The sequence below is a fragment of the Thermus brevis genome (assembly GCF_026427635.1).
In the GTDB taxonomy this organism is placed as follows: domain Bacteria; phylum Deinococcota; class Deinococci; order Deinococcales; family Thermaceae; genus Thermus; species Thermus antranikianii.
Genome location: NZ_CP102606.1, coordinates 162,859 through 213,861, shown reverse-complemented (window position 1 = coordinate 213,861; position 51,003 = coordinate 162,859). Strand labels below are relative to the sequence as shown.

The 51,003-nt window shown below is 64.7% G+C and carries 73 protein-coding genes and 1 tRNA gene (2 of these 74 cut by a window edge); 65 read left to right on the top strand and 9 right to left on the bottom strand.

The annotated features are described in order from the left end of the window. The 5 genes in view from KQ693_RS01265 to KQ693_RS01245 are tightly spaced (at most 11 nt apart) and all read right to left on the bottom strand, a layout consistent with a single transcriptional unit that may run on beyond the window. Positions 1–786: the 5' portion of an adenylosuccinate synthase gene (locus tag KQ693_RS01265; RefSeq protein WP_267261673.1), read on the bottom strand. Its footprint begins 441 nt before the window's first position; 786 of the gene's 1,227 nt are visible here — the first part of the coding sequence; its start codon is at positions 784–786; its stop codon lies beyond the left edge, outside the window. Positions 787–797: 11 nt separating this feature from the next. After that, positions 798–1,466, bottom strand: coding sequence for a queuosine precursor transporter (locus tag KQ693_RS01260; RefSeq protein ID WP_135257057.1), 669 nt, complete (start codon positions 1,464–1,466; stop codon positions 798–800). After that, positions 1,463–1,999 carry a hypoxanthine phosphoribosyltransferase gene (gene hpt, locus KQ693_RS01255; RefSeq protein ID WP_267261672.1) on the bottom strand — a complete coding sequence of 179 codons (537 nt, stop codon included), beginning with the start codon at positions 1,997–1,999 and terminating at the stop codon, positions 1,463–1,465. The genes KQ693_RS01260 and hpt overlap by 4 nt, the downstream gene beginning before the upstream one ends. A gap of 5 nt (positions 2,000–2,004) precedes the next feature. Then, entirely contained in the window at positions 2,005–2,715 is a 711-nt protein-coding gene (locus KQ693_RS01250) for a pseudouridine synthase (RefSeq protein ID WP_267261671.1), read from the bottom strand. Position 2,716: 1 nt separating this feature from the next. Continuing rightward, positions 2,717–3,502, bottom strand: coding sequence for an enoyl-CoA hydratase/isomerase family protein (locus KQ693_RS01245; protein WP_267261670.1), 786 nt, complete (start codon positions 3,500–3,502; stop codon positions 2,717–2,719). 45 nt (positions 3,503–3,547) lie between these two features. On the opposite strand from KQ693_RS01245, the gene truB reads away from it, so the two are divergent. The 8 genes from truB (at position 3,548) to KQ693_RS01205 (ending at position 10,260) form a co-directional block, all read left to right on the top strand. Then, on the top strand, positions 3,548–4,486 hold the full coding sequence (truB, locus tag KQ693_RS01240; protein ID WP_219759535.1) for a tRNA pseudouridine(55) synthase TruB: 939 nt from the start codon (positions 3,548–3,550) through the stop codon (positions 4,484–4,486). A gap of 1 nt (position 4,487) precedes the next feature. Next, positions 4,488–5,597 (top strand): alanine dehydrogenase, encoded by a 1,110-nt coding sequence (gene ald / locus KQ693_RS01235; protein ID WP_267261669.1) that lies wholly within the window; start codon positions 4,488–4,490, stop codon positions 5,595–5,597. Position 5,598: 1 nt separating this feature from the next. Further along, positions 5,599–5,940 (top strand): Asp23/Gls24 family envelope stress response protein, encoded by a 342-nt coding sequence (locus KQ693_RS01230; protein ID WP_267261668.1) that lies wholly within the window; start codon positions 5,599–5,601, stop codon positions 5,938–5,940. Then, positions 5,933–7,498 (top strand): DAK2 domain-containing protein, encoded by a 1,566-nt coding sequence (locus KQ693_RS01225; protein ID WP_267261667.1) that lies wholly within the window; start codon positions 5,933–5,935, stop codon positions 7,496–7,498. The genes KQ693_RS01230 and KQ693_RS01225 overlap by 8 nt, the downstream gene beginning before the upstream one ends. An 85-nt stretch (positions 7,499–7,583) precedes the next feature. Further along, the gene (locus KQ693_RS01220; RefSeq protein WP_267261666.1) at positions 7,584–8,369 is read left to right on the top strand and encodes a hypothetical protein; all 786 of its coding nucleotides are present in this window, start codon (positions 7,584–7,586) and stop codon (positions 8,367–8,369) included. Positions 8,370–8,566: 197 nt separating this feature from the next. Then, a complete protein-coding gene (locus KQ693_RS01215) occupies positions 8,567–8,995 on the top strand; it encodes a 3D domain-containing protein (protein WP_219759540.1) in 429 nt (142 codons plus the stop codon). A gap of 28 nt (positions 8,996–9,023) precedes the next feature. Beyond that, positions 9,024–10,145 carry an ABC transporter permease gene (locus tag KQ693_RS01210; protein WP_267261665.1) on the top strand — a complete coding sequence of 374 codons (1,122 nt, stop codon included), beginning with the start codon at positions 9,024–9,026 and terminating at the stop codon, positions 10,143–10,145. Between the two features lie 40 nt (positions 10,146–10,185). Further along, positions 10,186–10,260 (top strand) — tRNA-Thr (locus KQ693_RS01205). 348 nt (positions 10,261–10,608) lie between these two features. Here KQ693_RS01205 and KQ693_RS01200 read toward each other — a convergent pair. Continuing rightward, positions 10,609–11,796: a tyrosine-type recombinase/integrase gene (locus tag KQ693_RS01200; RefSeq protein ID WP_267261664.1), complete on the bottom strand. Its 1,188-nt coding sequence runs from the start codon at positions 11,794–11,796 to the stop codon at positions 10,609–10,611. An 11-nt stretch (positions 11,797–11,807) separates the two neighbouring features. Continuing rightward, positions 11,808–12,419, bottom strand: coding sequence for a hypothetical protein (locus tag KQ693_RS01195; RefSeq protein WP_267261663.1), 612 nt, complete (start codon positions 12,417–12,419; stop codon positions 11,808–11,810). 61 nt (positions 12,420–12,480) lie between these two features. Between KQ693_RS01195 and KQ693_RS01190 the strand changes: the two genes are divergently transcribed. The 44 genes from KQ693_RS01190 (at position 12,481) to rplQ (ending at position 38,907) form a co-directional block, all read left to right on the top strand. Then, positions 12,481–12,687 carry a helix-turn-helix domain-containing protein gene (locus tag KQ693_RS01190; protein ID WP_267261662.1) on the top strand — a complete coding sequence of 69 codons (207 nt, stop codon included), beginning with the start codon at positions 12,481–12,483 and terminating at the stop codon, positions 12,685–12,687. Then, positions 12,674–12,943: a helix-turn-helix domain-containing protein gene (locus KQ693_RS01185; RefSeq protein ID WP_267261661.1), complete on the top strand. Its 270-nt coding sequence runs from the start codon at positions 12,674–12,676 to the stop codon at positions 12,941–12,943. The genes KQ693_RS01190 and KQ693_RS01185 overlap by 14 nt, the downstream gene beginning before the upstream one ends. Positions 12,944–12,954: 11 nt before the next feature. Next, on the top strand, positions 12,955–13,278 hold the full coding sequence (locus KQ693_RS01180; protein ID WP_267261660.1) for a hypothetical protein: 324 nt from the start codon (positions 12,955–12,957) through the stop codon (positions 13,276–13,278). Further along, positions 13,275–13,625, top strand: coding sequence for a hypothetical protein (locus tag KQ693_RS01175; protein WP_267261659.1), 351 nt, complete (start codon positions 13,275–13,277; stop codon positions 13,623–13,625). Before KQ693_RS01180 ends, KQ693_RS01175 begins: the two co-directional genes overlap by 4 nt. An 8-nt stretch (positions 13,626–13,633) precedes the next feature. Continuing rightward, positions 13,634–14,581 carry a DUF7146 domain-containing protein gene (locus tag KQ693_RS01170; protein WP_267261658.1) on the top strand — a complete coding sequence of 316 codons (948 nt, stop codon included), beginning with the start codon at positions 13,634–13,636 and terminating at the stop codon, positions 14,579–14,581. Positions 14,582–14,593: 12 nt separating this feature from the next. Beyond that, positions 14,594–16,045, top strand: a complete 1,452-nt coding sequence (locus KQ693_RS01165) for a YfjI family protein (protein ID WP_267261657.1) — start codon at positions 14,594–14,596, stop codon at positions 16,043–16,045. A 303-nt stretch (positions 16,046–16,348) separates the two neighbouring features. Further along, entirely contained in the window at positions 16,349–16,705 is a 357-nt protein-coding gene (locus KQ693_RS01160) for a hypothetical protein (protein ID WP_267261656.1), read from the top strand. A 685-nt stretch (positions 16,706–17,390) separates the two neighbouring features. Further along, positions 17,391–17,600 carry a hypothetical protein gene (locus tag KQ693_RS01155; RefSeq protein WP_267261655.1) on the top strand — a complete coding sequence of 70 codons (210 nt, stop codon included), beginning with the start codon at positions 17,391–17,393 and terminating at the stop codon, positions 17,598–17,600. Between the two features lie 18 nt (positions 17,601–17,618). Continuing rightward, positions 17,619–19,487: an AAA family ATPase gene (locus KQ693_RS01150; protein WP_267261654.1), complete on the top strand. Its 1,869-nt coding sequence runs from the start codon at positions 17,619–17,621 to the stop codon at positions 19,485–19,487. A 382-nt stretch (positions 19,488–19,869) separates the two neighbouring features. Next, positions 19,870–20,283 (top strand): 30S ribosomal protein S12, encoded by a 414-nt coding sequence (gene rpsL, locus KQ693_RS01145; protein WP_019551715.1) that lies wholly within the window; start codon positions 19,870–19,872, stop codon positions 20,281–20,283. A gap of 7 nt (positions 20,284–20,290) precedes the next feature. After that, positions 20,291–20,761, top strand: a complete 471-nt coding sequence (gene rpsG, locus KQ693_RS01140; RefSeq protein WP_015718111.1) for a 30S ribosomal protein S7 — start codon at positions 20,291–20,293, stop codon at positions 20,759–20,761. A 3-nt stretch (positions 20,762–20,764) separates the two neighbouring features. Next, positions 20,765–22,840 (top strand): elongation factor G, encoded by a 2,076-nt coding sequence (gene fusA, locus KQ693_RS01135; protein WP_038070451.1) that lies wholly within the window; start codon positions 20,765–20,767, stop codon positions 22,838–22,840. Between the two features lie 55 nt (positions 22,841–22,895). After that, positions 22,896–24,116: an elongation factor Tu gene (gene tuf / locus KQ693_RS01130; protein ID WP_267261653.1), complete on the top strand. Its 1,221-nt coding sequence runs from the start codon at positions 22,896–22,898 to the stop codon at positions 24,114–24,116. Positions 24,117–24,124: 8 nt separating this feature from the next. Continuing rightward, positions 24,125–24,442 carry a 30S ribosomal protein S10 gene (gene rpsJ / locus KQ693_RS01125; protein ID WP_015718109.1) on the top strand — a complete coding sequence of 106 codons (318 nt, stop codon included), beginning with the start codon at positions 24,125–24,127 and terminating at the stop codon, positions 24,440–24,442. Beyond that, a complete protein-coding gene (gene rplC / locus KQ693_RS01120; protein WP_219760522.1) occupies positions 24,439–25,059 on the top strand; it encodes a 50S ribosomal protein L3 in 621 nt (206 codons plus the stop codon). Before rpsJ ends, rplC begins: the two co-directional genes overlap by 4 nt. Before the next feature lie 8 nt (positions 25,060–25,067). Further along, positions 25,068–25,688 carry a 50S ribosomal protein L4 gene (rplD, locus tag KQ693_RS01115; protein WP_267261652.1) on the top strand — a complete coding sequence of 207 codons (621 nt, stop codon included), beginning with the start codon at positions 25,068–25,070 and terminating at the stop codon, positions 25,686–25,688. Then, complete coding sequence (locus tag KQ693_RS01110; protein WP_015718106.1) at positions 25,685–25,975, top strand: 50S ribosomal protein L23; 291 nt, start codon at positions 25,685–25,687, stop codon at positions 25,973–25,975. Before rplD ends, KQ693_RS01110 begins: the two co-directional genes overlap by 4 nt. Positions 25,976–26,027: 52 nt before the next feature. Then, positions 26,028–26,858: a 50S ribosomal protein L2 gene (gene rplB, locus KQ693_RS01105; protein WP_267261651.1), complete on the top strand. Its 831-nt coding sequence runs from the start codon at positions 26,028–26,030 to the stop codon at positions 26,856–26,858. 8 nt (positions 26,859–26,866) lie between these two features. Further along, positions 26,867–27,148, top strand: coding sequence for a 30S ribosomal protein S19 (gene rpsS / locus KQ693_RS01100; protein ID WP_011173711.1), 282 nt, complete (start codon positions 26,867–26,869; stop codon positions 27,146–27,148). A 2-nt stretch (positions 27,149–27,150) separates the two neighbouring features. Continuing rightward, positions 27,151–27,492, top strand: a complete 342-nt coding sequence (gene rplV / locus KQ693_RS01095; RefSeq protein ID WP_015718104.1) for a 50S ribosomal protein L22 — start codon at positions 27,151–27,153, stop codon at positions 27,490–27,492. Continuing rightward, positions 27,482–28,201 carry a 30S ribosomal protein S3 gene (gene rpsC / locus KQ693_RS01090; RefSeq protein ID WP_038070446.1) on the top strand — a complete coding sequence of 240 codons (720 nt, stop codon included), beginning with the start codon at positions 27,482–27,484 and terminating at the stop codon, positions 28,199–28,201. The genes rplV and rpsC overlap by 11 nt, the downstream gene beginning before the upstream one ends. A 3-nt stretch (positions 28,202–28,204) precedes the next feature. Then, on the top strand, positions 28,205–28,630 hold the full coding sequence (rplP, locus tag KQ693_RS01085; RefSeq protein WP_015718102.1) for a 50S ribosomal protein L16: 426 nt from the start codon (positions 28,205–28,207) through the stop codon (positions 28,628–28,630). Then, a complete protein-coding gene (rpmC, locus tag KQ693_RS01080; protein ID WP_015718101.1) occupies positions 28,617–28,814 on the top strand; it encodes a 50S ribosomal protein L29 in 198 nt (65 codons plus the stop codon). The genes rplP and rpmC overlap by 14 nt, the downstream gene beginning before the upstream one ends. Next, a complete protein-coding gene (gene rpsQ, locus KQ693_RS01075) occupies positions 28,807–29,124 on the top strand; it encodes a 30S ribosomal protein S17 (RefSeq protein ID WP_219760524.1) in 318 nt (105 codons plus the stop codon). The genes rpmC and rpsQ overlap by 8 nt, the downstream gene beginning before the upstream one ends. Then, positions 29,121–29,489, top strand: coding sequence for a 50S ribosomal protein L14 (gene rplN, locus KQ693_RS01070; RefSeq protein ID WP_015718099.1), 369 nt, complete (start codon positions 29,121–29,123; stop codon positions 29,487–29,489). Before rpsQ ends, rplN begins: the two co-directional genes overlap by 4 nt. Beyond that, entirely contained in the window at positions 29,489–29,821 is a 333-nt protein-coding gene (gene rplX / locus KQ693_RS01065) for a 50S ribosomal protein L24 (protein ID WP_015718098.1), read from the top strand. The genes rplN and rplX overlap by 1 nt, the downstream gene beginning before the upstream one ends. A gap of 1 nt (position 29,822) precedes the next feature. Beyond that, positions 29,823–30,371: a 50S ribosomal protein L5 gene (rplE, locus tag KQ693_RS01060; protein WP_015718097.1), complete on the top strand. Its 549-nt coding sequence runs from the start codon at positions 29,823–29,825 to the stop codon at positions 30,369–30,371. 7 nt (positions 30,372–30,378) lie between these two features. After that, positions 30,379–30,564, top strand: coding sequence for a type Z 30S ribosomal protein S14 (locus tag KQ693_RS01055; RefSeq protein ID WP_003043922.1), 186 nt, complete (start codon positions 30,379–30,381; stop codon positions 30,562–30,564). Positions 30,565–30,632: 68 nt separating this feature from the next. Then, a complete protein-coding gene (gene rpsH, locus KQ693_RS01050) occupies positions 30,633–31,049 on the top strand; it encodes a 30S ribosomal protein S8 (protein WP_015718096.1) in 417 nt (138 codons plus the stop codon). Next, a complete protein-coding gene (rplF, locus tag KQ693_RS01045; protein ID WP_038030051.1) occupies positions 31,049–31,591 on the top strand; it encodes a 50S ribosomal protein L6 in 543 nt (180 codons plus the stop codon). The genes rpsH and rplF overlap by 1 nt, the downstream gene beginning before the upstream one ends. An 8-nt stretch (positions 31,592–31,599) precedes the next feature. Beyond that, entirely contained in the window at positions 31,600–31,938 is a 339-nt protein-coding gene (gene rplR, locus KQ693_RS01040) for a 50S ribosomal protein L18 (protein WP_015718094.1), read from the top strand. A 21-nt stretch (positions 31,939–31,959) separates the two neighbouring features. Beyond that, positions 31,960–32,433, top strand: coding sequence for a 30S ribosomal protein S5 (rpsE, locus tag KQ693_RS01035; RefSeq protein WP_015718093.1), 474 nt, complete (start codon positions 31,960–31,962; stop codon positions 32,431–32,433). Then, positions 32,433–32,615, top strand: a complete 183-nt coding sequence (rpmD, locus tag KQ693_RS01030; RefSeq protein WP_267261650.1) for a 50S ribosomal protein L30 — start codon at positions 32,433–32,435, stop codon at positions 32,613–32,615. Before rpsE ends, rpmD begins: the two co-directional genes overlap by 1 nt. Continuing rightward, positions 32,612–33,094 carry a 50S ribosomal protein L15 gene (rplO, locus tag KQ693_RS01025; RefSeq protein ID WP_219760525.1) on the top strand — a complete coding sequence of 161 codons (483 nt, stop codon included), beginning with the start codon at positions 32,612–32,614 and terminating at the stop codon, positions 33,092–33,094. The genes rpmD and rplO overlap by 4 nt, the downstream gene beginning before the upstream one ends. 1 nt (position 33,095) lies before the next feature. Further along, positions 33,096–34,412, top strand: a complete 1,317-nt coding sequence (gene secY, locus KQ693_RS01020) for a preprotein translocase subunit SecY (protein WP_219760526.1) — start codon at positions 33,096–33,098, stop codon at positions 34,410–34,412. Between the two features lie 8 nt (positions 34,413–34,420). Then, a complete protein-coding gene (locus KQ693_RS01015; protein WP_038030047.1) occupies positions 34,421–34,975 on the top strand; it encodes an adenylate kinase in 555 nt (184 codons plus the stop codon). Next, positions 34,975–35,742: a type I methionyl aminopeptidase gene (gene map / locus KQ693_RS01010; protein ID WP_038030045.1), complete on the top strand. Its 768-nt coding sequence runs from the start codon at positions 34,975–34,977 to the stop codon at positions 35,740–35,742. The genes KQ693_RS01015 and map overlap by 1 nt, the downstream gene beginning before the upstream one ends. A 7-nt stretch (positions 35,743–35,749) precedes the next feature. Further along, positions 35,750–35,968: a translation initiation factor IF-1 gene (infA, locus tag KQ693_RS01005; RefSeq protein ID WP_003043942.1), complete on the top strand. Its 219-nt coding sequence runs from the start codon at positions 35,750–35,752 to the stop codon at positions 35,966–35,968. A gap of 8 nt (positions 35,969–35,976) precedes the next feature. Next, complete coding sequence (gene rpmJ, locus KQ693_RS01000) at positions 35,977–36,090, top strand: 50S ribosomal protein L36 (RefSeq protein WP_014514895.1); 114 nt, start codon at positions 35,977–35,979, stop codon at positions 36,088–36,090. 9 nt (positions 36,091–36,099) lie between these two features. Beyond that, positions 36,100–36,480, top strand: a complete 381-nt coding sequence (gene rpsM, locus KQ693_RS00995; protein WP_015718087.1) for a 30S ribosomal protein S13 — start codon at positions 36,100–36,102, stop codon at positions 36,478–36,480. Between the two features lie 39 nt (positions 36,481–36,519). Further along, the gene (rpsK, locus tag KQ693_RS00990) at positions 36,520–36,909 is read left to right on the top strand and encodes a 30S ribosomal protein S11 (RefSeq protein WP_015718086.1); all 390 of its coding nucleotides are present in this window, start codon (positions 36,520–36,522) and stop codon (positions 36,907–36,909) included. 13 nt (positions 36,910–36,922) lie between these two features. Beyond that, complete coding sequence (gene rpsD / locus KQ693_RS00985) at positions 36,923–37,552, top strand: 30S ribosomal protein S4 (RefSeq protein ID WP_015718085.1); 630 nt, start codon at positions 36,923–36,925, stop codon at positions 37,550–37,552. 52 nt (positions 37,553–37,604) lie between these two features. Continuing rightward, positions 37,605–38,546 carry a DNA-directed RNA polymerase subunit alpha gene (locus KQ693_RS00980; RefSeq protein WP_038070443.1) on the top strand — a complete coding sequence of 314 codons (942 nt, stop codon included), beginning with the start codon at positions 37,605–37,607 and terminating at the stop codon, positions 38,544–38,546. A gap of 4 nt (positions 38,547–38,550) precedes the next feature. Continuing rightward, entirely contained in the window at positions 38,551–38,907 is a 357-nt protein-coding gene (gene rplQ / locus KQ693_RS00975) for a 50S ribosomal protein L17 (protein WP_019550483.1), read from the top strand. Between the two features lie 60 nt (positions 38,908–38,967). Here rplQ and KQ693_RS00970 read toward each other — a convergent pair whose 3' ends face one another. Next, positions 38,968–39,444, bottom strand: a complete 477-nt coding sequence (locus KQ693_RS00970) for a hypothetical protein (RefSeq protein ID WP_038070442.1) — start codon at positions 39,442–39,444, stop codon at positions 38,968–38,970. A 45-nt stretch (positions 39,445–39,489) separates the two neighbouring features. Between KQ693_RS00970 and KQ693_RS00965 the strand changes: the two genes are divergently transcribed. Further along, positions 39,490–40,323 carry a DMT family transporter gene (locus KQ693_RS00965; protein ID WP_267261649.1) on the top strand — a complete coding sequence of 278 codons (834 nt, stop codon included), beginning with the start codon at positions 39,490–39,492 and terminating at the stop codon, positions 40,321–40,323. Between the two features lie 3 nt (positions 40,324–40,326). On the opposite strand, the gene KQ693_RS00960 is transcribed toward KQ693_RS00965, so the two are convergent. Next, positions 40,327–40,839, bottom strand: coding sequence for an HNH endonuclease (locus KQ693_RS00960; RefSeq protein WP_038071884.1), 513 nt, complete (start codon positions 40,837–40,839; stop codon positions 40,327–40,329). A gap of 97 nt (positions 40,840–40,936) precedes the next feature. Between KQ693_RS00960 and KQ693_RS00955 the strand changes: the two genes are divergently transcribed. The 12 genes from KQ693_RS00955 to KQ693_RS00900 all read left to right on the top strand — a co-directional run. Further along, positions 40,937–42,286 carry a tetratricopeptide repeat protein gene (locus tag KQ693_RS00955; protein ID WP_267261648.1) on the top strand — a complete coding sequence of 450 codons (1,350 nt, stop codon included), beginning with the start codon at positions 40,937–40,939 and terminating at the stop codon, positions 42,284–42,286. 1 nt (position 42,287) lies between these two features. Then, positions 42,288–43,091: an SPOR domain-containing protein gene (locus KQ693_RS00950; protein WP_267261647.1), complete on the top strand. Its 804-nt coding sequence runs from the start codon at positions 42,288–42,290 to the stop codon at positions 43,089–43,091. Further along, the gene (locus tag KQ693_RS00945; RefSeq protein WP_219759697.1) at positions 43,088–43,723 is read left to right on the top strand and encodes a redox-sensing transcriptional repressor Rex; all 636 of its coding nucleotides are present in this window, start codon (positions 43,088–43,090) and stop codon (positions 43,721–43,723) included. The genes KQ693_RS00950 and KQ693_RS00945 overlap by 4 nt, the downstream gene beginning before the upstream one ends. Further along, entirely contained in the window at positions 43,699–44,175 is a 477-nt protein-coding gene (locus tag KQ693_RS00940) for a hypothetical protein (protein ID WP_267261646.1), read from the top strand. Before KQ693_RS00945 ends, KQ693_RS00940 begins: the two co-directional genes overlap by 25 nt. A 28-nt stretch (positions 44,176–44,203) precedes the next feature. Continuing rightward, a complete protein-coding gene (locus tag KQ693_RS00935) occupies positions 44,204–45,148 on the top strand; it encodes a polyprenyl synthetase family protein (RefSeq protein ID WP_267262396.1) in 945 nt (314 codons plus the stop codon). Positions 45,149–45,220: 72 nt separating this feature from the next. Continuing rightward, positions 45,221–46,480, top strand: coding sequence for a Glu/Leu/Phe/Val family dehydrogenase (locus tag KQ693_RS00930; protein ID WP_267261645.1), 1,260 nt, complete (start codon positions 45,221–45,223; stop codon positions 46,478–46,480). A gap of 11 nt (positions 46,481–46,491) precedes the next feature. Then, complete coding sequence (locus KQ693_RS00925; RefSeq protein ID WP_267261644.1) at positions 46,492–47,766, top strand: Glu/Leu/Phe/Val family dehydrogenase; 1,275 nt, start codon at positions 46,492–46,494, stop codon at positions 47,764–47,766. Positions 47,767–47,785: 19 nt separating this feature from the next. Beyond that, positions 47,786–48,307 (top strand): GNAT family N-acetyltransferase, encoded by a 522-nt coding sequence (locus KQ693_RS00920; RefSeq protein ID WP_015718071.1) that lies wholly within the window; start codon positions 47,786–47,788, stop codon positions 48,305–48,307. A 1-nt stretch (position 48,308) separates the two neighbouring features. Further along, positions 48,309–49,199 carry a 2-hydroxyacid dehydrogenase gene (locus tag KQ693_RS00915; RefSeq protein ID WP_267262395.1) on the top strand — a complete coding sequence of 297 codons (891 nt, stop codon included), beginning with the start codon at positions 48,309–48,311 and terminating at the stop codon, positions 49,197–49,199. Continuing rightward, positions 49,199–49,420, top strand: coding sequence for a hypothetical protein (locus KQ693_RS00910; protein ID WP_267261643.1), 222 nt, complete (start codon positions 49,199–49,201; stop codon positions 49,418–49,420). Before KQ693_RS00915 ends, KQ693_RS00910 begins: the two co-directional genes overlap by 1 nt. 62 nt (positions 49,421–49,482) lie before the next feature. Next, the gene (locus tag KQ693_RS00905; protein ID WP_267261642.1) at positions 49,483–50,505 is read left to right on the top strand and encodes a 1,9-bis(guanidino)-5-aza-nonane synthase; all 1,023 of its coding nucleotides are present in this window, start codon (positions 49,483–49,485) and stop codon (positions 50,503–50,505) included. Between the two features lie 88 nt (positions 50,506–50,593). After that, positions 50,594–51,003, top strand: partial view of a tetratricopeptide repeat protein gene (locus KQ693_RS00900; protein WP_267261641.1) — the beginning only. It continues 2,374 nt past the right edge of the window; 410 of the gene's 2,784 nt are visible here — the first part of the coding sequence; it begins with the start codon at positions 50,594–50,596; the stop codon falls past the right edge of the window.

The following is a 51,003-nucleotide window of genomic DNA, read 5'->3' as shown; positions in this document are numbered from 1 at the left end:
CACCCGGGTGGCGTAGGCCTTGGCCACCCCGTACACCTTGGTGATGGCCTTGTGGTTTAGCCCCGTGCCCACCAGGATGCCTCCCACCGTGGGGTGGGAGCTGGTCACATAGGGGTAGGTGCCGTAGTTGAGGTCCAAAAGGGTGGCCTGGGCTCCCTCAAAGAGAAGCCGCTTGCCCCGCTTCAGGGCCTCCCGCAAGAGGCTTCCGGTGTCCGCCACAAAGGGGGCCAGGATCTCCCGCATCCGATAGAGGTCGGCCAGGGCCTTTTCCTCCGTGTCCCAGCCCGCTTCCCGGGTGGAGTTGGGTTTTTCCAAAAGGAGGCGGCGCACCCGTTCCCTTAACACCTCTTCCTTTAAGAGGTCCCCAGCCCGGATCCCCACCCTCCTGGCCCGGTCGGAGTAGGCGGGGCCGATGCCCCGACCGGTGGTGCCCACGAAGTTATGGCGGCTTTCCACGTGCTTGTGGTGGGGAAGAACCAGGTGGGCCCGTTCCGAAACCAGCACCTGAGGGTTAAATCCCTCCTTCCTCAGGGCTTCAAGCTCCTCCTGGAAGCGGAAGGGATCTATGACCATCCCGTCCCCCAGGATGTTCACCGCATGGGGATGGATGACCCCCGAGGGCAGAAGGTTCAGCTTGAAGACCCGCCCCTCCGCCACCACCGTGTGGCCAGCGTTGGCCCCGCCTTGGTAGCGGATCACGTAATCGGCTTCCTGAGCGAGGGCATCCACCACCTTACCCTTGCCCTCGTCCCCCCACTGGGCTCCTATGATGGCGACTCCCGGCATCCCCTTAAAGCTTACGCCAAGCGGAAGGGATTGAAGTCCGTGTCCCGGTCGTAGACGTCAAGCCCTTCCACCCGCTTAAGGAAGCCCACCACCCCGTAGGTGATGGGGAGCATGAGGGCTTCCACCCCCACCTTGAACACGTAGTTGGAGAGGAAGACCGCCCAAAGCACCTCCGGAGGGAAAACCCCGTAGAAGGCCACCAGGAGGAAGATGCCCGTGTCCAGCCCCTGGCCCACCAGGGTGGAGGTGAGGGCCCTAAGCCAGAAAAAGCGCCCTTCCGTCTTCACCTTAAGCTTGGCCAGGACATAGGCGTTGGCGAACTCCCCCACGAAGTAGGCCAGGAGGCTTCCCAGGACGATCCTGGGGGTAAGGCCCAGAAGGAGGCCGAAGGCCTGAGCGAAGCGCTGGCTTTCCTCATCCTTGGGGGCGGGGAGGGCGGCTACTCCCTGGAAGGTAAGGGTGGCCAGGAGGAGGGCAAAAAAGCCGAGCCAAATAACCCGGCGGCTACGCCTATAGCCGTAGACCTCGGTGAGCACATCTCCGAAGATGTAGGCCAAGGGGAAAAGCAGGGTACCGCCGTCAAAGGTAAAGGGCCCCAGCACCACCAGCTTGGTGGAGGCCACGTTGGAAACCAAAAGCACGGCGGCGAAGAGAACGGCGATCAGGTCCAGGTACTTCATTCTTCCTCCGGGCGGATGGAAGTGATGAAGGGCAGGTTGCGGTCAAACTGGGCCCGGTCCAGGCCGTAGCCGTAGACGTAGGCGTCCTCAATCTCAAAGCCCAGGTAGTGGATGGGCACCTCCACCTGGCGTCGGCTGGGCTTGGAGAGGAGGGCGGCCACCCGCACCGAGGCGGGTTTGCGGGCCTCGAGGTAATCCAGGAGGTAGGAGAGGGTGAGCCCGGTGTCCACGATGTCCTCCACCACGATGACATCCCGGCCGTGGATGGGCAGGCGGAGGTCCTTCAAAAGCTCCACCTCGCCGCTTGTGCGGTAGGCGTTCCCGTAGGAGCTGATGGAGATGAAGTCCAGGGTCAGGGGCAAGGGGATGGCCCTGACCAAGTCGGCCATGAAGATGAAGGCTCCGTTCAACACGCAGATGAGGTGGGGGGTTCTTCCCTGGTAGTCCTGGGCGATCTGGGCTCCCAGCTCTTTTACCCGCTTCTCTATGGCCTCGGCTGGGATTTGCACGGGTCCGTTCCCCGCAGTGAACATGGCCCTTATTCTACTGGGGTTTCCCGCAAAAGGGCTTCCACCTCCCTTGGCGAAAGTTGCCGCCACTTTCCCGGGGGTAGGTGGCCCAGGCGGATGGGTCCCACCTGGAGCCTGATGAGCCTCGTCACCGGGTAGCCCACGGCCTTCAACATCCTTCGCACCTCCCGCTTCCGGCCTTCCGCCAGGGTGAGGAGGGCACCCCCGGGAGCCGGCCGGCAGGCCAGGGCTCGGGCAGGGCCATCCTCGAGGTCCACTCCCTCTAAAAGCCGCTGACAAATGGCCAGGGGTAGGGTGCCCCTTTCGGTATAGACCCGGTAGACCTTCCTGATCCCGTAGCGGGGGTGGGTGAGGCGGAGGGTCAGGTGGCCGTCGTTGGTGAGGAGGAGAAGCCCCTCCGAGTCCCGGTCCAGGCGGCCTATGGGGTGGAGGCCCGGGATATCGGGCAGAAGGTCATAGACCGTCTTTTGGGCGTGGGGGTCATGGCGGGTGGTGGTGTAGCCCCTGGGCTTGTGGAGAGCCAGGACGATCCTTTCCTGGGGGGGTTCCACGGGTTTCCCGTCCACCTCCACCACGTCCCCCGGGTTCACCTTTTGCCCCAAGACGGCCACCCTCCCGTTCACCCGCACCCGGCCTTGGCGGATAAGCTCCTCCGCCTTCCTGCGGCTTCCCACGCCGGCGCGGGCCAGGAAGGCCTGGAGGCGCAGGGGTTTCTCCATGCTAGAACTGGGGTTTGCGCTTTTCCTTAAGCGCCCGTAGCCCTTCTTCCAATGCTTCTCCCTGGAACCCCAAAAACTCCAGGGCCAAGGACACCTCAAAGTGGGGCACGAAGGTGCGGAACCAGTTGTTCAGGGCGTGTTTGGTGAGGCTCAGGGCCTCCTTGGGGCCTTCGGCCAGGCGCGTGGCCACCTCGAGGGCCTTTTCGTACACCTTCTCATCCTCCACGGCCAGGGCCACCAGGCCCAGCCGCTCCGCTTCTTCCCCGGTGAGGGGTTCATTGAGGAGGAGGTGGTACTTGGCCTTGGCCATGCCCACCAGGAGGGGCCACAGGAGGACCGCATGGTCCCCGGCCGCTACCCCAAGCCTAAGGTGACCGTCCAGAAGCCTGGCCTTCTTGCCCACCACCACCACGTCGCTGGCCAGGGCCAAGGCCAGCCCTGCTCCCACCGCCACCCCCTCCACCGCGGCCACCACCGGCCTGGGGAAGTCCATGGGCCCGAGCACCAGCTCCCTCGCTTCCCAAAAGACCCGCATCAAGGCTTGGTGGGAGGAGCGCATCTCCTCGATGAGGGTGAAGGAACCCCCGGCGGAGAAGACCCCACCCTCGCCCCTTAAAAGAACGGCCTTGACTTCCTCGAGTTCCCCTAAGTCCCTCCAGACCCGGGCCAGGTCCCGGTGGGCTTCGGGGTCCAAGGCGTTGAGTTTTCCCCCCCGCAGGGTAATCTCCAGCACCCCGGGCCGGGGCCAGGTGAAGGAAAGGCTGGGGTAACGGCCTTCTAGGTCCATGCCTCCATTCTTTCCCCTGCCGGGTGGTGATACAATCCCCTAGGCATGGCCCTCTACGCGGTGGACAAGCCCCTCTACCTCACCTCCCATGATGCGGTGGAGGAGGCGAGGCGCCTGCTTGGTACCCGCCGGGTGGGGCATACTGGAACCCTGGACCCCCTGGCCACGGGCCTTCTCCTTTTGGTTTCCGACGAGAGCACCAAGCTGGTCCCCTTCCTTTCGGGGGAGGACAAGGAGTACATCGCCTGGGTTTCCTTCGGGGCCACCACCCCCACTTTGGATGCGGAAGGGCCGGTGAGCGAGGAGGCGCCGGTGCGCTTTGAGCGCAAGGACTTAGAAAGCGTTCTCCCTTCGTTTTTGAAGCTCAAGGAGCAGGTGCCTCCCCTCTACTCCGCCATCAAGGTGGGAGGAAAAAGGGCCTACGAGGCTGCTCGGGAAGGGAAGCCCTTGGAGCTTGGCCCGAGGCCGGTAAGGTACCTGGAGGTGGAACTCCTGGCCTTGGACCCCGAGCCCATACCCCATCCCATCGCTCCCTCAGCCAAGGGTTGGCGGCTTGCGGAAAAGGGTGGGCGCAAGGTGGAGCTTCCCAAGCCCTTGGGTCCCTACCCCACGGCGGTGATCCGCTTGGTGGTGGGCCCCGGCACCTATGTGCGGGCCTTTGCCCGGGACCTGGGGGAGAAGCTCAAGACCAAGGCTTTTCTTTCCGGGCTGGTGCGCACCCGTATCGGCAAGGTGGGGCTGGAACGGGCGGTGAAGCTTTCCGAACTTTCCCCGGAAAAGGCCATCCCCGAGACCGATGTCCTGCCCTTTCCGGTGGTGGAGCTCTCCCACACCGAGGCCCGGCGGGTGCTGGAGGGGGTGCCCTTGCCCATCCCCGCCTTGGGCTATGTGGCCCTGGTGGACTCCCGAAGAAGGCTTCTGGCCATCGCTGAGGGGGATGGCTTCAAGCTGAAGATAAGGCGTGTCTTTGTAAAGGAGGCGTAGTATGGTGATCGGCGTACCCAAGGAGATCAAGACCCTGGAGAACCGCGTGGCCATGACCCCGGGTGGGGTGGAAAGCCTGGTCAAGCGGGGGCATACCGTTCTGGTGGAGCGGGGGGCAGGGGTGGGCTCCGGCCTATCCGATGCCGAGTACGAGCGGGCGGGGGCCGAGCTGGTGAGCCGGGAAGAGGCCTGGGGAGCGGAGATGGTGGTGAAGGTGAAGGAGCCCCTTCCCGAGGAGTATCCCTTTTTGCGCCCCGGGCTTATCCTCTTTACCTATCTGCACCTGGCCGCTGACCGCGCTCTCACCGAGGCCATGCTGCAGAGCGGGGTCACGGGGATAGCCTACGAGACCGTGCAGCTTCCCGATGGCTCCCTGCCCCTACTGGTTCCCATGAGCGAGGTGGCGGGGCGCATGGCCCCCCAGGTGGGGGCCCAGTTCCTGGAGAAGCCCCACGGGGGGCGGGGGGTGCTTCTCGGGGGGGTTCCCGGGGTGGCCCCGGCCAGCGTGGTCATCCTGGGGGGTGGCACCGTGGGCACCAACGCCGCCAAGATCGCCTTGGGCATGGGAGCCCAGGTGACCATCCTGGATGTGAACCATAAGCGCCTTCAGTACCTGGACGACATCTTCGGGGGCCGGGTGGTTACCCTTACCGCCACCGAGGCCAACATCAAGAAGAGCATCCAGCATGCCGACCTCCTCATCGGGGCGGTTTTGGTGCCGGGGGCCAAGGCCCCCAAGCTGGTCACCCGGGATATGCTTCCCCTCATGAAGGAGGGCTCGGTGATCGTGGATGTGGCCGTGGACCAGGGAGGGTGTGTGGAAACCATCCGCCCCACCACCCACGCCGAGCCCACCTACGTGGTGGAGGGAGTGGTGCACTACGGGGTGGCCAACATGCCGGGAGCGGTGCCCAGGACCAGCACCTTCGCCCTCACCAACCAGACCCTCCCCTACGTGCTGAAGCTGGCGGAGAAGGGCCTTCAAGCCCTCTCGGAGGATGGCGCCCTCCTCAAGGGCTTGAACACCCACAGAGGACTCCTCACCCATCCCGGGGTGGCGGAGGCCTTCGGCCTGCCCTATACCCCCCCGGAGGAGGCCCTAAGGAGGTAGGATGCAAGGACGGGTGACGGTGACCGAGGGGGCCTTGGCCTCCTTGCTGGCCCTGGCGGCCCACGAGGTGCCGGGGGTGGTGGGGATGGCCCCGGCGGGGCTGAAGGATCAGGTGGTGCGCATTCTGGGGCGGCAGGAGGCCAGCGAGGGGGTGGTGGTGCGCCAGGACCCGGCCAGCCCCGGCAAGTACGCCGTGGACTTCTACGTGGTGGTGGCGGTGGACACCCGCATCCCCACGGTGGTGGAGTCCCTGGCGGAGCGGGTGGCCTTCGCTGCCAAGAAGCTCGCCGGGGTGGAGCTTTCCCAGGTGCGGGTGCACGTGGTGGGGGTGGGGCGTGGCTAGCCTTAGCCCCGGGGAGGTGGCCGAGGCCTTCCGCTACGCCACGGACTGGTTTTCCGTGTTCGTGGAGGAGATCAACGCCCTCAACGTCTACCCCGTCCCCGATGGGGATACGGGTACCAACATGCACCTCACCCTCCAGTCCGCCCGGCGGGAGCTGGATCTGGCCGACACCTCCAAGATGCCCGAGGTGGCCCGGGCCATCGCCTACGGGAGCCTTCTTGGGGCCCGGGGGAACAGCGGGGTGATCCTTTCCCAGATCCTGAAGGGGTTCAGCGAGGCCCTCCGCAAGAGGGAGGTGCTGGATGCCTCCGCCTTGGCCGAGGCCCTGCGCCTGGGGGCGGAAAGCGGATACAAGGCGGTGATGAAGCCGGTGGAGGGCACCATCCTCACCGTGGCCCGGGCGGCTGGGGAAGGAGCCCAAGGGGAGACCCTCGAGGAGACCCTGGAAAATGCCCTTGGCGCAGCCCAAAAGGCCCTGGAGAAGACCCCGGACCTCCTTCCCGTGCTGAAGCAAGCGGGGGTGGTGGACGCTGGAGGTGCGGGGTACGTGCGCTTTTTGGAAGGCATCCGGGGATACCTCCTGCGGCTTCCCCTGCCCGAGCCCCCCAAGGTGGAGCGCTACGCCCAGACCGCCTTCGCCACCGAGGAGTTCGGTTACTGCACGGAGTTCCTCATGGAGGGGGTGGAGGTGCCCATTGAGCGGATCCGGGAGGCAGTGGCGCCTTTTGGGGACTCCCTCTTGGTGGTGGGGGCCGAGGGGTATGTGAAGGGGCACATCCACACCGACGACCCCGATGGCCTTCTGGCCACCGTGGCCCGCTTCGGCCGCATGGTGCGCACCAAGGTGGAGGACATGACCGAGCAGCACACGGAGATCCTGGCCATGGTGGGGGCAGGGGAGGAGGCCCCTCCTCCCACGGGCTTGGTGGCGGTGGCCCTGGGGCATGGCCCCACCCGGGCCTTCCGCAGCCTGGGGGCCCGGGTGGTGGCGGGAGGGCAGACGCAAAACCCCAGCGTGGAGGACCTGCTGGCCGCCATAAGGAGCGTGGCCAGCTCCAGGGTGATCCTCCTGCCCAACAACCCGAACGTCTTCCTAGCGGCGGAGAAGGCGGCGGAGCTGGCCAAAGCCCAGGGTAAAGAGGTGTACGTGCTCAAGACCCGCACCCTGGGCCAAGGCCTTGCGGCGGCGGTGCGCTACCTGCCTGAGGCGGAGGCGGAGGAGCTTCTTCCCGAGATGGAGGAGGCCATGAAGGGGGCGGTGACCCTCGAGGTCACCTGGGCCAGCCGGGACGCCGAGGTGGATGGGGTCAAGGTCCTGAAGGATAAGCCCATCGGGCTTCTGGATGGAAGGCTGGTCCTCATGGGGGAAACTCCCGAGGAGGTGCTGGAGGGCCTTATCCGCCTGGCTGGAGAAGACAAGGAGATCCTCACCCTTTTCCTGGGCCCCAACACCCCCAAGGAAAAGGCCGAGGAAGTGGCCGGGAAGTTCCCGGGGCTTGTGGTGGAAATCCTTCCCGGCGGGCCCGACCTTTACGCCTACCTGGGGGTCTTGGAGTAGCCTAAAGAAAGCCTAAGCTCCTTTCCCCCCTTTCCCGGGCTATGCTGAGGGAAAGGGGGGTTTTATGTGGCGGATGGCCAGAGGGATGGTTGTGGGCTTGGCGGTTCTCGCCCTCGCGGCTTGCAATCTCCAGGGCACCCTGCCCGTGAGCGGGGACCTATTGGTGGGAGGTTCGGTGATCGCCGACCTGCCCCCAGCCCAGGAGAGCGGCGAGGAGCTAAGGCCGGGGGTAAAGGTATACCGCATAGCCCTAGACCAGGACCGAGCGGTGAGGGTGAGTGCGGTTTCTGCGGACCTTCAAGGGAGGGCCCGGCTCCGCCTGGTGCTTCTGGACGATAGAGGAGTGGTGCAGGCGGTGAGCGTGGCCCGGAACTGGTTTGCCGCCAGGCAGGAGCTTGCTCCCCTTTCCCTGCGTCCCCAGATCACCACCGACCCCGGGTACCGCCTGAACTTCAAGGGGCAGGCGGGCCAGGTCTTTTACCTGCGGGTGGAGAACTACGCCCTAAGCCAGGATCGGGTAACCCTCTACGCCGATCCCTTTATCCCCAATCCGGCGGGGAACGGGGAGGCCTTCACCTCCGGAACCAGGCAGGGGGCCATAGAGTTCGTGGGGGAGTTTGACCGGTATAACGTTTCTGCCGCCACGGGGTACCTCCGCTTCACCTATTCCGGACCCCTGGACCTGGTGGCGCTCCTCTACCTCTCGCCTCAAGACCCTAGCCCCCTGGTCCTGGACCCGGTGATGAACTGTGCCCCCATCTCTCCCGCCACCCTTCTGGTGGTGCGGGACCGGGGCCTGGCCCGGGCGGGGTTTGACGAGGGAAATAGCGGCCGGTATCAGCTGGAGATCTCCTCCACCCCCTGCCCCTAGGCTTCTTTGACAGGGCTTAGCGTGGGGTAAAGAGGCTTAAGGAATCTCTAATGCAAGGCATCCGAAAGTTGTCCCTTTCCTGCGGGGTTCCTGAGTTGTTGTAATCGTTCCATCTCTGTTAGGGGGCGGCCTGGATGAGGCCCCCCCTTCATGGTTCTCAGAAACCTCCAGGTTTGACCCGCATACTCAGGGGCGCTATGCGGGGTTTGCTGATTGTGCTCCTTTCCGCCCTGGCCGTTGCCGGGGCCTGGGCCCAGATGGCGGGCCGAAAGACCATGGTCCTCGAGGCCACCGCCTACACCTCCAGCGTGCGGGAGACCGACTCCACCCCCTTCATCACCGCCACCGGCATACGTACCCGCCTGGGGGTCCTGGCGGTGAGCCCGGACCTCCTCAAGGTTCTGCCCTATGGCACCAAGGTGCGCCTTAAGGACCTGGGTTCCGTGTACGGCCGGGGCCGCGGGCAGTTTGACTACCTTTTCCGGGACCGCATCTTCGTGGTGGCCGACGTGATGCACCCCAGGATGCGGGAGAAGGTGGACGTCTGGCTTCCCGACCGGGCCACAGCCCTGCGCTTTGGCCGCAGGGTGGTGAGCCTCGAGGTGGTGGAGTACCCCAGGCGCTAAAGGCCAAGAGTTTCCTTATCCTTAGGGCGTGCGCTTCGCCCTCTTCCTGGCCCTGGCCCACCTTCGGCGTAGACCCCTGCAGACGGGGCTGGCCCTTTTGGGGGTGGGGGTGGGGGTGGCGGTCCTCCTCACCGCCCTCTCCCTCACCAATGGCTTTGTTAGCGGCCTGGTGCGGGCCACCTTGAAGGCCTACCCCCACCTGGTCCTCTTCAGCCTGAGCGAGGAGCTTCCCCCCTTTCCCAAAGGGGAACACCCGGAGGTGGAAGCCTACGCCCCCTTCGCCGCCACCAAGGCGCTTTTAACCCGTCCGGCGGAGGGCGCCAGGGGCCCGGGGGTGGACTTCGCCACCCTGGTGGGCCTGGGTGAGGGAGGTGAGGCCCTCTACCCCGATCTGGGGCTGAGGCTGGAACCCGGGGGCATCTACCTGGGCTCGGCCCTGCAACAATCCCTGGGAGCCTTCGTGGGGGACAGGCTCTACGCCATGTCCGCCACCCAGGAACGGGTGGAGCTAAGGGTCTTGGGGGCGTTTCGCACGGGAAACTACCTCCTGGACTCCGCCTATGCCTTCGTGGACCTGAAAACGGTGGAGCGGCTTTCCGGAATAAGGGCCCAGGGGTACCAGGTGCGCCTTAAGGACCCCTGGCGGGCCAAGGAGATAGGGGTGGCCCTTGCCGGCACCCGCTTTTTCCCTCAGGCCTGGCAGGACACCCAGCGCACCCTTTTGGAGCAGCTTTCCCTGCAGAAGCGGGTCCTGGGTATCCTGATCTTCCTGATTGTGGCGGTGGCTTCCCTAGGGGTGGCCAACCTTCTGGTGCTCAAGGTGGTGGAGAAGACCCCGGAGATCGCCCTCCTTCGGGCCATGGGCGCCTCGAGGCTCACCGTAGGGATGGTCTTCGCCCTGGAAGGGGTTTTTCTGGGAATCGGGGGGGTTCTTCTGGGCAATCTCCTGGGGTATCTTCTTTGCCTCTACCTTTCCCTCCGCCCGGTGGACCTTCCCGGGGAGCTTTACTTCCTCACCCACCTGCCCGTGGAGATGCGCCTTTCCGACTTCCTTCTGGTGAGCGGCGCAAGCCTGGTCGCCACCTTCCTTTCCGCCCTTTTGCCCCTCTTCCGGGCCCTAAGGGTCCAGCCCGGGGTGGTGCTCAGGTAGTTGCCAAAAAGAGCCTCCTGCCCTAGACTCTTTAGGGCGGGCCGGTGTAGCTCAGCGGTAGAGCAACCGCCTCGTAAGCGGTAGGCCGCCGGTTCAAATCCGGCCACCGGCTCCAGCTCCAGGACGCAAAAAGCCCCGCCTCGGAAGAGAGGCGGGGGATTGCTTTTGACAGCTAAACGACAGCTTGAGCCTCAACCCCCTCATACCCACCAGGGCCCGGGCCGCCCCTAGAGGTTAGCCTCTCCCTTTGCCTGGTTGGGGGTCTACGAAAAAGGGGAAGTGGGGGGTCAAAAAAATCATCGCATTTCTGCCACTTTCTCATGTTTGTTTGTGTGTGGGAGGGTATTTTTAAGTGTCGGGTAAGAACCCGACACTTACCCGACACTTGCGTCCCAGACGGGTTTTCTGGTGTCAGGTACAAACCCGACAGACCCGACACTTTTGGGATTGGAATAAGACCACTTTATGCCTGGGGGCGGCTGGGCTCCTCCCCAATCATTTCCGCGAGGGTGAGGACATAGCCCCTCCTCTCCTCCTCAAGCACATGGCGGTAAACCCGGAGGGTGATTTCGTAAGAAGCGTGGCCTAGGCGTTCGCTCACCACTTCCAAGGGGACTCCCCGGGCCAAGAGGAGGCTTCCGTAGGTGTGCCTAAGGTCATGCACCCGCACGGGGGGAATGCCCGCCTTCTCGCAAAGCCGCCTCAGGGCGTGGTTGGGGTAATCGGGATGCACGGGGTCCTCCCCGTCCTCCCCAGGGAAGACCCATTCCTCCCTCGCGGCCTCCTCCCCCACGGCCAAGACCCTGGCCTCGTAGTGGGCCCTCAAGGGGTGGAGAAGGTCAATGGGAATGGGCACCGCACGCCTGGAGCGGGGTGTCTTGGGGCTGGACAAGAGCCCCCCGGCTCCAAGCTTTACCCAGGCCCGGCTCACATGGATTTCCCCGCGCTCAAAGTCCACATCCTTCCACTTGAGGCCCAGGGCCTCTCCCTTCCTCAAGCCCGTGGAGAGGAGGAGGCGGAAGAAGAGCTCAAGGGGGTGGCCCTGGGCGGCCTCGAGGAGGGCCCTCACTTCGGAGGGCTCGAGGGTCCTGCCCGCCTTCCTGGGAGCCTCCTCCTTGGAGCTCACCCTGGGGGGCCTGAGGGAGGCCAGGGGGTTTCGGGCCAGGAGCTCAAGCCTTACCGCCTCCTCAAAGAGGGCCTTGAGGAGGATAAACACCTTCCTGAGGGTCCTCTCCACATAGCCCTCCTGGGCCAGGGTGTGCAGGGTGGCCTGGATGTGCAGGGGCTTGACTTCCTGGAGGCGCATGCTTCCCAGGCCGGGCCCTTCTCCCCTCAGCTCAGGAATGGCTAGGCCCAGCTCCTGGCGGTAAAGCTGGAGAGTCTTGGGCCTGAGCTCCGGCTCCTTGAGCTTTAGCCACTCCTCGGCCCAATCCGCCACGGTCAAGGGGTGGGGGGGGATGTAGGTGCCCTTGTTGAGCTCAGCGAGGGCGGAGATGACCTTTTCGGCCACTTCCTTGCGGGTACGACCGTAGAGGTAGCGCCTTTTGGGCTTGCCGTCTTCGTTGTAGCCCAGGTGGATTTGCCCCACCCAGCGCCCATCCTTGCGCCTGTAGATTGAGCCCTCATTACGCCCGCGGCGTTTGCGGCCCATCTTTGCTCTACCTATTCCTCATCCACGGAATTCCGAGCTTGCTCTAAAAACTCCCTATGCTCTTTGTCTAGATAGGTGTCCAAGTAGAACCGGACCTTGCGGATGTTAGAAAGCCCGTACTGGATAGCTTTCTCTATGTCCAAGTCATCAGGCCACAGTACTGTGCCCCGGAGGGCATCCCCCGCAAATCCCTCCAGAAGAAAATGTAAAAACGACTGATATTTTGCGCGTTCTTCTGGGGTAAGCTTCTTAAAATCTTCCTTTGCCACGACCACAATTCGCATCAAATCGTAATCCTCTAGGAGTTTGGTGATATCATGCCAGAGTTGCCTGCCAAGACCACCTTCGCTTTTGGGAAGGATAGTAGATTCATCAAAGTCACCCTCCTTGGTGAAGTAGAGCCAGATACGCTCTTCCGAAGAGTGTTGGCTCATGTGCTCTTCTATTAGCCATCTCAGGTATTCCGAAACAGAAACACCCTTTTCCTCGGCCCGCTCCTCTAGATAGGTGCGGTGCTCTGGCAAGAGAGTGACGGATACGGATACCTTTCTCCTCCTCTCACTCTTGATGCTGCCTTTTTGCTTTTGGAACTTCCGTGCACGAGTACCCACGGTGTCTATCATAGTATGCCCCTCTTGACCTGGTGGATACGATGATTTAGTATTTATCGTGTAGGAGGAGGATATGAAGGAGAAAAGCAAGAGCCTTGACCGGTTGGCTTTGAGCCCAGAACAGGTCGCACAGGCTTTGGGTATCAGCGTTTTCACGCTTTACAAGCTTCTCCATACTGGACGCATAAGGCATGTTCGGGTGGGCCGCCGCATTCTCATCCCCATTGCCGCCCTCGAGGCCTTCCTCAACGGGGAGGAGGTTGGGAATGCCGCTTCCTGAGAAGCCCCTCTTCACCGTCAAGGAGGCCGCTGAGTACCTGGGCCTTCCCGAGGCCCAGGTCTACCAGCTTTGCCGGGCGAGGGTCTGGCCTAGGCTGGCGTGTATCCGCCTCGGGAAGCGCATCTACATCCCCCGCAAGGCCGTGGAGCGGTGGCTTGAGGCGGTTGCTGAGGAGGACGGCCAAAGCGCCCAGGGAGAGGCCTGGGCGCTTGGTACGGGGAAAAAGCGTTTGGGTCAGGGTGGCGGTGAAAGGTGAGAGGTGAGGCTATGGTACGGGAGAAAGAGCCTTTGGGTCAAGTGGCGGTTGAGGAGCCCGCTTTGGGGCAAGAGGGAGAGGACCAGGCCAAGGGGGTCTACGCCGTTCAGGTTTCCCTGGAGGGGGCTAGCCTCCCTCAGCTCCTGGCCTTTGTGGAGCTCCTTAGGGCCAAGGTGCGGGAGCTTGGGGGCTACGCCCTGAACGCCTCCTTTTCCTTTGACGCGGAACTGGAGTTTGGCCGTCCCGAGGCCCCTGAGCTCATTAAGGCCTGGGGCAAGGAGCTTGCCGACCCCCTGGGGGCGGACCTCGGGGTGAGCGTGAGGAGGAGGCCATGACCGTCCCGGTGGAAGAGGAGGCCTTCTTCCCCCCCATGGATTACCGCTTTAGCCCCGCCTTCTGGGAGGAGGTGAGGCGGGCCATCCTCCGGCTTGAGGCCCAGGGGAAGCGGGTGATGCCCTTCTTCCATGTGGAGGATCCCGAGGATCCCGAGGGGGTCAAGCGGGATGTGGACCTCAATGACCTCATCCGCCTTGCCCACGGTGGGGGCGGGGACAGGCTTCCTCCCAAGGTGGCGGTAGGGGCCTTGGGGGAGGAGCCCCCTCCCCTCGGGGCCCTCCTCTTGGCCCTCCCCGCGCTCCTCATTGCCCTCTTGGCAGGCCATTTTCTGGGGGCGAAACCGTGAGGCATGAAGTGCTTGACCACATCCTTTTCGCCACCCGGGCCCGGCCCTCGGGCCCGGGGCGTTGGCAAGGGCTTTGCCCGGCCCATGAGGACCGTACTCCCTCCCTCTCCATCCGCCTCACCCCCGAGGGCACGATTCTCCTCCATTGCTTTGCCGGGTGCCCTACGGAAAGCGTTTTGGCGGCCTTGGGCCTGGAGTGGAAAGCCCTCTTTCCCGAGGGAAGGGAGTGGAGGCCCTACGCTCCTTGGGCCTTTACCCCGGTCTACCGGGCAAAGCCAAAGCCGGATGGGGCCCTGAGGGGAAGGCTTGAGCGCCTTTGGGCCCAGGCCATTCCTTTGGACCGGAGGGGGGCAGAGGTGGGGAGGAGGTACCTCGAGGCCCGGGGCCTGAGCCTCGAGGCCGTCCTCCCCGGCCTCCAGAACCTGAGGCTTCACCCTGGCCTGGAGTACCGGGAGGAGGGGAAGGTCCTGGGAGTCCTCCCCGCCCTCCTGGCCCGGGTGGAGCACCCCCAGCACGGCCTGGTGGCCCTTCACCGCACCTATCTGGCCCCTGATGGAAGGGGGAAGGCCGACGTGCCCAGCCCCAAGAAGCTCACCCGCCCGGTCTTTGAGGGGGCCACCGTAGGGGCGGCCATTCGGCTTTATCTCCCCGAGGGGGAGGCCCTGGCCCTCAGCGAGGGGATAGAAACCGCCCTGGCCGTACGGGAGGCTTCGGGCTACCCGGCTTGGGCCACGGTGAGCGCCGGGGGGCTTGAGCGGGTGCTGGTGCCCGAGGGGGTGAAGGGGGTCCTTATCGCCGCTGACCACGACCGGGCCGGGGTGGAAGCGGCCTATGCCCTGGGGAAGCGCCTCCTCCTCCAGGGCTTCAAGGTGAGAGTGGTTTACCCCCAAGAGGAGGGCAGGGACTGGCTTGATGTGCTGAAGGGCGCTAAGGAAGAGGCCCTTAGCGCCCAGTAAAGGGGTAGCGGCATGGACAAGAAGAGTTTAACCGATGAGCTCAACCGCCTTCGTTCCCCGGAAAACCTTTCACCCGATGACCTTCCTGAGCCTACCCCTCTGGAAGAGCTGACCGGAGAGGAGCTTCCCCCCTTCCCCGGGGGGGTCCTTCCCGAGGCCCTAGAGGGCTTTCTCAAGCCCTTTAGTGAGCGCCTGGCCGTTCCCTACGATGTGCCCGCCATGACCGCCTTGGGCCTAGCCTCGGGCCTCTTGGCGGGGAGGTACAAGGTGAGGCCTGACCCCCTCAATCCCCCCTGGGAGGAAGGGACCAACCTTTGGGTTGCCGTCATAGCCCCCACCGGGACCAAAAAGAGCGCCGTCCTCAACACCCTGGCCCGGCCCCTCTACGAGCTTGAGCAGGTTTTTCACGAGGACTTTGAGGCAAAACGCCGCGTATGGGAGCTTGAGCGGGAAGCGTGGAAGGCCAAGAAGCCCGAGGAGCGGGGCCTCGAGCCTGAGGAGCCTAAGCCCTGGAGGGTGGTGGTGGAGGATGCTACCAAAGAAGCCCTGGTGCGGGTCCTTCAGGTGAACCGGGGCCTGGTGGCCGTGTTTGACGAGCTCAAGGGCCTCTTCGCTTCCTGGCAAAGGGTGGACCGGGCCGCCGACCGGGCCTTCTGGCTAAAGGCTTACTCTGGGGGCTACCACAGGGAGGACCGCATGAGCAGGGAAACCTCCCCCCTGAGGGAGCCCGCCCTGGCCGTGGTGGGCTTTGTTCAGCCCGGGCCATTCCGCCAAATCGTGCTCAAGGCCTTGGAGGAAGGGGAGGAGGCCGATGGGCTTCTCCAGCGCTTCATCCTGGTCCAGGGGGGCCTCACGGCCTGGCCGGAGAAGCGCCCCGAGGTGGGAAGCCAGGCTTATCACGCCTACCAGACCTTCATGAAGGGGCTTTGGCGCGAGCCCCAAGCCCCTCCCGTGGTCCTGACCTTTGACCCCGAGGCGCAAAAGCTTTGGTACGAGTGGGAGGACGAGGTAGAGCGGGAGCTTCGCAACGAGGACCTTCCCGAGGCCTGGAGGGGCTACCTGGGCAAGCGCCTCGGGCTCACCGCCCGGTTGGCGGGGGTCCTGAGCGTGCTTTGGAGGGAGGAGGGCCCTATTTCCGAGGACAGCCTCTTGCGGGCCATCTCCCTGGTGGAGTGGGCGGAAGCCCACGCCAAGCGGGTGTGGAGGAGGGCCCGGGTGGGGGATGTGTCCAAAGTCGTGCGGGTGGCCGCAAAGCTTTTGGACAGGGCTAGGCGGGGAACTCTCCCCAAGGAAATCAATCCGAGGTGGGTGGTTAGGCAAGACTTTGCTGGGATAGAAACCTCAAAGGAGGCCTATAAGGTGCTCAGGGCCCTGGAGAGGGAAGGGTGGCTTTTGCCCGTGTATCACCCCCGGACCCCAACCTGGACCCTCAATCCCCGGTTGCTCACTCAAGCTCAGGCCTGAGGGCCCTCTACGCCGAGGCCGCCCCCAAGGGGCGGCTTTTTGCTTTGGCCGGTCAGGGGTCTAGGAAAAGGGGAAAGTGGGGGTCAGAATCGCCGCGTAAGGAAGTGTCGGGTGAGGTGTCGGGTTAGCCCGACACTTAGATTTGCGTCCTAGAGGGTAAAAGTGGCCCAAGTGTCGGGTGTGGCGGGTAAGTGTCGGGTAGGTTTTAGGTGGCTTTTGCGCCCTCCTAGACGGCAAAAACTCAAAGAAGTGTCGGGTAAAGCGGCATGTCGCCTCTGTATATTCCCCCCTAAGGGGGTAGGCATGGACCGGCAAAAGGTGCTGGGCGTGGTCCTCCTCGGGCTCATAGGGCTCTATTTCGCCCTTCAGGGGAGGGAGAAGCCCCCTTCTCCCTCGCGCCCTGCCTCAGAGGAGAAGAGGGTAGAGGAGGGCGGGAAGTGCCTGGCCCGGGTGTGGGCCGCCGCCCTGGGCTACCAAGAGGTGCGCTTGCAAGTGGAAGGCCAGGCCTGGGCCATCCGCCTCTCTTGGCCTGGGGGAGGCCTCCAAGTGGAAACCCCTAAGGTGTGCTCTGGGGGGGAGTGCAAGGTACTCATTCCCCCCGGGGTGAGGCCCGTGGAGGTACAGGTAGACGCTTGCCCCTCCCTCCGCCTCGGGGAGTGAGGCCTCTTGCCCTAAGCTCTTACCGGCTCTGGAAGGGGAGGCTTCCTCTTTTTGCGGGGCGGGGTGATGAGGAAGGGGGCCTCTTCCTTGGGCTTGGGCCTCGGGCCTCGGGACATGCCACTAATGTACCCGGGGCAATGTGCCCGGCCAAGGTGGACGGGCAAGGCGGACAAAAGCCTTGAGGAAGGCTTTGGGCCCCTTTGCCCTGGGCTTTGCCTGGGGGGAGGGAAGTGCCGGGTTAGGGCCACTTGGGAGAAGCGCCCTCCAGGGGAGCGAGAATCCCGAAGCGCCGGGTGTGCCGGGTAAGCGCCGGGTGAGTTTTAGGTGGCTTTTGTGCCCTCCCGGAGGGTAAAGGCTCAAAGAAGTGCCGGGTAAAACCCCGTGTCGCCTTTCTTCGCCCCTGTGGAGCCCCCTGCCACCCCTGGAGAAGGGGGAAGAGGAAGGGCCTATGGAAAGGCAGGGAATGCCCCTTGTTTTGGGGATTCATGGGAAGATTTTGACTTGGTAAGTGTCGGGTGAGGTGTCGGGTTGGCCCGACACTCGGGTTTGCGTCCTGGAGGGTAAAAGTGGCCCAAGTGTCGGGTGTGGCGGGTGAGCGTCGGGTGGGTTTTAGGTGGCTTTTGTGTCGTTCTAGACGGCAAAAACTCAAAGAAGTGTCGGGTAAAGTGGCATGTCGCCTCTGTATATGCCCGGAGTGTTCCCCCCTCCCCTTCCCCCCTCCTCCTTTGAGCGGCGGCTTCACCGGGGGGAAGCTTCAAAAGGGGGCAAGGCGGCCTTTACCCCTAAGGCAAGCCTCTCCTACCCTGGGGGCATGGAGGCTTGGGGGGAGTACCGGGAGGAGGGTGGGGCCTTTCGGGGGGTAGTCCCTACCCTCTTCCGAGAGGAGGCCTCCTAGGGTTAGGGGGAGAGGGCCTTGGAGCTTACTGAACGGCAAAGGCAACTCCTTGACTACCTGGCCCGGGCCGGGGAGGCCCGCCTCTCCGAGGCCGCCCAGGCCCTGGGGGCAGGGGAGGCGGGGCTCAAGGACCTCCTGACCCGCCTCAAGACCAGGGGCCTGGTGGAAAGCACCCCGAAGCGTACCTGGAGGCTCACAGGGGAGGGGCTTAGGGCCCTCAAGGGCTTTGGAAAGAAGGCCTCCTCCCTCGGGGCCCTTCCCGCATGGACTTCTCTCCTTACCCTCTTGCCCACCCCCGAGTACCGGGCCCTCTTGCGCCTCACCCTAGCCGTGGCTTACCTGAGGCAGAAGGCCCCCTCCCTGGGCCCCATGCCCTGGCTAGGGGCTTACGGCCCTCCCGGTACAGGCAAGAGCACCGTAGGGGAGGTGGCCCTGGCCCTGGTGGGAGGGCGCTTCTTTGATGTGCGGGCTATGACCCCGGGAGAGGCCCTGGGGAGGAGGCGGCAGACCCCGGGAGGGGGCTGGGAGGTAGAGCCCCCTGCCACCCTTCAGGGGCCCATCACCGTCCTGGATGAGCTTGGAGAAGCCCCCCCTGAGCTTCAGAGGGCCCTCTTTGCCCTGGTCAACGACCGCCCCACGGTGCGCATAGAGGGACAAGAGCTTCCCCATCGCGCCGCTATCTACGCCACTTGGAACCCCGAGGCCCGAGAGGTGCCTCTCCCCGAGGGGGCCAAGAGGCGGGGCCTCCTCCTCAACACCGCCCCCTACGCCCGCACCCTGCACAAGGCCTTCCTGCGGGAGGGGGTAGGGGAGAGGGTACGGGAGTTTCTAGAGGCCGCCCCCACCCCCTGGATAGACCTTGCCGCTTTGCCTTCCCCTTCCCCCGAGGGAATAGACCCTGGGCCCCTCCGAGAGGCCCTTTATGGCCTTTTGACCCCGAGGGGTAAGGGGGAAGTACCCTTAGGCGCTTTGAGGCCCCTTTCCGTGGCTTATAAGGCCCTTTTCTTCCCAGAGAACGAGGCGGCCATGGTGGAGGCCGCCTACGACATGGCCCTCCTCCTCGCCTCTCGCCCTGGGCTCCTCTTGCCCGGGTGGGAGAAGACCATGCACGCCTTGCGGAAGGACCTCCCCCTGGAGGAGCCCTCTCCTCCCGAGGGGGAAAGGAGCTACCGGGGGCGCATGGAGGAGAGGGGAAGGAGGAAGCGCCTTTCGGCCCGTATCAACCGGCTTCTAAAGGAGCTTTACCGCTACCGGGCCCTTACCCGCGAGGAGGAAGAGGCCCGGGCTGAGCTTCGGGGCAGGGCGGAAGTCCTCCTGGAGGAGCTTGACCGGGAGGGCACTCTCCTAGAGGCCCTAGAGAAGGACGGGGAGGCCCTTTCGCGGGACATGGAGGACCTTCTTGGGCGGGTGAGGCACCGCCTGGAGGAGGGGAGGGCCCGCCTCCTGGAGGAGGCCAAAGCCCTAAAGGCCCAGGCCCAGGAGGCCTATAACCTGGCCCAGCGCCTCAGGTCCTTGGCCCTGAGGGACCCCGAGGCGGGGATGGAGGAGCTTGAGAAGAGGGGGATGGTAAGGCGGGTGGCCCCTGAGGCCCTTCCCGCCCCGGAAAAGGACCAGGGGGAGGCCATCATACGGGCCTTATCGGGAGTGGTGGGGGCCGCCCTGGCCCTCGGGGGGCGGCCCGAGGGGTGGGGCATGGTGGCGAGGGCCGCCCTCCCCCAGGTGTTTGAGCCCCAAAGGAGGCCTCCCTCCTCCTGGGAGTTCCGGGGGCAAAGGGTGAGCAACCCCCAAAGCTTCTTGACGGGCATGGCCCAATCCTTGGAGAAGTGGGCTCAGGACCTTTCCAGGAGGGCAGAGGCCCTAAGGATGCAGGCCAGGGGGACAGCCTGACAGCTTGAGGACAGCTCAGCCCCGGAAAAGGACGGCCATCAACCGGCAAGAAGGACCACGAAAAAGCCGATAAATAACGCAACTCTTTTACGACCCTCCGGGCTAGGCGGGGTGATTTTTCTACTCGTAAGCGGTAGGCCGCCGGTTCGAATCCGGCCACCGGCTCCAGGCCAAGCCCATCCCTTTAAGCCCCGCCGGCTGGCGGGGTTTTCCTTTGCCTCGCTTGCCAAAATGCCTCTTGCCCTGTACACTAGTCAAGTTGAGGGCCCTCAGGGCCAGCCCCCTGGTCCTGAGGGTGCTGCCCTGTGTGGGCGAACGTCGGGGGAAGGCGCTTCCCCCGGGTGGATCTTGAGAACACGGGGGCAAGTCCAAGAAGAAGGGAGTGGTGGCACTGCCGACGATCAACCAGCTGGTCAGAAAGGGCCGCGAGAAGGTCCAGAAGAAGAGCAAGGTTCCGGCCTTGAAGGGCTCGCCCTTCCGCCGGGGGGTGTGCACCGTGGTGCGCACCGTAACCCCTAAGAAGCCCAACTCCGCCTTGCGTAAGGTGGCCAAGGTGCGCCTTACCTCCGGGTACGAGGTGACCGCCTACATTCCCGGCGAGGGGCACAACCTGCAGGAGCACTCCGTGGTCCTCATCCGGGGTGGCCGTGTGAAGGACCTGCCGGGTGTGCGCTATCACATCGTGCGCGGGGTCTACGACACCCAGGGCGTGAAGGACCGCAAGAAGAGCCGCTCCAAGTACGGAACCAAGAAGCCCAAGGAGACCAAGGGCGCGGCTCCGGCCAAGAAGAAGTAGGTGAACTATGGCACGGAGAAGAAGAGCAGAGGTACGCCAACTCCAGCCCGACCTGGTCTACGGGGATGTGGTGGTGTCGGCCTTCATCAACAAGATCATGCGGGATGGCAAGAAGAACCTGGCCGCCCGCATCTTCTACGATGCCTGCCGCATCATCCAGGAGAAGACCGGGCAGGAGCCTTTGAAGGTCTTTAAGCAGGCGGTGGAGAACGTGAAGCCCCGGATGGAGGTGCGTTCCCGCCGCGTGGGTGGGGCCAACTACCAGGTGCCCATGGAGGTCTCCCCCAGGAGGCAGCAGTCCTTGGCCCTGCGCTGGCTGGTCCAGGCGGCCAACGCCCGTTCCGAGCGGGGGGCTGCCGTGCGCATCGCCCATGAACTCATGGATGCGGCCGAGGGCAAGGGCGGAGCGGTCAAGAAGAAGGAGGACGTGGAGCGCATGGCCGAGGCCAACCGCGCCTACGCCCACTACCGGTGGTAAGCCATGGCGGTTAAGGTAGAGTACGACCTAAAGAGGCTCCGCAACATCGGCATCGCCGCCCATATCGATGCCGGTAAGACCACCACCACGGAGCGCATCCTTTACTACACCGGCAAGATCCACAAGATCGGTGAGGTGCACGAGGGTGCGGCCACCATGGACTTCATGGAGCAGGAGCGGGAGCGGGGCATCACCATCACCGCCGCCGTGACCACCTGCTTCTGGAAAGACCACCGCATCAACATCATCGATACCCCGGGCCACGTGGACTTCACCATCGAGGTGGAGCGCTCCATGCGGGTTCTGGACGGGGCCATCGTGGTCTTCGACTCCAGCCAGGGGGTGGAGCCCCAGTCCGAGACCGTCTGGCGCCAGGCGGAGAAGTACAAGGTTCCCCGCATCGCCTTTGCCAACAAGATGGACAAGACGGGGGCCGACCTCTGGCTGGTGATCCGCACCATGCAGGAGCGCCTGGGGGCCAGGCCGGTGGTGATGCAGCTTCCCATTGGCCGGGAGGATACCTTCTCGGGGATCATCGACGTGCTCCGGATGAAGGCCTACACCTACGGCAACGACCTGGGTACGGATATCCGCGAGGTTCCCATCCCCGAGGAGTACCTGCCCCAGGCCCGGGAGTACCACGAGAAGCTCATCGAGGTGGCCGCCGACTTCGATGAGAACGTGATGCTCAAGTACCTCGAGGGCGAGGAGCCCACCGAGGAGGAGCTAGTGGCGGCCATCCGCAAGGGCACCATCGACATCCAGATCACCCCCGTGTTCCTGGGGTCCGCCTTGAAGAACAAAGGGGTCCAGCTTCTCCTGGATGCAGTGGTGGATTACCTGCCCTCCCCCTTGGACATCCCCCCCATCAAGGGCACCACGCCCGAGGGGAACGAGGTGGAGATCTACCCCGACCCCGACGGTCCCCTGGCGGCCTTGGCCTTCAAGATCATGGCCGACCCCTACGTGGGCCGCCTCACCTTCATCCGGGTCTACTCCGGCACCCTCACCTCCGGCTCCTACGTGTACAACACCACCAAGGGCCGTAAGGAGCGGGTGGCCCGGCTTCTCAGGATGCACGCCAACCACCGGGAGGAGGTGGAGGAGCTCCGGGCGGGTGACCTGGGGGCGGTGGTGGGCCTCAAGGAAACCATCACCGGGGACACCCTGGTGGGCGAGGATGCCCCGCGCATCGTCCTGGAGTCCATTGAGGTGCCCGAGCCCGTCATCGACGTGGCCATCGAGCCCAAGACCAAAGCGGACCAGGACAAGCTCTCCCAGGCCCTGGCCCGCCTGGCGGAGGAGGACCCCACCTTCCGCGTCTCCACCCACCCCGAGACCGGCCAGACCATCATCAGCGGGATGGGGGAGCTCCACCTGGAAATCATCGTGGACCGCCTGAAGCGGGAGTTCAAGGTGGACGCCAACGTGGGCAAGCCCCAGGTGGCCTACCGCGAGACCATCACCCGCCCGGTGGACGTGGAGGGCAAGTTCATCCGCCAGACCGGTGGCCGCGGCCAGTACGGCCACGTGAAGATCAAGGCCGAGCCTTTGCCTCGAGGGTCGGGCTTTGAGTTCGTCAACGCCATCGTGGGCGGGGTGATCCCCAAGGAGTACATCCCTGCGGTGCAGAAGGGCATCGAGGAGGCCATGCAGTCGGGCCCCCTGATCGGCTTCCCCGTGGTGGACGTGAAGGTGACCCTCTACGACGGCTCCTACCACGAGGTGGACTCCAGCGAGATGGCCTTCAAGATCGCGGGCTCCATGGCCATCAAGGAGGCGGTGCAGAAGGGGGATCCCGTGATCCTCGAGCCCATCATGCGGGTGGAGGTCACCACCCCCGAGGAGTACATGGGCGACGTGATCGGCGACCTGAACTCCCGCCGGGGCCAGATCCTGGGCATGGAACCTAGGGGGAACGCCCAGGTGATCCGGGCCTACGTGCCCCTGGCGGAGATGTTCGGCTACGCCACCGACCTGCGCTCCAAGACGCAGGGCCGGGGCTCCTTCGTCATGTTCTTCGACCACTACCAGGAAGTCCCCAAACAGGTGCAGGAGAAGCTCATCAAGGGTCAGTAGGAATCCCTGGGGGTGGGCCTTCGGGCCTGCCCCGCATACGGAAAGGAGAGCGAAGATGGCCAAGGGCGAGTTTATCCGTACGAAGCCTCACGTGAATGTGGGGACGATTGGGCACGTGGACCACGGGAAGACGACGCTGACGGCGGCTTTGACGTTTGTGGCGGCGGCGGAGAACCCGAATGTGGAGGTGAAGGACTACGGGGAGATTGACAAGGCGCCGGAGGAGCGTGCGCGGGGGATTACCATCAACACGGCGCATGTGGAATACGAGACGGCGAAGCGGCACTATTCGCACGTGGACTGTCCTGGGCACGCGGACTACATCAAGAACATGATCACGGGTGCGGCACAGATGGACGGGGCGATTCTGGTGGTGTCGGCGGCGGACGGACCGATGCCGCAGACGCGGGAGCACATTTTGCTGGCTCGCCAGGTGGGTGTGCCGTACATCGTGGTGTTCATGAACAAGGTGGACATGGTGGACGACCCGGAGCTTCTGGACCTGGTGGAGATGGAGGTGCGGGACCTCCTGAACCAGTACGAATTTCCTGGGGACGAGGTTCCGGTGATCCGTGGGAGCGCGCTGCTGGCGCTGGAGCAGATGCACAGGAATCCCCAGACGAAGCGTGGGGAGAACGAGTGGGTGGATAAGATTTGGGAGTTGTTGGACGCGATTGACGAGTACATTCCCACGCCGGTGCGGGACGTGGACAAGCCGTTCTTGATGCCGGTGGAGGACGTGTTTACGATCACGGGTCGTGGGACGGTGGCCACGGGTCGTATTGAGCGGGGGAAGGTGAAGGTTGGGGACGAGGTGGAGATTGTGGGCTTGGCTCCTGAGACGCGGAAGACGGTGGTGACGGGTGTGGAGATGCACCGTAAGACGCTGCAGGAGGGGATTGCTGGGGACAATGTGGGTTTGCTGCTCCGGGGTGTAAGCCGGGAGGAAGTGGAGCGGGGCCAGGTGCTGGCGAAGCCCGGGAGCATTACGCCGCACACGAAATTTGAGGCCTCGGTGTACATCTTGAAGAAGGAGGAGGGTGGGCGGCACACGGGGTTTTTTTCTGGGTACCGTCCGCAGTTTTACTTTCGTACGACGGATGTGACGGGGGTGGTGGAGTTGCCCTCTGGGGTGGAGATGGTGATGCCGGGGGACAACGTGACGTTTACGGTGGAGCTGATCAAGCCGGTGGCGCTGGAGGAGGGATTGCGGTTTGCCATTCGTGAGGGTGGGCGGACCGTGGGCGCCGGCGTGGTCACCAAGATCCTGGAGTGAGGTGAAGCATGCCCAAGATCCGCATCAAGCTACGGGGCTTTGACCACAAGACCCTGGACGCCTCGGCCCAGAAGATCGTGGAGGCCGCCCGGCGCTCCGGGGCCCAGGTCTCGGGTCCCGTGCCCCTGCCCACCCGGGTGCGGCGCTTCACCGTGATCCGGGGTCCTTTCAAGCACAAGGACTCCCGGGAGCACTTTGAGCTTCGCACCCACCACCGCCTGGTGGACATCCTGAACCCCAACCGCAAGACCATCGAGAGCCTCATGTCCTTAGACCTGCCCACCGGGGTGGAGATTGAGATCAAGACCGTGGGGGGTGGCAAATGAAGGGCATCCTGGGCATGAAGGTGGGCATGACCCGGATTTACCGGGAGGACCGGGCCATTCCCGTCACCGTGATCCTGGCTGGGCCCTGCCCTGTGGTCCAGCGGCGGACCCCGGAGAAGGACGGGTACACGGCGGTCCAGCTGGGCTTCCTGCCCCAGAACCCCAAGCGGGTCAACCGGCCCATGAAGGGGCATTTCGCCCGGGCCGGGGTGGGTCCGGTGCGCATTCTGAAGGAGATCCGCGACTTCAACCCTGAGGGCGACGTGGTGACCGTGGAGATCTTTAAGGCCGGCGAGCGGGTGGACGTGACCGGCACCTCCAAGGGCCGGGGCACGGCGGGGGTGATGAAGCGCTGGAACTTCGCCGGCGGCCCCGATTCCCACGGCGCCCACAAGATCCACCGCCACCCCGGGTCCATCGGGAACCGCAAGACCCCGGGCCGGGTCTACAAGGGCAAGAAGATGGCCGGCCGCTACGGGGTCGAGCGGGTCACGGTGATGAACCTCGAGGTGGTGGACGTCATCCCCGAGGAGAACCTCCTCTTGGTCAAGGGTGCGGTGCCCGGTCCCAACGGGGGCCTGGTGCTGGTGCGCCAGACCAAGAAGGTGGCCAAGTAAAGGAGGGCATGGTGTACCAGATTCCTGTTCTCTCCTCTTCCGGCAAGCGGGAGCTTGCCGCCGATCTCCCCCAGGAGGTTAACCCCCATCTCCTATGGGAGGTGGTGCGCTGGCAACTGGCGAAAAGGCGTCGGGGGACGGCCAACACCAAGACCCGGGGCGAGGTGGCTTACTCCAGCCGCAAGATCTATCCCCAGAAGCACACCGGGCGGGCCCGCCATGGGGATATCGGCGCCCCCATCTTCGTGGGCGGGGGTACGGTCTTCGGACCCAAGCCCCGGGACTACAGCTACACCCTGCCCAAGAAGGTGCGGCAGGCGGGCTTAGCCATGGCCGTGGCCGATCGGGCCAAGGAGGGCAAGCTCCTTCTGGTGGAGGACTTCGCTGGGGTTAACGGCAAGACCAAGGAGTTTCTAGCCTGGGCTAAGGGTGCGGGGCTAGACGGCTCGGAAAGCGTGCTCCTGGTGACGGCCAGTGAGCTGGTGCGCCGGGCTGCCCGGAACCTCCCTTGGGTGGTGACCCTGGCGCCGGAGGGGTTAAACGTCTACGACATCCTGCGCACCGAGCGCCTGGTCATGGACCTGGCGGCTTGGGAGGCCTTCCAGGCCCGCATGGGGGGTGAGGCATGAAGACCGCCTTTGACGTGATCCTGGCCCCGGTGCTTTCCGAAAAGGCTTACGCCGGCTTCGCCGAGGGCAAGTACACCTTCTGGGTCCACCCCAAGGCCACCAAGACGGAGATCAAAAACGCCGTGGAAGCGGCCTTTAAGGTCAAGGTGGTGGGGGTGAACACCATGACGGTGCGGGGCAAGAAGAAGCGCCTGGGCCGCTACCTGGGCAAGCGCCCCGACCGCAAGAAGGCCATCGTGCAGGTGGCCGCCGGGCAGAAGATCGAGGCCCTGGAGGGCCTCATCTAAACCTAAGCCGGGAGGGGGGCCCGGCCCCGATCCGGCAAGGGAGGCATAGAGGATGGCAGTTAAGAAGTTCAAACCCTACACCCCAAGCCGCCGTTTCATGACGGTGGCGGACTTCTCCGAGATCACCAAGACCGAGCCGGAGAAGTCCTTGGTCAAGCCCCTGAAGAAGACGGGGGGGCGCAACAACCAGGGCCGCATCACCGTGCGCTTCCGGGGGGGCGGCCACAAGCGGCTTTACCGCATCATCGACTTCAAGCGCTGGGACAAGGCGGGCATCCCCGCCAAGGTGGCGGCCATAGAGTACGACCCCAACCGCTCCGCCCGCATTGCCCTTCTGCATTACGCCGACGGGGAGAAACGCTACATCATCGCTCCCGAGGGCCTGCAGGTGGGCCAGCAGGTGGTGGCGGGGCCGGATGCTCCCATCCAGGTGGGCAACGCTTTGCCCCTCCGCTTCATCCCTGTGGGCACCGTGGTCCATGCGGTGGAGCTGGAGCCCAAGAAGGGGGCCAAGCTGGCCCGCTCCGCCGGCACCAGCACCCAGATCCAGGGCCGGGAAGGGGATTACGTGATCCTGCGCCTGCCCTCGGGAGAGCTTAGGAAGGTGCACGGGGAGTGCTACGCCACCATCGGGACCGTGGGCAACGCCGACCACAAGAACATCGTCCTGGGCAAGGCGGGGCGCACCCGCTGGCTGGGCCGCAAGCCCCATGTGCGCGGCGCCGCCATGAACCCGGTGGACCACCCCCACGGCGGTGGTGAGGGCCGGGCACCCAGGGGCCGTCCCCCGGCCTCCCCTTGGGGCTGGCAGACCAAGGGGCTTAAGACCAGGAAGCGGCGGAAGCCCTCGAGCCGCTTCATCGTCGCCCGCCGCAAGAAGTGAGGTGAGCCATGCCGCGTAGCTTGAAGAAGGGCGTTTTCGTAGATGACCACCTCTTGGAGAAGGTGCTGGAGCTCAACGCCAAGGGGGAAAAGCGGCTCATCAAGACCTGGAGCCGCCGCTCCACCATCGTTCCCGAGATGGTGGGCCATACCATTGCGGTCTACAACGGCAAGCAGCATGTGCCCGTCTACATCACCGAGAACATGGTGGGGCACAAGCTGGGAGAGTTCGCCCCCACCCGCACCTACCGGGGGCACGGGAAAGAGGCTAAGGCCACCAAGAAGAAGTAGCCATGGAAGCGAAAGCCATTGCCCGTTACGTGCGCATCTCCCCCAGGAAGGTCCGGTTGGTGGTGGACCTGATCCGGGGAAAGAGCCTCGAGGAGGCCCGCGCTATCCTGCGCTACACCCCTAAGCGGGGGGCCTATTACGTGGCCAAGGTGCTGGAGTCCGCCGCCGCCAATGCGGTCAACAACCACGACATGCTGGAGGACCGGCTTTTCGTGAAGGCGGCCTTTGTGGACGAGGGGCCCGCTTTGAAAAGGGTGCTTCCCCGGGCCCGGGGCCGGGCGGACATCATCAAGAAGAGGACCAGCCACATCACGGTGATCTTGGGAGAGAAACATGGGAAATAAGATCCACCCCATTGGGTTCAGGCTCGGTATCACCCGGGACTGGGAGTCCCGCTGGTATGCGGGCAAGAAGCAGTACCGCCACCTCCTGGTGGAGGACCAGAAGATCCGCGAGGTCCTCACCAAGGAGCTCTACCCGGCTGGTTTGGCCCGCATCGACATCGAACGGGCCGCGGACAACGTGGCCGTGACCGTGCACGTGGCCAAGCCGGGTGTGGTCATCGGCCGGGGCGGGGAGAAGATCAAGGTCCTGAGGGACACCCTTTCCCAGCTCACCGGCAAGAACGTGGCCCTGAACGTCCAGGAGATCCACAACCCCAACCTCTCCGCTCCTTTGGTGGCCCAGCGGGTGGCGGAGCAGATCGAGCGCCGCTTTGCCGTGCGGCGGGCCATCAAGCAGGCAGTGCAGCGGGTCATGGAGGCGGGGGCTAAGGGAGCCAAGGTCATCGTCTCCGGCCGCATCGGCGGCGCCGAGCAGGCCCGCACGGAGTGGGCCGCCGAGGGCCGGGTGCCCCTTCACACCCTTCGTGCTAACATAGACTACGGCTTCGCTTTGGCCCGCACCACCTACGGGGTGCTGGGGGTCAAGGCCTACGTGTTCCTGGGCGAGGTGATCGGCGGACAGAAGCCCAAGGCCCGCCCCGAGGGGCCGAGGGCGGAGGAAAAGCCCCGCCGCCGCCGCCCAGCGGTGCGCGTGAAGAAGGAGGAATAGGCCATGTTGATGCCCAGGCGCATGAAGTACCGCAAGCAGCACCGGGGTCGCATGAAGGGGGCGGCCAAGGGGGGTGATTACGTGGCCTTCGGGGACTTCGGCCTGGTGGCCATGGAGCCCGCCTGGATCACCTCCCAGCAGATTGAGGCGGCCCGTGTGGCCATGGTGCGCCATTTCCGCCGCGGGGGCAAGATCTTCATCCGCATCTTCCCCGACAAGCCCTACACCAAGAAGCCCCTCGAGGTGCGGATGGGTAAGGGTAAGGGCAACGTGGAAGGGTATGTGGCGGTGGTGAAGCCGGGCCGGGTGATGTTCGAGGTGGCGGGCGTCACGGAGGAGCAGGCCCTCGAGGCCTTGCGCATCGCCGGCCACAAGCTTCCCATCAAGACCAAGATCGTGAGGAGGGACGCCTACGATGAAGCCCAGTGAGATCCGCAAGCTCTCTCCCAGTGAGATCGAGAAGCTGGTTCGGGAGAAGAAGCGGGAGCTGATGGAGCTTCGCTTCCAGGCCTCCATCGGCCAGCTCTCCCAGAACCACAGGATCCGGGAGACCCGGCGCCTCATCGCCCGGCTCCTCACGATCCTGAACGAGAGGAGGAGGGCCAATGCCTAAGAAGGTGCTGACCGGGGTGGTGGTGAGCGACAGGATGCAGAAGACCGTTTCGGTCCTGGTGGAGCGCCAGTTTCCCCACCCCCTCTACGGCAAGGTGATCAAGCGCTCCAAAAAGTACCTGGCCCACGACCCCGAGGGGAAGTACAAGGTGGGGGACGTGGTGGAGATCATCGAATCCCGCCCCATCTCCAAGCGCAAGCGCTTTAGGGTCTTGCGCCTGGTGGAGGGGGGCAGGCTGGACCTGGTGGAAAAGTACCTGGTGCGTAGGCAGAACTACGCCAGCCTTTCCAAGCGGGGAGGTAAGGCATGATCCAGCCCCAGACCTACCTGGAGGTGGCCGACAACACCGGGGCCCGCAAGATCATGTGCATCCGCGTGCTTAAGGGCTCCAACGCCAAGTACGCCACCGTGGGGGACATCATCGTGGCCAGCGTCAAGGAGGCCATCCCCCGGGGGGCGGTGAAGGAAGGCGACGTGGTGAAGGCGGTGGTGGTGCGCACCAAAAAGGAGGTCAAGCGCCCCGATGGCTCCGCCATCCGCTTTGACGACAACGCCGCCGTCATCATCAACAACCAGCTAGAGCCCCGGGGCACCCGCGTCTTCGGCCCCGTGGCACGGGAGCTCCGGGAAAAGGGCTTCATGAAGATCGTCTCCCTGGCTCCGGAGGTGCTCTGATGCAGGCCAAGCTACATGTGAAGAAGGGGGACACGGTTCTGGTGGCCTCCGGCAAGTACAAGGGCCAGGTGGGCAAGGTGAAGGCCGTGCTGCCCAAGAAGGGGGCGGTCATCGTGGAGGGGGTGAACATCGTTAAGAAGGCGGTGCGGGTGAGCCCCCAGCACCCCCAGGGTGGCTTTGTGGAGCAGGAAGCTCCCCTGCATGCCTCCAAGGTGCGCCCCATCTGCCCCGCGTGCGGCAAGCCCACCCGGGTGCGGAAGAAGCTCCTGGAAAACGGCCGCAAGATCCGGGTGTGCGCCAAGTGCGGCGGGGCTTTGGACGTGGAGGGATAAGATGCCGCTAGAGGTTGCGCTGAAGAAGAAGTACTACGAGGAGGTACGGCCCGAGCTCATCCGCCGCTTCGGCTACCAGAACATCTGGGAGGTTCCCCGACTGGAGAAGGTGGTGATCAACCAGGGGCTGGGGGAGGCCAAGGAGGATGCCCGCATCCTGGAGAAGGCTTCCCAGGAGCTTGCCCTCATCACCGGCCAGAAGCCGGCCATAACCCGGGCCAAGAAGTCCATCTCCAACTTCAAGCTCCGCAAGGGGATGCCCATCGGCCTCAGGGTTACCCTGCGCGGCGACCGGATGTGGATCTTCCTGGAGAAGCTCCTTTCCGTGGCCCTTCCCCGCATCCGCGACTTCCGGGGGGTGAATCCGAACAGCTTTGACGGCCGCGGCAACTACAACCTAGGGTTGAGGGAGCAGCTCATCTTCCCGGAGATCACCTACGACATGGTGGACGCCCTTCGGGGAATGGACATCGCGGTGGTGACCACCGCCCGGACCGACGAGGAGGCCAGGGCCCTTTTGGAGCTTCTGGGCTTCCCCTTCCGCAAGTGAGGCGAGCATGGCGAGAAAAGCGTTGATCGAAAAGGCCAAGCGTACCCCCAAGTTCAAGGTGCGGGCCTACACCCGTTGCGTGCGCTGTGGGAGGGCCAGGAGCGTGTACCGCTACTTCGGGCTCTGCCGGATTTGCCTTAGGGAGCTGGCCCACAAGGGGCAGCTTCCCGGGGTGAAGAAGGCCAGCTGGTAGGCCGTGGCCGGTCGAGGGGGTTCCCTCGAGACCGCATGGTCCAGGAGTGAGGTAAAAGGAGAGAGGAAATGTTGACGGACCCCATTGCCGACATGCTGACCCGGATTCGGAACGCCACCCGGGTCTACAAGGAGAGCACCGAGGTACCCGCCTCCCGCTTCAAGGAGGAGATCCTCAAGATCCTGGCGCGGGAGGGCTTCATCAAGGGGTACGAGCGGGTGGAGGTGGACGGCAAGCCCGTTTTGCGCATCCACCTCAAGTATGGGCCCAGGCGCCAGGGGCCTGATCCCCGGCCCGAACAGGTCATCAACCACATCCGTCGCATCAGCCGTCCTGGGCGACGGGTGTACGTGGGGGTCAAGGAGATTCCCCGGGTGCGCCGCGGCCTGGGGATTGCCATCCTGTCCACGCCCAAGGGCGTCCTTACCGACCGGGAGGCCCGGCGTCTGGGCGTGGGCGGGGAGCTTATCTGCGAGGTGTGGTGATGTCTAGGATTGGCCGGCTTCCCATTCCCTTGCCCAAGGGGGTCACTGTGGAAGTGACCCCGGGGCTCGTCAAGGTGAAAGGCCCCAAGGGCGAACTTTCCGTGCCCATCTCCCCGGAGATGCGGGTGGTGGTGGACGGAGGGGTGGTGCGGGTGGAGCGGCCCTCGGATGAGCGCCGGCACAAGAGCCTGCACGGCCTCACCCGGACCCTCATCGCCAACGCCATCAAGGGGGTTTCTGAGGGGTACGTGAAGGAGCTCCTCATCAAGGGCATCGGCTACCGGGCCCGGCTTGCGGGACGGGCGGTGGAGCTCACCGTGGGCTTTAGCCACCCCGTGGTGGTGGAGCCCCCGGAGGGCATCACCTTTGAGGTGCCCGAGCCCACCAAGATCCGCGTTCTAGGTATAGACAAGCAGAAGGTGGGCCAGGTGGCCGCCAACCTGCGCGCCATCAAGAAGCCCAGCGCCTACCACGAGAAGGGCATTTACTACGCGGGCGAGCCCGTCCGCCTTAAGCCCGGCAAGGCCGGGGCCAAGAAGTAGGGGGAACTATGGCACGGCTTACCGCATACGAACGCCGCAAGTTCCGGGTGCGTAACCGCATCAAGCGCACGGGCCGGCTCCGCCTGTCCGTTTTCCGGAGCCTTAACCACATCTACGCCCAGATCATCGATGACGAGAAGGGCCATACCCTGGTGGCCGAGTCCAGCCTGGCCCTGAAGCTTAAGGGCAACAAGACCGAGGTGGCCCGGCAGGTGGGGCGGGCCCTGGCGGAGAAGGCCAAGGCGTTGGGGATCACCAAGGTGGCTTTTGACCGCGGCCCCTACAAGTACCACGGCCGGGTAAAGGCTCTGGCGGAAGGGGCCAGAGAAGGGGGCCTGGAGTTCTAGGTCGCTTAGCAAGGAGGAAGCATGCCCGAGACCGACTTTGAAGAGAAGATGATCCTGGTGCGGCGCACCGCCAAGACCTACCAGGGTGGCCGCCGCTTCCGCTTCGGGGCCTTGGTGGTGGTGGGTGACCGGCAGGGCCGGGTGGGCCTGGGCCTGGGCAAGGCCAAGGAGGTGCCCCTGGCGGTGCAGAAGGCGGGGTACTACGCCCGTCGCAACATGGTGGAGGTGCCCATCCAAAACGGCACCATTCCCCACGAGATCGAGGTGGAGTACGGGGCCTCCAAGATCCTCCTGAAGCCCGCAGCCCCGGGCACGGGGGTGATTGCGGGGGCAGTGCCCCGGGCCATCCTGGAGCTTGCGGGGATCACGGATATCCTCACCAAGGAGCTGGGGAGCCGCAACCCCATCAACATCGCCTACGCCACCATGGAGGCCCTCAGGCAGCTTAAGACCAAGCAGGATGTGGAGCGCCTGCGGAAGGGTGGGGAGGAGTGATGGCCAAGCTCAAGGTTAAGCTGGTGAAGAGCCCCATCGGCTATCCCAAGGACCAGAAGGCGGCCTTGAAAGCCCTGGGGCTGACCAAGCTCCACAGGGAAAAGGTCCTCGAGGACTATCCCGCCATACTGGGCAACATCAAGAAGGTGGCCCACCTTGTGCGGGTGGAGGTGCTGGAATGAAGCTTACCGATCTAAAACCCAATCCTGGGGCCAACAAGAGGCGGAAGCGGGTGGGGCGGGGCCCTGGCTCCGGCCACGGCAAGACGGCCACCCGGGGTCACAAGGGGCAGAAGTCCCGCTCCGGTGGCCTCAAGGATCCCCGCCGCTTTGAGGGGGGGCGCTCCACCACCCTGATGCGCCTGCCCAAGCGGGGCATGCAGGGACAGGTGCCCGGGGAGATCAAGAGGCCCAAGTACCAGGGGGTGAACCTGAGGGACCTGGCCCGCTTCGACGGGGAGGTGACGCCGGAGGTGCTGGTCCAGGCTGGAATCCTGAAGAAGGGTTACCGGCTTAAGGTGCTGGGGGAAGGGGAGGCCAAGCCCCTTAAGGTGGTGGCCCACGCCTTTTCTAAGACCGCCCTGGAAAAGCTAAAGGCTGCGGGCGGCGAGGCCGTCCTTCTGGCTCCCTTGCCCGAAGGGCAAGCACCCAAGGAGGCTTAGGATGCTTAAGGCCTTCCGGAGCGCCCTGGCTATTCCCGAACTGCGCCAGCGGATCCTCTTCACCCTGCTGGTGTTGGCCGCCTACCGCCTGGGGGCCTTTATCCCCACCCCGGGGGTGGACCTGGACAAGATCCAGGAGTTCCTGCGCACCACCCAGGGAGGGGTTTTCGGCATCATCAACCTCTTTTCGGGCGGTAACTTTGAGCGCTTCTCCATCTTCGCCCTGGGAATCATGCCCTACATCACCGCCGCCATCATCATGCAGCTTTTGGTCAATGTGATTCCCACCCTGGAGAAGCTTTCCAAGGAGGGTGAGGAGGGCCGCCGCATCATCAACCAGTACACCCGGATCGGCGGCATCGCTCTGGGGGCTTTCCAGGGTTTCTTTCTGGCCACCGCCTTCCTGGGGGCGGAGGGGGGGCGTTTCCTGCTGCCTGGCTGGGCGCCCGGTCCCTTCTTCTGGCTGGTGGTGGTGGTCACCCAGGTGGCGGGCATCGCCCTCCTTCTCTGGATGGCGGAGCGCATCACCGAGTACGGCATCGGCAACGGCACCAGCATGATCATCTTTTCCGGGATCGTGGTGAACTGGCTGCCGCAACTTTTCCGCACCGCTGGCCTCATCCGCACCGGGGAGGTCAACCTGGTGGCCTTCCTCTTTTTCCTGGCCTTTATCGTCTTGGCCTTTGCCGGGATGGCGGCGGTACAGCAAGCGGAGAGGCGCATTCCCGTCCAGTACGCCAGGAAGGTGGTGGGCAGGAGGGTCTACGGGGGGCAGGCCACCTACATCCCCATCAAGCTGAACGCTGCCGGCGTCATCCCGATTGTCTTCGCTGCTGCCATTTTGCAGATCCCCATCTTCCTCACCGCCCCCTTCCAGGACAACCAGATTCTCCAGGCCATCGCCAACTTCTTCAACCCCACCCGGATCTCCGGCCTCCTCATCGAGGTGGTGCTCATCGTCCTTTTCACCTACGTCTACACCGCGGTCCAGTTTGACCCCAAGCGGATTGCGGAGAGCCTCCGGGAATACGGGGGGTTCATCCCGGGCATCCGCCCAGGCGAGCCCACGGTGAAGTTCTTGGAGCATATCGTTTCCCGCCTGACCCTCTGGGGGGCCCTCTTCCTGGGCCTGGTGGCGGCGTTGCCCCAGATCATCCAGAACCTCACCGGGGTGAAGAGCATCGCCTTTTCCGGTATCGGCCTTCTCATCGTGGTGGGCGTGGCCCTGGACACCTTGCGGCAGATTGAGAGCCAGCTGATGCTGAGGAACTACGAGGGGTTCCTTTCCAAGGGCCGCATCCGCGGCCGCACGCGCTAGGAGGGGGGATGGGGGAAGCGGTGATCTTCTTGGGGCCGCCGGGGGCGGGAAAGGGCACCCAGGCGGCCAGGCTGGCGGAGGAGCTGGGCTTTAAGAAACTCTCCACCGGGGACATCCTCCGGGACCATGTGGCCCGGGGCACGCCCCTGGGGCAGCAGGTGAAGCCCATCATGGACCGGGGGGACCTGGTTCCGGATGAGCTCATCCTGGCCCTTATTCGGGAGGAGCTTTCGGAGCGGGTGATCTTCGACGGCTTTCCCCGCACCCTGGCCCAGGCGGAGGCCCTGGACCACCTGCTTCAGGCTACCGGGACCCGGCTCCTTGGGGTGGTGCTGGTGGAGGTGCCGGAGGAGGAGCTCATCGCCCGTATGCTCAAGCGGGCGGAGCTCGAGGGGCGTTCGGACGACAACGAGGAGACCATCCGGCACCGGCTCCGGGTCTACCGGGAGAAAACCGAGCCCTTGGTGCAGTATTATGAAAAAACGGGTGCCTTGAGGCGGGTGGACGGCCTGGGTACCCCCGATGAGGTCTACGCCCGCATCCGGGCAGCCCTGGGAATCTGATGGCCATCAAGCTGAAGAGTCCATGGGAGATTGAGCGCATGCGGGAGGCGGGGGCCCTCCTCACCGAGGTGGTGGAGGAGGTGGGCCGGCATGTGGAGCCCGGCATCACCACCAAGGAGCTGGACCGGATCGCCTACGAGGCCATAAAAAAGCGCAAGGCCAAGCCGGCCTTTCTGGGCCTTTACGGGTTTCCCGCCACCCTGTGCACCTCGGTGAACGAGGTGGTGGTCCACGGCATCCCCTCGGAGGAGCCCTTGAAGGAAGGGGATATCCTTTCTGTGGATGTGGGCCTCATCTACGGGGGGTTTGCCGCCGACATGGCCCGCACCTTTCCCGTGGGCAGGGTTTCCCCGGAGGCGGAAAGGCTCATCCAGGATACCGAGGCCGCCTTCTGGGAGGGGATGAAGTACCTTAGGCCTGGCTACCGCATCGGGGATGTGGCCCATGCGGTCCAGACGTTTCTGGAAAGCCGGGGGTATGGGGTGGTGCGGGAGTTCGTGGGGCACGGGGTGGGGCGGGAGATCCACGAGGATCCGCAGCTGCCCAACTTCGGCAAACCGGGAACGGGCCCCAAGATCCGGCCTGGCATGACCCTGGCCCTCGAGCCCATGGTCACCCTACGCCCGGCTTCTGTGGTAATATTGGAAGATGGCTGGACGGCGAGCGCCGGACCTGGCAACCTCGCCGCCCACTACGAGAACACCGTCTTGGTGACGGAGGAGGGCCCGGAGCTTCTCACCGGGGTTTCCCTGGTGCGGGCGCGGTAGGAGGGGTATGGCGAAGGAGAAGGACACCATTCGGGCGGAAGGCGTGGTTACCGAGGCTTTGCCCAACACCACGTTTCGGGTGAAGCTGGACTCGGGACCGGAAATCCTGGCCTACATCTCGGGCAAGATGCGCATGCACTACATCCGCATCCTGCCCGGGGACCGGGTGGTGGTGGAGATTACCCCCTACGACCCCACGCGGGGCCGCATCGTGTACAGGAAGTAGGAGGCGAGATGAAGGTACGGGCATCGGTTAAAAAGATGTGCGAGAAGTGCAAGGTGGTGCGCCGGCACGGCCGGGTGTACGTGATCTGCGAGAACCCCAAGCACAAGCAGCGGCAAGGGTAAGGAGGGAACGTGGCGAGGATTGCAGGTGTGGAGATTCCTAGGAACAAGCGGGTGGACGTGGCCCTCACCTACATCTACGGGGTGGGGCCGGCCCGGGCCAAGGAGGCTCTGGAGAAGACGGGCATCAATCCGGCGACCCGGGTGAAGGACCTCACCGAGGCGGAGGTGGTGCGCCTTCGGGAGTACGTGGAGAACACCTGGAAGCTGGAAGGTGAGCTCAGGGCTGAGGTGGCCGCCAACATCAAGCGCCTCATGGATATCGGCTGCTACCGGGGCCTCCGCCACCGCCGTGGATTGCCGGTGAGGGGGCAGCGCACCCGCACCAATGCCCGTACCCGCAAGGGTCCCCGCAAGACCGTGGCGGGCAAGAAGAAAGCCCCTAGGAAGTAGTTCTAGGGCCAGTGGATACTCCTAAAGCTGAGGGAGAGTATGGCCAGAAAAGCGACCAAGAAGAAAGTCAAACGACAGGTGGCCAGTGGGAAGGCGTACATCCACGCCTCCTACAACAACACCATCGTCACCATCACCGACCCGGACGGCAACCCCATCACCTGGTCCTCGGGTGGGGTCATCGGCTACAAGGGGAGCCGCAAGGGCACCCCGTATGCGGCCCAGCTGGCGGCCATGGATGCGGCCAAGAAGGCCATGGCCTACGGCATGCAGAGCGTGGACGTGATCGTGCGCGGCACCGGGGCGGGCCGGGAGCAGGCCATCAGGGCCCTCCAGGCCTCGGGCTTGCAGGTGAAGTCCATTGTGGACGACACCCCTGTGCCCCACAACGGCTGCCGGCCTAAGAAGAAGTTCCGCAAGGCTTCATAAGGAGTAGGAGAAGATGGGTCGTTACATTGGTCCAGTTTGCCGTCTTTGCCGCCGGGAAGGAGTCAAGCTCTACCTGAAGGGGGAGCGTTGCTACAGCCCCAAGTGCGCCATGGAGCGCCGCCCCTACCCTCCGGGGCAGCACGGGCAGAAGCGCACCCGCCGCCCTTCCGACTACGCGGTGCGCCTGAGGGAGAAGCAGAAGCTCCGCCGCATCTACGGGATCTCCGAAACCCAGTTCCGCAACCTCTTTGAGGAGGCCAGCCGCAAGAAGGGGGTTACGGGTACCGTCTTCCTGGGGCTTTTGGAGTCCCGCTTGGACAACGTGGTCTACCGGCTGGGCTTCGCCGCTAGCCGCCGCCAGGCGCGGCAGATGGTGCGCCACGGCCACATCACCGTGAACGGCCGCCGGGTGGACCTTCCCGCCTACCGGGTGAAGCCTGGGGATGAGATCGCCATCGCCGAGGGTAGCCGCAACCTGGCCTTCATCCGGGAGAACCTCGAGGCCATGAAGGGCCGCAAGGTGGGCCCCTGGCTCTCCTTGGATGTGGAGGGGATGAAGGGTAAGTTCCTGCGCCTGCCCGATCGGGAGGACCTGGCGCTTCCCGTGAACGAGCAACTGGTGGTGGAGTTCTACTCCAGGTAGCCCTAAAGGGGCCCGGCTGGACCGGGCCCATGTGTTGCCGGCAAGGAGGTCTATGTTAGAGAGCAAGCTGAAAGCCCCGGTCTTCACGGTGCGCACCCAGGGGCGGGAGTACGGGGAGTTTGTCCTGGAGCCCCTGGAGCGGGGATTCGGCGTCACCCTGGGCAACCCCTTGAGGCGGATTCTCCTTTCCTCCATTCCCGGGACCGCGGTCACCAGCGTGTACATTGAGGATGTCCTCCACGAGTTCTCCACCATTCCTGGGGTCAAGGAGGACGTGGTGGAGATCATCCTGAACCTCAAGGAGCTGGTGGTGCGTTTCCTGGACCCCAAGATGCAGACCACCACCCTGGTCCTGAAGGCGGAAGGGCCCAAGGTGGTCAAGGCGGGGGATTTCGTGGTGCCCCCCGATGCGGAGATCCTGAACCCGGACCTCACCATCGCCACCTTGGACAAGGGAGGCAAGCTTTACATGGAGGTGCGGGTGGACCGGGGCGTGGGGTACGTGCCCGCCGAGCGCCACGGCATCAAGGACCGCATCAACTCCATCCCCGTGGACGCCATCTTCTCCCCCGTGCGCCGGGTGGCCTTCCAGGTGGAGGATACCCGGCTTGGGCAGCGCACCGACCTGGATAAGCTGACCCTGCGGATCTGGACGGATGGCTCCGTCACCCCCTTGGAGGCCTTGAACCAGGCAGTGGAGATCCTCAAGGAGCACCTTTCCTATTTCGCCAACCCGCAGGCCACCGCCCTGCCTGCCCCGGAACCGGCTTCCGTGGAGCGTGCGGAAGGGGAGGAGGACCTGGACCTGCCCCTGGAGGAGCTTGGCCTTTCCACCCGCGTTCTCCACAGCCTCAAGGAGGAGGGGATCGAGTCGGTGCGGGCGCTTTTGGCCTTGAACCTCAAGGACCTTAAGAACATCCCCGGCATCGGGGAAAGGAGCCTCGAGGAGATCCGCGAGGCTTTGGCCAAAAAGGGATTCGCCCTAAAGGAGTGAGACCATGCGCCACCTGAAGTCTGGAAGAAAGCTGAACCGTCACTCTTCCCACCGCCTGGCCCTTTACCGCAACCAGGCCAAAAGCCTTCTCACCCACGGCCGCATCACCACCACCGTGCCTAAGGCCAAGGAACTCACCGGCTTCGTGGACCACCTCATCCACCTGGCCAAGCGGGGGGACCTGCACGCCCGCCGCCTGGTGCTGAGGGACCTGCAGGACGTGAAGCTGGTGCGGAAGCTCTTCGACGAGATCGCCCCCAAGTACCAGAACCGGGCCGGAGGGTACACCCGGGTGCTCAAGCTGGCGGAACGCCGGCGGGGGGATGGGGCGCCCTTGGCCCTGGTGGAGCTGGTGGAGTAGGAGCGCCGAAAAAAGGGAAGGATGCCCGTGAGCGTCGGGCCCCGGGATGGGTGCCGGCGCTTACGTATTCTCTCCTCCCCGCCCCTGGAGGAGCCTTAGGAGCTGGTCTTCCAGCTCGCCGATGTAGGCGGCCAGGGTGTTCCCGTGCTTTTCCAGGGTTTCCGCCAGGCGGGCCTCGAGGGCCCGGATCTCCTCCTTCTCCGCCTCCGCCAGGCGCTTGAACTCCGCCTCTAGGTAGCCTCTAAGCTCGGTGTATCGGCTCTGCTCTGCCTCCTCGGCCAGCTTCTTGTAGTGGAGAAGCTCCCGGGCGTAGCGCCGCACCTCCAAAAGGGCGGCGGTTTCCAGGCCGATGGTGAAGATGAGGTAGAGGAGGGACACCACCCCCAGGGCCACCACCAGAACCAGGCCCAAGGGGGCCTCCACCCGGGTGAGGCCCAGGGAAAGGGAGGTGGGCTTGGTGATCTCCCCCCAGTTGAGCCAGGAGAAGAGGACCAAAAGAAGGAGGACAAGGAGGGCAAAAAGGGTACGCGCGCTCATAGGTCAGCCTCCATAGGGCACTGGGGGGATTATACACTCTTCCCCATGGGCTACCTGTACCTGCTCCTGGCTGCCTTCCTTTGGGGTCTCATTGGCCCCGTAAGCCGCCTGGCTTTTGAGGAGGGGCTTACTCCCCTGGCCGTGGCCTTCTTCCGGGCAGGCATCGCCTGGGTCTTCTTCGGCCTGCACGCCCTGCTCCTGCGCCAGGTTAGGGTGGAAAGGCGGGATGCCTTACCTCTCCTTCTTTTCGGCCTGGTGGGGGTTTCCCTCTTCTACGGTTCCTATCAGCTGGCGGTGGTCTACGGGGGGGCGGCCTTGGCCTCCGTCCTCCTGTACACGGCCCCAGCCTGGGTGGCCCTCCTTTCCCTGGTGGTCCTGAAGGAGTCCCTGGACCGCACCGGCCTTTTGGCAGTGGCCCTGACCCTGCTGGGGGTGGGGCTTATGGGCGTGGGAGGGGGAAGCGGGGTAAGGGTCCTCTCCCTCGCCCTTTTCTTCGGGCTCCTTTCCGGCTTCACCTATGCGCTTTACTACATCTTTGGCAAGCTCTACCTTTCCCGCTACGCCACCCCCACCCTCTTCCTCTACGCCCTGCCCGTGGGGGCCCTAGGGCTTTTGCCCTGGGTGGAGTTTGCTCCTTTGAGCCCAAGGGCCATGGAAGCCTTGCTCTTTTTGGGGGTATTTTCCACATACGGGGCCTATCTGGCCTACTACGCAGGGTTGAAGCGCCTTCCCGCCACCCGGGCCAGCGTGGTGGCCACCCTCGAGCCCGTGGTGGCCAACCTGTTCGCCTTCCTCCTCTTTAGGGAGGTGCTTTCCCTCTGGGCCTATCTGGGGGCAGGCTTGGTGCTTTTGGCGGTGATCCTCACGGTGCGGCGCTAGGGGTTAGGACAACCAGGCCTGGAGGTAGGGCTGCCAGTCCTCGGGAACCTCCTTTAGATCGGAAAGAAAAAGGGGCGCCTTGGGCGCCCGGGGAGGCTTTAGCAGGCGCATCCCCGCTTCCTCGGGGGTGCGGTCCCCCTTCTTCAGGTTGCAGGAGCGGCAGGCGGCCACCAGGTTCTCCCAGGTGCTCCTGCCTCCCCGGCTTCTGGGAAGCACGTGATCCACGGTGAGCTCCCCTCCCTGGCGGCCGCAGTACTGGCAGGTGTAGCGGTCCCGCCTCAGGATGTTGCGGCGGTTTAGGGGGATGCGGCTTGGCCCCCGCCGCACCAGGCGCTTCAAGCGGATGATGCTGGGGACCGGGATCCGGGTGGAGGGGGTATGCAGGTAGCGCCCGCTTTCCGAGAGCATCTCCGCCCCCCCGGAAAGCACCAGGAGGACGCTTCGCTTGATGCTGGCAAGCCCCAAGACCTCGTAGGCGGCGTTCAGGACCAAGACCCGGGGGGCATCCAGGTCCAGGGCCTTGCCCAAAGCAGGACCCACGCCCTTAGAATAACAAAGACCCTTCCCCTGGAGCTGTGCTATGCTTAAGGCAACGACGGGTTTGGAGGCCCTTATGACGAGACCTTTTCCCAAAGCCTTAACGCTTCTCCTGGGGCTGGGTCTGGCTTTGGCGCAGACCTCCTTGGAACGGGCGGAATCGCTGTTCAAGGCCGGGGAGTATGCCCAAGCCGTCCTGGCTTATGAGGAGGTTTTAGCCCAGGACTATGGCCGCTTCGAGGCCCATCTGGGCCTTGGGGTGAGCCTCTTCCGCTTGGGCCGCCTCGAGGAGGCCCGCTTCGCCTTTGACCAGATGGTCCGGGTTTTCCCCGACCGTTACGAGGGCCATTACAACCTAGGCCAGGTGTACCTGCGCCTGGGAAAGCCCAAGGAGGCGGCGGAGGCCTTTGCCAAGGCGGTGGAGCTTTCCCCCACGGAGGAAGCCTACCTGGGGTGGGCCAGCGCCCTCGCCGAGGCAGGTCAGGCCAAGGAGGCGGCAGAGGTTTTGCGCAAAGGGCTTACCCCAGAGCGGAGCCCCGCCTACCACCTGGCCCTGGCCCAGGCCCTTTACGCCGCAGGGGCCCGGGCCGAAGCGGTGCCGGTGCTCTATGGCCTTCTCAATCGGGAGCCCGGGTCGGCCGAGGGCTGGGACCTGCTGGCCCGCATCCTGGCAGAGGAGGGCTTGAAGGAAAGAGCCCTGAGGGAGCTGGACCGGGGTCTTAAGGCGGTGGAGGGGAAGGCCAGGGCGAGACTCCTCCTACGCAAGGCCCTTCTTTCCTCCCGCCCGGAGCCCGTGCTTAAGGAGGCCTACGCCCTGGATCCTTCCCTATGGGAGGCCGCCTACCTCCTGGGGCAGGCCCGCCTTGAGGCGGGGGATGCCAAGGGGGCCCTGGACTACCTGCTTTCCGCCTACCGGACCAGCCCCGAGCCCCAGGTGGCCTTGGCCCTGGCGGCGGCCTGCCTGCGGCTTAAGGACTATAAGAACGCCTACCGGTATGCCGAGGAAGCGGGTCCTCCGGGGGGCTTCCTCAAGGCCCAGGCCGCCTACGCCTTGGGCCGGAAGGAGGAGGCTTTGAAGCTCCTCGAGGGGCTTACCACCCCAGAGGCCCAGGCCCTTAGGGGCACGTTGTTGCTGGAGATGGGCCGCCTGGAGGAGGCCTTGGCCCTCCTGCGCCCCCTCTACGAGTCCGACCGCGATCCAGGGGTGGGGGTGAACCTGGCGGCAGCCTTGGTGGCCCTGGGGCGCTTCGGGGAGGCGGAGCTGGTCCTCAGAGAGGTGCTGGGAAAAGCCCCCAGGCAGGCGGCGGCCTGGTACAACCTGGGCCTGGCTTTAAAGGGCCTGGGCCGGGATGCGGAAGCCGAGCGGGCCTTGAACCAGGCGGCGGCCCTGGGCTCGAAGGAGGCGCGGGCCTTGCTTCGGAGGTAGAATGCGCTGGCTACGGGAAAACTGGCTGGACTTCCTCATTTTTCTCCTCATCGCCCTGGTGGCGGCGGGCATTGTCCTTTACCTAACCGGCATCAATCCCTTTGCCCGGCCAAAGGAGAGGGCCTCGCCCATGCCCGGGCCTTCGGTCACCTCCTCGCCCCCTCCTTCCCCGGTCCAGCCCCCCAAGGTGGGGCCTGCCCCCCAGGTGCCCTCCCCTGAGGCCAAACCGGCTCCTGAACCCGTGGTCACCGTGCTTCCCCTACCCCAGGCTCCAGCGGAGTCCAAGCCAGTACCCCAGGAAAAAACCCCTGCCTCGCCTGGAGGATCCCCTCCAAGCGCGCCTGCTCCTTCGGCGCCTGCGCCGGGTGGAACCTACCGGGTGGCGGTGGGGGCCTTTGCCAATCCGGAAAACGCGTCCAGGCTTCGCCAGGAGCTGGCCCAGAAGGGGTACCCGGCTCGCCTGGAGCCTTTGGGCAACCTGACCCGGGTGGTGGTGGGTCCTTACGCCTCCGAGGCCGAGGCCAAACGGGTGGCGGAGGCCTTGGCCGTCTACGGGGCTCAAGTGTACCGCGGCCAGGGAGCGGCCCCGCCGGCCTCGGGCACCCTTTACCTTCAGGTGGGGGCTTTCCAGAAGGAGGAAAACGCCCTGGCACTGGCCGCAAAGCTCAGGGAAGTGGGCCTGCCCGTGGTTCTGGTGAAGGATGGGGTCTACCGGGTGCGGGTGGGCCCGGTGGCCGAGGCGGAAAAGGAGGCCGTCAAGGCCAAGGTGCGGGCCTTGGGCCTCGAGGCCTTGGAGGTGCGATGAAGGTTCCCAGTGCAGCCATCAGCCGGTTGGTCACGTACCTACGCATCCTGGAGGAGCTGGAGGCCAAGGGGGTTCACCGCACCAGCTCCGAGCAGCTGGCGGAGGAGGCCCAGGTCACGGCGTTTCAGGTGCGGAAGGACCTTTCCTACTTCGGTTCCTACGGCACCCGGGGGGTGGGCTACACGGTGCCCGTGCTCAAGCGGGAACTCCGCCACATCCTGGGCCTGAACCGAAAGTGGGGCCTGTGCATCGTGGGTATGGGACGTCTGGGTAGCGCTTTGGCCGACTACCCCGGGTTTGGAGAAAGCTTTGAGCTACGGGGATTCTTTGACGTGGATCCCGAGAAGATCGGCCGCCGGGTGAGGAATGGGGTGGTGGAGCCCATGGACCTGCTTCCCCAAAGGGTGCCCGGCCGCATAGAGATCGCCCTCCTCACCGTGCCCCGGGAGGCGGCCCAGGAGGCAGCCGATCGCTTGGTGGCCGCGGGGATCAAGGGTATCCTGAACTTCGCCCCCACGGTACTGGAGGTGCCCAAGGAGGTAGCGGTGGAGAACGTGGACTTCCTGGCCGGCCTGGCCCGGCTTAGCTTTGCTATACTGAATCCCAAGTGGCGCGAGGAAATGATGGGGTGAAGGGGGTGAGGTGGATGCGAAAGGGGTTTTTGTCGGTGCTGATCCTGCTCTTGGGCTTGTCCGGTTGTAGTTCCTTCTTCGAGGGGGGCCTTGTGGTGGGTGCCCCCACTGTTCAGGTGGCTCGGGAGAACTTTTCCTTGACCACTGAGCGTGACCAGAACGGCAACGTGGTGGCCTACAACTACGCCTACACCCTGGTCCTCTATCCCCTGCCGGGCTCGGGCAGGGGGTATGTGGTGCTCTTGGATGGGAGCGGTAACCCCGTGGAGGCTCATTTTACCTTTTCCGAGCCCTGCCCGGCTCAGGCCCAGTCCTGTCCCCCGGTTTCCCGAACCATAAGCAAGAGCTCCGCGTCACCCCTTACCCCCACTCAAGTAGTGAGCTACCGAACAGTTTCCCTGGGCGGCCAAGCCAAGGTGGTCCGTTTGCCGGCTCCCATAGAGGTTTACTGAGGGCCCAAGGGCTATACTAGGGGGCGTGGTGGTTCTTCCCGACCTCGAGGCCCCCCTTAACCGTTTTGAGGAGGCTCTTTCCGAGCTGATCGCCTCCGACGTACTCTTCGTGCGCCTTATCCATCAGGACCTGGTGACGGCGGGGGGCAAGCGCATCCGCCCCCGCTTGGTCTTTTTGGCCTCGAGGGCCATCGGGGGGGCTCCCTTCGAGATGGAGCTGGCCTTGGCGGTGGAGCTTCTGCACTCCGCCACGCTTCTCCACGATGACCTCATCGACGATGCGGAAACCCGCCGGGGCAAGGAGGCCGCCTTCCGTCGGTACGGGAATGCGGTTTCCGTGTTGTCGGGGGACTTCCTGCTCTCCCGGCTCCTCCATGTGATCGCCAAGACCGGGAGGATGGAGCTGGTGGAGCGCTTCGCCCAGGTGGCCAAGACCTTGAGCGAAGGAGAGGTTTTGCAGTTCCAGGTGGCCGCTTTGGAGGACTACTCCCTGGAGATCTACGAGCGCATTATCACCGCCAAAACGGCGGTACTAATGGAACTCAGCACGGAAGGCCCCGCCCTCCTCAAAGGGGTGGATGGGGAGGTGCGGGAGGCCTTGGCCCGCTTTGGCCTCCTCTACGGTCAGGCCTTCCAGATGCGGGACGATTACCTGGACCTCATGGGCACCCCCGAGGCCTTGGGCAAACCGGTGGGGGGGGATGTGCGGGAGGGAAAGGCCACGTTGATCACCCTTCTCCTCATGGAGCGCTTTCCCGAGGTGCGGGAGATTCTAAGGCGGAAGGGAAGGCGTGAAGGGGATCTGGACCGCCTGCGCATGCTGGCTTGGGAAAGCGGGGTGGCGGAGGAGGTGGAAAGGCGTATCCGGGAGAGGGCGCTTCTGGCCGCCGCGGCCCTTAAGCCCCTTCCTCCCTCCCCCTACAAGGAGGCCCTCGAGGCCCTGGCCTTAAAGGAAGCCGAGCGCCTTTCCTGACTTCTTGGAACCTGGAGCCGGGCGGGGCAGCCGTCCCTCCCCGAGCGGGGTATAATCCCCTCCGGTGAGGCTATGGCTATTCCCGCATACAGGTCCCCGGAGGACCCAGGCCTCTGGGAGGCCTTCCTGGAGCGATTGGAAAAGACCTTAAGGGTGGCGGCGATCCACCCCACCACGGTGGAGTACCTGGCTCACCCCAAGCGCCTGGTCACGGTTTCCCTGCCCGTGGTCATGGATGACGGGAAGGTGCGGGTTTTCCAGGGTTATCGGGTGGTGCACGACATCGCCCGGGGGCCCGCCAAGGGGGGGGTGAGGATTCATCCCAAGGTAACCCTGGGCCAGACGGCGGGCCTGGCCGCCTGGATGACCTTGAAGGCTGCCGTTTACGATCTGCCCTTTGGCGGGGCAGCGGGGGGGATTGCCGCCGACCCCAGGCTCCTTTCCCGCAGGGAGCTTGAACGGCTGGTGCGCCGTTACACCGCTGAGCTGGTCAACCTGATCGGGCCCGATATCGACATCTTGGGCCCCGACCTGGGAACCGACCAGCAGGTGATGGCCTGGATCATGGACACCTACTCCATGACCGTAGGCTCCACGGTGCCGGGGGTGGTGACGGGCAAGCCCCATGCCCTTGGGGGGAGCGAGGGCCGGGACGATGCCGCTGGGCTTGGGGTGGCCCTGGTGCTCAAGGAGCTCGCCCGGCGCCGGGGGCTTTCCCTGGAAGGGGCCAGGGTGGCGGTGCAGGGCTTCGGCCAGGTGGGGGGCAGTTTCGCCTTGCATGCCGAAGGGATGGGCTTGAAGGTGGTGGCGGTATCCACGGCCCGGGGGGCCATGTACCAGGAAGAGGGCCTCGAGGTGGCCGAGGTCCTGCGCCACTACGAGGCCACGGGAGAGCTTCCCCGCTACGACCTTGCCCCGGAGGAGCTTTTCGCCTTGGATGTGGACTACCTGGTCCTGGCGGCCCTCGAGGGAGCCTTGAACGGGGACACAGCCAAGGCGGTGCGGGCCCAGGTGGTGCTGGAGGCTGCCAACTTCGGCCTGACCCCCGAGGGGGAGGCCTATCTCCTGGGCAAGGGAGTCCTGGTGGTGCCGGACCTCCTCACAGGGGGCGGGGGGCTTCTGGCGAGCTATTTGGAATGGGTGCAGGACCTTAACATGTTCTTCTGGAGCGAGGAGGAAGTGCGGCAAAGCTTCGCGAAGAGCGTGGCCAAGGCGGTGGCTGAGGTGTGCGATCGGGCCGAGTTCCTTTCCACCGACCTGCGCACCGGGGCCATGGCCCTGGCCTTGGAACGGGTGAACGAGGCCACGCGGCTAAGAGGCGTCTACCCCTAAGAGGAGTGTCTATGAAGAGCGAACCCCTTTCCTACCTGGGCAAGGACGGCGGTCCTTGGGAGATTTTCGTGGAGCAGGTGGACCGGGTGGTCCCCTACCTGGGGCGGTATGCCCCTTTGGCGGAGAGCCTTAAGAGGCCCAAGCGGGTCCTGATCGTGGATGTGCCCATCCATCTGGACGACGGCACCGTGGCCTACTTTGAGGGTTACCGGGTCCACCACAACACCGCCCGGGGGCCGGCCAAGGGTGGAGTGCGCTACCACCCCGAGGTGACCCTTTCCGAGGTGATGGCCTTGGCCGCCTGGATGACCATTAAGAATGCCGCCGTGGGCCTGCCCTATGGAGGCGGCAAGGGGGGCATCCGGGTGGACCCCAAGAAGCTTTCCCCCGGGGAGCTGGAGCGCCTGACCCGCCGCTACACCTCGGAGATCGGGATCCTTTTGGGCCCGGATCGGGACATCCCTGCTCCCGATGTGAACACCGGGGAACGGGAGATGGCTTGGATGATGGACACCTTTTCCATGAACGTGGGCCGCACGGTGCCGGGGGTGGTGACGGGGAAGCCCATTGCCCTGGGAGGTTCCTTGGGAAGGCGGGACGCCACGGGTCGGGGGGTCTTCGTCACCGCCAGGGCGGCGGCGGAGAAGATAGGCCTTCCCATAGAGGGAAGCCGGGTCATCCTCCAGGGCTTCGGCAACGTGGGGAACGCCGCCGCCCGCATCTTCCACGACCATGGGGCCCGGATCATCGCCATCCAGGACCACACGGGCACCATCTACAACGAGGCGGGGATAGACCCCTACGACCTTCTCAAGCACGTGGTGGACTTCGGAGGGGTGCGGGGTTACCCTAAAGCCGAGCCCCTGCCCAATCCTGAGTTCTGGGCCGTGCCCGCAGAGTTTCTCATCCCTGCGGCTTTGGAGAAGCAGATCACCGAGCAGAACGCCTGGCGGATCCAGGCCAAGATCATCGCCGAGGGGGCCAACGGCCCCACCACCCCGGCCGCTGACGACATCCTCTTGGAGAAGGGGGTCCTGGTGGTGCCCGATGTCATCGCCAACGCCGGGGGCGTCACGGTGAGCTACTTTGAGTGGGTGCAGGACTTCAACTCTTACTTCTGGACGGAGGAAGAGATCAACGCTCGTTTGGAGCAGGTCCTTAGGAATGCCTTTGAGGCGGTGTGGCAGGTGAGCCAGGAGAAGAAGATTCCCTTGCGCACGGCGGCCTATGTGGTGGCCGCCACCCGAGTCCTCGAGGCCAGGGCCCTCAGGGGGCTTTACCCCTAGCCTCCGTTAGGTTATTCGTGTGGACTGGCCCCGCTATGGCCGCGTTACCCTGAAGCCCTTTAGCGCGGGGCTCACCGAGGAGGAGTGGAAGGGGCTTTACGAGACCTTCCGCGACCCTGAGGTGGCGGAGTGGAACGGCTCGAGCCCCTTGCGCTCCCCTTTCTGGCTTTTCAAGCGCTTCGTCCTGGCGGAGATGCGCCGAAAGGACCGCCTGGCCTTCGTCATCCTGGACGAGAGGGGAGAGTATCTGGGCACCCTCGAGCTTTACGACCTCACCCCGGAGGAGGCCACCTTGGGCATCCTCATCGGGCGGAAGGACCGCTGGGGCCAGGGCTACGGCACGGAGGCGGTGCGGGCGGCCTTGGCCTACGCCTTCGGTCCCTTGGGGCTTACGCGGGTAAAGCTCCGCACCTTTGCCCATAACCTTAGGGCCAGGCGGGCCTTTGAGAAGGCGGGTTTCCGCCAGGTGGGCCTAGGTCCTGGGCCTAAGGGAAGGGAGGATGTGTACATGGAGGTGACCCGTGGTCAGCCGGAAGGCTAGCGTGCGCATCTTGAGCCCAAGGCTTAGGGAAGAGGTCTTCGCCCTTTTACCCGAAGAGGTGGAGGTGCATTACCTGGACGAGCCTTGGCCCAAGGCGGTGGACTTCTTCCTGCCTCCTTTCGGCCAGGAGGCAGTGGTGCGGCGGGTGCTGGAACAGGTGGAGGTCAAGGTGGTCCAGACCCTTTCCGCCGGGGTGGACTGGATCCTGCCCCTTGTGCCCGAGGGGGTGGTGCTTTGCGATGGCTCGGGCATCCACGACGTGCCCGTGGCGGAGTGGGTGGTGATGAGCCTTTTGGCCCTCCTTAAGGACCTGCCTGCCTTTTTGCAGGCCCAGGGGAAAGGGCGCTGGGCTCCCAGGGTGCTGGCCGACCTCGAGGGCAAGAAGGTGCTTCTATTGGGCTACGGTTCCATCGGGAAAGCCGTGGAGGAGAGGCTTAGGGCCTTTGGGGTGGAGGTGCTTCCCGTGGCCAGGCACGCCCGCCCTGGGGTCTACACTCCCCAGGACCTCCCGCATCTTCTGCCCCAGGCGGATGCCGTGGTGATCCTCCTCCCCCTTACCCCCGAAACCCGGGGGCTGGTGGGCCGGGAGTTCCTTTCCTGGATGAAGCCGGGGACTCTTTTGGTGAATGCTGGCCGGGGGCCAGTGGTGGACACAGAAGCCCTCCTCGAGGCGCTACGGGAGGGGAAAGTTCGGGTGGCCTTGGATGTCACCGACCCTGAGCCTCTGCCTTCCAACCATCCTCTTTGGCGGGCTCCTGGAGTCCTCATCACCCCGCATGTGGCCGGGCTTTCTCAGGGTTTCCACCGCCGGGCGGCCCGGTTTTTGGCGGAGCAGGTGGGGCGGTACCTCCGGGGTGAGCCCCTTAGGAACGTGGTTTTGGAGGGATACTGATGAAGGTGGTTCTTCACGGGGACCTTAGGCGGTTTGGGGAGGTCCTCGAGGTGGAGGCCAAGACGCCCAAGGAAGCCCTGGAGAAGTTGGGTATTCCCCTGGAGGAGGTTTGGCTTCTGGCGGTGGGCGGAAGGATGGTGGAGCCCCACGAGGAGGTGGAGGGCCCCCTCGAGGTCTACCCCCCCATCGCCGGGGGTGGTATACTGGAAGTCCTGCCCTAAAGGCAGGGGGCGCGAACAAGGGGGGAGCCGCCCGACGCCCACCCCGCGTAGAAAGGAGAAGGATGGAGAAGAAGGAACTCCTCTCTACGCCCGTGGTTCCCATAGACATCAAGGTCTTTGACGCTGGGCCCATCCTCGAGGCCATGGGCAAGACTGCCTTCCAGGCCCGGAACCTCTACCGGGCGGCGGAGATCTACCTCAAGATGCTGGAGGACGACGCCACCGTCATCCTCACCCTGGCGGGTAGCCTGGTTTCTGCCGGCCAGGGCCTCATCATCCACGACCTTATCCGGAAGGGCCTGGTGGACGCCATCGTGGCCACCGGGGCCAACATTGTGGACCAGGACTTCTTTGAAGCCTTGGGCCACCGCCACTACCAGGGAGACCCCAAGGCTGACGATGAAACCCTTAGGCGGCTTTGGATCGACCGCATCTACGACACCTACATCGACGAGGAGGAGCTCCGCCACACGGACTACACCATCGCCGAGATCGCCAATTCCCTGGAGCCTAGGCCCTACTCCAGCCGGGAGTTCATCTGGCACATGGGCCGCTACCTGGCGGAAAGGGGCCTGGGGGAGAAGAGCATCGTCCGGGCTGCTTACGAGGAGGGGGTGCCCATCTTCGTGCCTGCCTTCTCCGACTCCTCCGCGGGCTTCGGCCTGGTCTACCACCAGGTGAAAAACCCCAAGGCCCACGTGACCATAGACTCCGTGGCCGACTTCCGCGAGCTCACCGAGATCAAGCTCAAAGCCGGCACCACGGGCCTGGTGATGCTGGGGGGTGGGGTACCCAAGAACTTCGCCCAGGACATCGTGGTGGCTGCCGAGGTGCTGGGCCACCCGGTGGAGATGCACAAGTACGCCATCCAGATCACCGTGGCCGATGAGCGGGATGGGGGGCTTTCCGGCTCCACCCTCTCCGAGGCCCAAAGCTGGGGCAAGGTGGACGCCACCCTTTCCCAGATGGTCTTCGCCGAGGCCACCCTGGCCTTCCCCCTCCTGGCCTCCTACGTTTACCACCGGGCTCCCATGCGGGCCAAGCGGCGCTACACCGACCTCTTCACTCAGGAGGTTCCCGCCTAGCGGGCTGGGGTTCCCCCCGCTTGGGGTTATGCCCGGGCGGGGGGTTCTGCTGGACCAACCCCCCCTCCCTTTGGTAGACTTCCGGCAAATGCCTGATGAGCTAAGGCTATACCTGAAGGAGCGGTTTGGCGTCTTGGGGCCGGTTTCCCCGGGGCGCTTTGAGGCCGAGTTGGCCAAGCGGGTGGGAAGTCCCGCCAAGCGGGAGCCCGTTCTCAAGGCCTGGCGGGCCTATCTTTCGGGGGGCGGCAGGGAGGCGGTGCGAAGTTTCTACCAGGAGATCCTCAAGGTGCCCAAGGGGGAGGCCCTGGTCTACGGCATGCACCTGCCCTTTTTGGAGTTCTACGCCCGGGAGGTGCCTTCCCGCTTAGAGGGGCAGGTTTTGGAGGTGGGGGCCTTCACTGGGGCCTTGGTGGGTTATTTGCAAAGGAAGCGGCCCGAGCTTTCCTTCCACGCCCTGGACGGGGTGGAGGAGGCCGTGGAGCTTGGGAAAAAGCGGGT

Excerpts from the sequence above, each read along its gene's own strand:
- KQ693_RS01260 (WP_135257057.1), bottom strand. The coding sequence starts at position 1,466 with ATGAAGTACCTGGACCTGATCGCCGTTCTCTTCGCCGCCGTGCTTTTG.
- hpt (WP_267261672.1), bottom strand. The coding sequence starts at position 1,999 with ATGTTCACTGCGGGGAACGGACCCGTGCAAATCCCAGCCGAGGCCATA.
- KQ693_RS01250 (WP_267261671.1), bottom strand. The coding sequence starts at position 2,715 with ATGGAGAAACCCCTGCGCCTCCAGGCCTTCCTGGCCCGCGCCGGCGTG.
- KQ693_RS01245 (WP_267261670.1), bottom strand. The coding sequence starts at position 3,502 with ATGGACCTAGAAGGCCGTTACCCCAGCCTTTCCTTCACCTGGCCCCGG.
- truB (WP_219759535.1), top strand. The coding sequence starts at position 3,548 with ATGGCCCTCTACGCGGTGGACAAGCCCCTCTACCTCACCTCCCATGAT.
- ald (WP_267261669.1), top strand. The coding sequence starts at position 4,488 with ATGGTGATCGGCGTACCCAAGGAGATCAAGACCCTGGAGAACCGCGTG.
- KQ693_RS01230 (WP_267261668.1), top strand. The coding sequence starts at position 5,599 with ATGCAAGGACGGGTGACGGTGACCGAGGGGGCCTTGGCCTCCTTGCTG.
- KQ693_RS01220 (WP_267261666.1), top strand. The coding sequence starts at position 7,584 with ATGGTTGTGGGCTTGGCGGTTCTCGCCCTCGCGGCTTGCAATCTCCAG.
- KQ693_RS01215 (WP_219759540.1), top strand. The coding sequence starts at position 8,567 with ATGCGGGGTTTGCTGATTGTGCTCCTTTCCGCCCTGGCCGTTGCCGGG.
- KQ693_RS01200 (WP_267261664.1), bottom strand. The coding sequence starts at position 11,796 with ATGGGCCGCAAACGCCGCGGGCGTAATGAGGGCTCAATCTACAGGCGC.
- KQ693_RS01195 (WP_267261663.1), bottom strand. The coding sequence starts at position 12,419 with ATGATAGACACCGTGGGTACTCGTGCACGGAAGTTCCAAAAGCAAAAA.
- KQ693_RS01190 (WP_267261662.1), top strand. The coding sequence starts at position 12,481 with ATGAAGGAGAAAAGCAAGAGCCTTGACCGGTTGGCTTTGAGCCCAGAA.
- KQ693_RS01185 (WP_267261661.1), top strand. The coding sequence starts at position 12,674 with ATGCCGCTTCCTGAGAAGCCCCTCTTCACCGTCAAGGAGGCCGCTGAG.
- KQ693_RS01180 (WP_267261660.1), top strand. The coding sequence starts at position 12,955 with ATGGTACGGGAGAAAGAGCCTTTGGGTCAAGTGGCGGTTGAGGAGCCC.
- KQ693_RS01175 (WP_267261659.1), top strand. The coding sequence starts at position 13,275 with ATGACCGTCCCGGTGGAAGAGGAGGCCTTCTTCCCCCCCATGGATTAC.
- KQ693_RS01165 (WP_267261657.1), top strand. The coding sequence starts at position 14,594 with ATGGACAAGAAGAGTTTAACCGATGAGCTCAACCGCCTTCGTTCCCCG.
- KQ693_RS01160 (WP_267261656.1), top strand. The coding sequence starts at position 16,349 with ATGGACCGGCAAAAGGTGCTGGGCGTGGTCCTCCTCGGGCTCATAGGG.
- KQ693_RS01155 (WP_267261655.1), top strand. The coding sequence starts at position 17,391 with ATGCCCGGAGTGTTCCCCCCTCCCCTTCCCCCCTCCTCCTTTGAGCGG.
- rpsG (WP_015718111.1), top strand. The coding sequence starts at position 20,291 with ATGGCACGGAGAAGAAGAGCAGAGGTACGCCAACTCCAGCCCGACCTG.
- fusA (WP_038070451.1), top strand. The coding sequence starts at position 20,765 with ATGGCGGTTAAGGTAGAGTACGACCTAAAGAGGCTCCGCAACATCGGC.
- tuf (WP_267261653.1), top strand. The coding sequence starts at position 22,896 with ATGGCCAAGGGCGAGTTTATCCGTACGAAGCCTCACGTGAATGTGGGG.
- rpsJ (WP_015718109.1), top strand. The coding sequence starts at position 24,125 with ATGCCCAAGATCCGCATCAAGCTACGGGGCTTTGACCACAAGACCCTG.
- rplC (WP_219760522.1), top strand. The coding sequence starts at position 24,439 with ATGAAGGGCATCCTGGGCATGAAGGTGGGCATGACCCGGATTTACCGG.
- rplD (WP_267261652.1), top strand. The coding sequence starts at position 25,068 with ATGGTGTACCAGATTCCTGTTCTCTCCTCTTCCGGCAAGCGGGAGCTT.
- KQ693_RS01110 (WP_015718106.1), top strand. The coding sequence starts at position 25,685 with ATGAAGACCGCCTTTGACGTGATCCTGGCCCCGGTGCTTTCCGAAAAG.
- rplB (WP_267261651.1), top strand. The coding sequence starts at position 26,028 with ATGGCAGTTAAGAAGTTCAAACCCTACACCCCAAGCCGCCGTTTCATG.
- rpsS (WP_011173711.1), top strand. The coding sequence starts at position 26,867 with ATGCCGCGTAGCTTGAAGAAGGGCGTTTTCGTAGATGACCACCTCTTG.
- rplV (WP_015718104.1), top strand. The coding sequence starts at position 27,151 with ATGGAAGCGAAAGCCATTGCCCGTTACGTGCGCATCTCCCCCAGGAAG.
- rpsC (WP_038070446.1), top strand. The coding sequence starts at position 27,482 with ATGGGAAATAAGATCCACCCCATTGGGTTCAGGCTCGGTATCACCCGG.
- rplP (WP_015718102.1), top strand. The coding sequence starts at position 28,205 with ATGTTGATGCCCAGGCGCATGAAGTACCGCAAGCAGCACCGGGGTCGC.
- rpmC (WP_015718101.1), top strand. The coding sequence starts at position 28,617 with ATGAAGCCCAGTGAGATCCGCAAGCTCTCTCCCAGTGAGATCGAGAAG.
- rpsQ (WP_219760524.1), top strand. The coding sequence starts at position 28,807 with ATGCCTAAGAAGGTGCTGACCGGGGTGGTGGTGAGCGACAGGATGCAG.
- rplN (WP_015718099.1), top strand. The coding sequence starts at position 29,121 with ATGATCCAGCCCCAGACCTACCTGGAGGTGGCCGACAACACCGGGGCC.
- rplX (WP_015718098.1), top strand. The coding sequence starts at position 29,489 with ATGCAGGCCAAGCTACATGTGAAGAAGGGGGACACGGTTCTGGTGGCC.
- rplE (WP_015718097.1), top strand. The coding sequence starts at position 29,823 with ATGCCGCTAGAGGTTGCGCTGAAGAAGAAGTACTACGAGGAGGTACGG.
- KQ693_RS01055 (WP_003043922.1), top strand. The coding sequence starts at position 30,379 with ATGGCGAGAAAAGCGTTGATCGAAAAGGCCAAGCGTACCCCCAAGTTC.
- rpsH (WP_015718096.1), top strand. The coding sequence starts at position 30,633 with ATGTTGACGGACCCCATTGCCGACATGCTGACCCGGATTCGGAACGCC.
- rplF (WP_038030051.1), top strand. The coding sequence starts at position 31,049 with ATGTCTAGGATTGGCCGGCTTCCCATTCCCTTGCCCAAGGGGGTCACT.
- rplR (WP_015718094.1), top strand. The coding sequence starts at position 31,600 with ATGGCACGGCTTACCGCATACGAACGCCGCAAGTTCCGGGTGCGTAAC.
- rpsE (WP_015718093.1), top strand. The coding sequence starts at position 31,960 with ATGCCCGAGACCGACTTTGAAGAGAAGATGATCCTGGTGCGGCGCACC.
- rpmD (WP_267261650.1), top strand. The coding sequence starts at position 32,433 with ATGGCCAAGCTCAAGGTTAAGCTGGTGAAGAGCCCCATCGGCTATCCC.
- rplO (WP_219760525.1), top strand. The coding sequence starts at position 32,612 with ATGAAGCTTACCGATCTAAAACCCAATCCTGGGGCCAACAAGAGGCGG.
- secY (WP_219760526.1), top strand. The coding sequence starts at position 33,096 with ATGCTTAAGGCCTTCCGGAGCGCCCTGGCTATTCCCGAACTGCGCCAG.
- KQ693_RS01015 (WP_038030047.1), top strand. The coding sequence starts at position 34,421 with ATGGGGGAAGCGGTGATCTTCTTGGGGCCGCCGGGGGCGGGAAAGGGC.
- map (WP_038030045.1), top strand. The coding sequence starts at position 34,975 with ATGGCCATCAAGCTGAAGAGTCCATGGGAGATTGAGCGCATGCGGGAG.
- infA (WP_003043942.1), top strand. The coding sequence starts at position 35,750 with ATGGCGAAGGAGAAGGACACCATTCGGGCGGAAGGCGTGGTTACCGAG.
- rpmJ (WP_014514895.1), top strand. The coding sequence starts at position 35,977 with ATGAAGGTACGGGCATCGGTTAAAAAGATGTGCGAGAAGTGCAAGGTG.
- rpsK (WP_015718086.1), top strand. The coding sequence starts at position 36,520 with ATGGCCAGAAAAGCGACCAAGAAGAAAGTCAAACGACAGGTGGCCAGT.
- rpsD (WP_015718085.1), top strand. The coding sequence starts at position 36,923 with ATGGGTCGTTACATTGGTCCAGTTTGCCGTCTTTGCCGCCGGGAAGGA.
- KQ693_RS00980 (WP_038070443.1), top strand. The coding sequence starts at position 37,605 with ATGTTAGAGAGCAAGCTGAAAGCCCCGGTCTTCACGGTGCGCACCCAG.
- rplQ (WP_019550483.1), top strand. The coding sequence starts at position 38,551 with ATGCGCCACCTGAAGTCTGGAAGAAAGCTGAACCGTCACTCTTCCCAC.
- KQ693_RS00970 (WP_038070442.1), bottom strand. The coding sequence starts at position 39,444 with ATGAGCGCGCGTACCCTTTTTGCCCTCCTTGTCCTCCTTCTTTTGGTC.
- KQ693_RS00965 (WP_267261649.1), top strand. The coding sequence starts at position 39,490 with ATGGGCTACCTGTACCTGCTCCTGGCTGCCTTCCTTTGGGGTCTCATT.
- KQ693_RS00955 (WP_267261648.1), top strand. The coding sequence starts at position 40,937 with ATGACGAGACCTTTTCCCAAAGCCTTAACGCTTCTCCTGGGGCTGGGT.
- KQ693_RS00950 (WP_267261647.1), top strand. The coding sequence starts at position 42,288 with ATGCGCTGGCTACGGGAAAACTGGCTGGACTTCCTCATTTTTCTCCTC.
- KQ693_RS00945 (WP_219759697.1), top strand. The coding sequence starts at position 43,088 with ATGAAGGTTCCCAGTGCAGCCATCAGCCGGTTGGTCACGTACCTACGC.
- KQ693_RS00930 (WP_267261645.1), top strand. The coding sequence starts at position 45,221 with ATGGCTATTCCCGCATACAGGTCCCCGGAGGACCCAGGCCTCTGGGAG.
- KQ693_RS00925 (WP_267261644.1), top strand. The coding sequence starts at position 46,492 with ATGAAGAGCGAACCCCTTTCCTACCTGGGCAAGGACGGCGGTCCTTGG.
- KQ693_RS00910 (WP_267261643.1), top strand. The coding sequence starts at position 49,199 with ATGAAGGTGGTTCTTCACGGGGACCTTAGGCGGTTTGGGGAGGTCCTC.
- KQ693_RS00905 (WP_267261642.1), top strand. The coding sequence starts at position 49,483 with ATGGAGAAGAAGGAACTCCTCTCTACGCCCGTGGTTCCCATAGACATC.